We start from the raw sequence: 56443 nt of genomic DNA, 5'->3' as shown, positions 1-56443 counted from the left end.
AATAGCTGCCAGTTCCACTACCATCAGCCAGGGCCCGAACAAGGTCAGGGCCACGGCCCGTGCGGTCAGCAGCTCACCATCGATCATCTGCCCCATGCCACCCTGACCGATCAGAACGGCCAGGGCACCTAGCAGCAGCAACGTCAGCAACGACGGCCCCACCCAATGGCGCGGATTCCGCCATGACGGTTCCTGCTCCGCATCCGACCGCAGGTTCAGCATCATCACCACGAACACAAACAGCACCATGATCGCCCCGGCGTACACGATGATTTCCAGGGCGCCGACAAACGGTGCCCCCAGAGCAAAGAACACCAGTGCCACGGCGATCAGTGACACTATCAGATACACCACCGCATGAACCGGGCTGGTGCCGGTGATCACCCCGATGGTGGCCAGCACCGCCACCAGTCCGCTGATATAGAAGGCCAGTTCCATCAGGTTGCCTCCTTCAGGTTACGGTCGCAATTGCGATGACGATCAGGGTAACAACGTGCGCACATCCTCCGGCGCCTCCTCGTTCTGGGCCTGGCCCTTGTCTTTACCACCGATGGCCATGCCCGCCACTTTGTAGAAGTGGTAGTCATGGTCCTTGCCGGGACCGTTGATCAGCAGGTCCTCTTTTTCGTAGACCAGTTGCTGGCGATCGTACTCGCCCATCTCGAAGTCCGGCGTCAGTTGGATGGCCGACGTCGGGCAGGCCTCCTCGCACATGCCACAGAAGATGCAGCGGGAGAAGTTGATGCGGAAGAACTCCGGGTACCAGCGGCCGTCTTCCTGCTCGCCCTTTTGCAGTGAAATGCAGTCCACCGGGCAGGCCACCGCGCATAGGTTGCAGGCCACGCAACGCTCTTCCCCGTCCGGGTCGCGGGTCAGTACGATACGCCCTCGATAGCGTGGTGGCAGATAGACGTCCTGCTCCGGGTAATTCACCGTCTCCCGCTTGCGGAAGCTGTGCATGAACACCATGCCCAGTGTTCGCAATTGCGACCAGGTGGCGGGCACCAGCCAGAGCATACGTTTGATCACCGAGACTGTTTGTCTTTCCATAAGGCCTCCCTATTCGGCCACCAGGAGCATGACCGCCCCCGTGGCCAGCAAGTTAATCAGCGTGAGCGGCAGGCACACCTTCCAGCCAAAGCTCATCACCCGGTCATACCGGGGCCGGGGCAACGACGCCCGCAGCAGGATAAACAGCATCAGGAAAAAGCCGGTCTTGAGCGCAAACCACAGGATTGGCGGCAGCCACGGGCCGTGCCAGCCGCCAAAGAACAGCGTGACGATCAGCGCCGACACCAACACCATGCCCACGTATTCGCCGATGAAAAACAGGCCGAACTTCATGCCGGAATATTCAATGTGGTACCCGTCAGCCAGTTCCTGTTCCGCTTCCGGCTGGTCAAACGGATGGCGGTGAGTCACCGCAATACCAGCAATCAGGAAGGTGGCAAAACCGAAGAACTGGGGAATGATGAACCAGAAACCTTCCTGGGCGTTGACGATGTCCCGCAGGTTGAACGACCCGGCCATGGCCACCACACCCATCAGCGACAACCCCATGAACACTTCGTAGGACAGTGTCTGGGCCGTCGCCCGCATGGCGCCCAGCAGCGCGTATTTGTTGCCGCTGGACCAGCCCCCGAGCAACACAGCGTATACGTTGACCCCAGCCATGGCCAGGAAAAACAGCAGGCCAATGTGCATGTCCGCCACGCCCCACCCGGGGGTGATAGGGATGATCACGAACGATAGCAGCAAGGAGGCAAAGGCAATCACCGGCGCCAGGACGAACAGCGGTCGGTCGGCGAACGGCGGTATCCAGTCCTCCTTGAAAAAGATCTTGATCATGTCCGCAACCAGTTGCAGAGTGCCAAACGGTCCGACCCGATTGGGCCCGTAACGGTCCTGCCAGAGCCCCAGCAGGCGACGCTCCACCACTGTCATAACGGCACCCAGCAGCACGGCGCCCAGCAGGATAACCAGCGCCTGGAACATCCCCCAGGCAATGGCAGCCAATTGCGGAGTCCACCAGCTCATGGCTCACCTCCAGCGGAGTTGTCCAGTGCGACTGGCTCTCCCGGAAGCAGTCCGGCAAACAGCCCGGCTGGAAGACCGATCCAGCCTTTGGGCCAACCATCCTGCTGAACCACCGATAGCGTTTCCTCGAGAATGGTCACCGTGTCACCGCTCCGGACCGACAAGTGTTCAGCGTCGTCGGTGCTCAGGGTGACACTGGGCGTTTGCGTACGCTCCTGTATGGGCGCAGCCAACGAGGACGTCTCTTCGCCACCAAACAGCCGCGGCAGAATCAGGGCCCGTAAAGCTGGCGAGCTTTCCCCGCTTTCGACGTCTTCGGCACGTTGAGGCGGCGGGCTGTAATGGCCCTGTCCCGGGACCGGACATATCAAACGCACGCCGGGGTCACCGCCGCGCAAATGCCCGCCTACTTCATCGGTAAACTTGTTCCAGGCCTGGGGCGAGTTCCAACCTGGCGCCCAGGCAAAGGGCACCTGCTGCCGCGGCTCGTGATAACCGCTGTATCCTTCCATGGAATAGGCAAACGCGGAATCCGGGTCCTGCGGCACCCGTGGCTCGCTGACGTTCTGGTTCGCCCGCATGGAAGTACGGCCGCTGTATCGGTGGGGCTCCCGCGCCAGCTGCAGGCCATCAATGCGGTAGTGTGAGGCGGGAGCGGCCTCCTCCATACCGCCCAGCTCTGGATGAGCCTCGACACACGCTGCAATGACGGTATCCAGCGTAATATCACCGGCCCTCTCGCCTTGCAGGTTCACCGCCATTGCGTGCAACCAGCGCCAGCTTTCGTGAATACGGCTTTCCGGCCGCATGTAAACGGGGTCATAGACCTGGAAAAAACGTTGCGCCCGGCCTTCCAGATTCACCAGCGTACCGTCCGCCTCAGCAAAACTGGCCGCAGAAAGCAGGAAACTGGCGCGCTCGGCCGTTGCCGTGCGTTGATGATCGAGCACAACGCAGATCTCTGCCTGCGCCAGCGCTGCATCCACCATTTTCCGGGGCAATCGTTGGTACAGGTCGTTTTCCAGCACCACCACGGCATCCGCTCGGCCATTGGCCAGTTCCTCCAGAGCCCAGTCCAGCGGTTGGCCGCCCATCAGGGATACGCCTGCGCTATTGGCTTCGCGCCGTATCAGTGTCAGCCCGCCCCGTTTTGCGCGCCGGGACAACGCTCTGGCCACATTCCCGGCCGCTTCCAGTACCGGTTCTGAGCCCAGCGACCCACCACTCACCACCAGCGGACGTTCTGCCGCCATTAAAGCAGTAGCAATGGTTTCGGCAGCCTCGGCCATGTCCTCGGAAAGCCCCTCCACTGGCGGGGCTGCCGGGTCGATCCGATGAGCCACCGCAAAGCCAAGGCTGGCAATGCCATCCGGGCTCAGGGCATAGCGAGCTGCGGCCACATCGTCCAGATCCGTGGCAGTGGGCCAGGCGATAAACAGCGGATGGTAACGATCCTGCGCCAGGGTTTTGAGAGCTTCGGCATTCCAGGCGGGCACACCAATGGTCTCACCCAGCGCCTCACGCCGTGCCAGGGCCGCTTGTCGAAGGCTCAGGCCCAGGCGACCGGCACTCTGGACCGGGTCTTCGCCCAGCACCAGCACCGCGTCGTGATCTTCGATGTCCCGTGGCGTGGGCGTTGGCAGGCCGGAATGGCGTTGCAGATGATTCATCAGGTCAAGGCAGGCCTGTTCCCGTGCCTCAATGCCGGTGGAGAATTTTTCCACGCCGACCAGTGCCTGTAACTGGTGATTACTCTCCAGGCTTGCCCGTGGCGAGCCGATGCCGATCACACGGCGCGAATGGCGCAGAGCGTCGCTGATACGGGTGAGAGCGGTGTCCACTTCGAGGCTGATCGGCTCACTGCCTGACGATTCCCGACATTCCGGCAGCCGCGGACGGTCTGCGCGGTTGACGTAACCGTAGCCGAACCGGCCCCGGTCACAGAGGAAATAACCGTTCACCTCACCGTGGTAGCGATTTTCAATACGGCGCAGTTCTCCGTATCGCTCCCCTGGGCTGATGTTGCACCCCATTGAACACTGGTGGCAGATGCCGGGCGCAAACTGCAAATCCCACTTGCGGGTGTAACGCTCGGAATGGCTCTGATCCGTGAACACGCCGGTGGGGCATACTTCCGTGAGATTGCCGGCAAAGGGGCTTTCCAGAATGCCTTCTTCGTAGCGACCGAAATAGACATTATCCTTGGCACCAAAGGCGCCCAGATCCGTACCACCGGCGTAGTCGTTGTAAAAGCGTACACAGCGATAACAGGTAATGCACCGGTTCATCTCATGGGCAATGAACGGGCCCAGATACTGGTTCCGGCGCGTGCGCTTGCGGAACCGGTAACGGCGGCGGTCATGGCCCGTCATCACCGTCATGTCCTGCAGGTGACAATGCCCACCCTCTTCGCACACCGGGCAGTCGTGGGGATGGTTGATCATCAGCCACTCCACAACACTGGCGCGGAAGGCTTTGGCTTCCTCATCGTCGATATCAATGCGGGTCTGGTCCGCGGCTGGCGTCATGCAGGACATCACCACCATGCCCTTGTCGTCGTCCTTGTTCTTGTACTGTTTGACCGCGCACTGGCGGCAGGCCCCCACACTGCCCATGGCCGGGTGCCAGCAGAAATAGGGAATGTCCAGGCCGAGGGACAGACACGCCTGGAGCAGGTTGTGGGCTCCGTTGACTGTATAGCGTTGTCCATCCACGTGAATCGTCGCCATGATGCCTGCCTATCCTTCGATGACTTTCGTTCAGACTTCTCCCACCGGAATCGGGTCCTGATGGGCCTTACCCCTGGGTTTGCTGACGCCCTGCTCAAACTCCTGCCGGAAGTGTTTCAGGGCCGTCTGTAACGGCATGGCGGCGCCGGGCGCATGGGCGCAGAAGGTCAGCCCTGGGCCGCAGTCCGCCGCCAACTTGTCCAGTAGTTCGATATCGCCGGTTTCACCCTGCCCCAGTTCCAGTGCCCACAGCAGTTTGACCGTCCACGGCAGCCCGTCCCGGCAAGGGGTGCACCAGCCACAGGATTCCCGCGCAAAAAACTCCTCCAGGTTGCGCATCAGCGCCACCATGCTCTGCTCCTGAGGCACCACCGTCAGCAGTCCCGTCCCCAGGCGGCTGCCTTCCTTGCCCACGGTGTCGAAATCCAGCGGCAGGTCCAGATGCTCCGGCAACAGAAACCCGGTGCTGGCGCCGCCTGGAAGCCAGGCCTTGAGTGATTGGTTGCCACGCATGCCCCCAGCCCGCTCAAGGATCTCGGCGCCGGTTGTTCCCATGGGCAACTCCCACAGGCCGGGCTTATCCACCGGGCCGGACACGCCATACAGTTTGCTGCCGCCATCTGCGGTGCGGTCGCCCGAAAGTGCCTGATACCAGTCCGCACCCTTGAGGATCACCGCCGGCACGTTGCACAGGGTTTCCACGTTGTTCACCACCGAGGGCTTGCCCCAGGCCCCGGACTGGCCCGGAAACGGAGGTTTCGCACGGGGGTTGGCCCGTTTGCCTTCCAATGAGTTGATCAGCGCGGTTTCCTCACCGCAGATGTAGCGCCCAGCGCCGGTGTGCACGGCAATGTCGAAATCAAAGCCACTGCCGTTGATGTCAGCACCTAGCCAACCCGCCTCACGGGCCTCGTCCAGAGCGCGGTTCAGAACTCGCGCTGCCTCCACGTATTCACCGCGTAAAAAGATGTATCCGTAAAAGGATTTGTTGGCCAAAGCCCCCAGTATCATGCCTTCGATCAGCAGGTGTGGCTGTTGCTCCATCAGCAGGCGGTCCTTGAAGGTGCCCGGTTCCATCTCGTCCGCATTGCAGATCAGGTAACCCCGGGGCATGTTGCCGCCCTGCAGGGTCAGGCTCCACTTGAGCCCGGCCGAGAAGCCGGCACCGCCACGGCCTCGCACATTGGCGTCTTTCATGGTGGCAATGATGGCCTGAGGGTCGCCGTTGTCCAGGGCCGTACGAACCGACTGATAGCCATCCTTGAGCAGGTATTCGTCAAGCCAGATCACTTCGCCGTCGTCACGCAGCCGCCAGGTCAGCGGATGGGTATCCGGATGACGATCCGCCTCCGGTTGCAACAGCCGGCTGCGATAACGCACGGATGTACGCTGGCTGGAAATGGACTCGCTCATGGGTAACCCTCCAGCAGACCCGGCAGGTCATCCGGTGACACCGGGCCATAGGTGTCATTATCAATCATCAGAGCCGGCGCGCCATCGCAGGCACCCAGGCAACAGACCGGTAGCAGGGTGAACCGGCCGTCTTCTGTCGTCTGGCCATAGTCAATTCCAAGATGACTCGCCAGAGCCTGTTTCAATTCATCGAAACCACTCAGAAAACAGGAACTGCTGTCACAGACCAGCACCACGTGCCGACCCACCGGCTGACGGAAGATCAGGCTGTAGAAGGTCGACACGCCCTCTACCGATGCGGGGCCGATACCAAGAACCTTTGCAATGGCGCCAATGGCACCGTCCGGCACCCAGCCGTGACGGCGCTGAACAATTTTCAGGGCCTCAATACACGCGGCCTGGGGTTGCTCGTAATGCGCCATCTCTTCCAGCATTGCGGTCTCGTCCGCCGGATGAAGTTCGAATCCATCGGTGCCGATAATCTGATGTGTCTGCGGTGTCGTTGTCATCATCAGCGGTCCACGTCTGCCATCACGAAGTCGATACTGCCCAGATGGGCGATCAAGTCCGGCACGAAGCCTCCGCGCATCACTGCCGGTATCTGCTGCAGGTGTGGAAAACTCGGTGTACGGATGCGGGTACGGTAGCTCATGGTGTTGCCGTCACTGGTCAGGTAATAACTGTTGATGCCTTTGGTGGCCTCAATCATCTGCAGGGATTCATTGGGTTCCAGTACCGGCCCCCAGGACACCTGCAGGAAGTGGGTAATCAGCGTTTCGATATGCTGCAGCATGCGTTCCCGGGGCGGCGGCGTGGTCAGCGGATGATCCGCTTTATAGTCGCCCGCGGGCATATTGTTGACGCATTGCTGGATGATCCGGAGGCTCTGGCGCATTTCGTCGATGCGCAACTGACCCCGGTCGAACACATCCCCGTTGTGACCCAGCGGCACCTCAAAATCGAACTGTTCATAACCGGAGTACGGCCGCTGCTTGCGCAAATCAAAATCGCAGCCGGTGGCCCGCAGGTTAGGCCCGGTCACCCCCCACTCCAGTGCCTCGGCGGTGTTGAAGGCCGCCACATGGCGGGTCCGCTCACGCACGATGGCGTTGTCCATCATTGCCCGCTCGTACTCCTTCAGGCGTGCGGGCATCCAGTCCAGAAAGCCCTGCACCAGTTTTTCCCAACCCTGTGGCAAGTCCTGCATCACACCGCCAATGCGGTACCAGGCCGGGTGCATGCGAAACCCCGTAATGCCTTCGATCACCTCATAGCCCCGCTGCCGGTCGCTGAAGGTGTAGAACACAGGTGTCATGGCGCCCAGGTCCTGCAGGTAAGTCCCGAGGAACAACAGATGGCTGGTAATGCGGAACATCTCGGCCATCATCACCCGAATCACCTTCACCCTGTCCGGCACCTCAATACCGGCCAGTTTTTCTGCCGCCAGCACATAAGGCAGGTTGTTCATCACCCCACCGGTGTAATCAATGCGATCGGTGTAGGGAATAAAGCTGTGCCACGATTGGCGCTCGGCCATTTTCTCGGCGCCCCGGTGGTGGTAGCCAATGTCAGGCACACAATCGACGATTTCCTCACCGTCCAGTTGCAGCACAATGCGAAAAGCCCCGTGGGCGGACGGGTGATTAGGCCCCAGGTTGAGGAACATGAACTCCGCCCCGTCGCGTTCACGCTGCATGCCCCAGGCTTCCGGGTCGAACCGCATGGCTTCCTGTTCCGCATCCTGGCCTTCCACGGTCAGGGTGTAGGGGTCAAACTCGGTGGCCCGGGCGGGGTAATCCTTCCGCAGTGGGTGGCCTGTCCACGTTGGCGGCATCAGGATCCGCTCAGGATGCGGATGTCCGGCGACGGCGATGCCAAACATGTCCAGGATTTCCCGCTCGTACCAATTGGCATTGGCGAAGACTTTGCTAACAGTAGGTACCCGCAGATCACTCTCTGGCAGCCCAACCTTCAGGATCAGGTCTTCATTACGCTCCACCGACAGCACGTGGTAGAACACCGTGAAGTCTGCCTCCGGCAGCCCGTTTCTGTGGCCACGCAAACGCTCATCCACGGCCGACAGGTCATAGAGCATGGAAAATGGTGCTGGCTGCTGCTTCAAGTGAGTCAGGATATCCACGATGCTCTCACGAGACACCCAGAATACCGGCATGCCCGTCAACGTAGGCTGTACATGCAGTACATCCTCCCGAAAATCGCCAAGCAGGCTCTCGAGGTCAGCGGTGCCTTTCGATATGGTTGCGTTTGTCACAGCTTGTCCGGCGTTCGCAGTTCGGTGGCCTGAATGCGCTGATCCCGCCACTTCTCCCTTTGAGAGGGCATGTCTGCCCGATAGACACCCTGGTCGCCCACCACCCAGGACAAGGGTCTGCGCTCTTCCTGGATGGAGTCCTGTAGCAACTGCAAGCCCTGCAGAAAGGCCTCTGGCCGGGGCGGGCAACCGGGGACATACACATCCACCGGCAGAAACTTGTCGACGCCCTGCACCACCGAGTAGATATCGTACATACCGCCGGAGTTTGCGCAGGAGCCCATGGATATGACCCACTTGGGCTCCAGCATCTGGTCGTACAGTTGCTGGATCACCGGGGCCATCTTGATAAAGCAGGTGCCGGCAATCACCATGAAATCAGCCTGTCGGGGCGATGCGCGGATAACTTCGGAACCGAAACGGGCAATGTCGTGGGGCGCGGTGAAAGCCGTGGTCATTTCCACATAGCAGCAGGACAGCCCGAAGTTGTAGGGCCAGAGGGAATTCTTCCGGCCCCAGTTGACCGCGGAATTGAGAACGTCACTCAGCTTGCCGGTGAACACATTGCGTTCAAGCTGACGTTTAACAGGATCTTCTGACGGTTCCTGTTGCCGTACCGGGTATTGCGTGTCACCTTCCGGCGAAGGTTCCGCCCTGGTCAGTGTGTAGGACATGCTGCGCCTCCATGGGCGCTGGACCCAACAGTGGAATCACCGTTGACCCGCGCCATAATCGGGTGCGTTGAATCAGCCTGCCGGACTACGAGGTCTACCGCTGGATGATTCCGGGGCCCAGTCCAGGGCACCGGTACGACTGTCATAGAGCAGACCGGCCAGCAGAATCAGGATAAAAACCGCCGCGCCCCAGAACCCTGTCCAGCCCACGTCGGGAATGACAATGGCCCAGGCAAACAGGAACACGGCTTCGATATCGAAGATCACGAACAGCATCGCGACCAGATAAAACTTGACGGAAAAGCGCTGTCTGGCATCACCGGTGCCAACAATGCCGGACTCGAAAGGGAGGGATTTGCTGACACCCCGGCTACGCCCTCCAAGCACGCTGGAGGCGCCCACCATAAAGGCACACAGGCCCAATGTGGCAACGATGAAGAAGCCGGTGGCCCAGTAGCGAACCAGCAAGTCAGTGACGGTGTCTGCCATGCGCTCTCCCTACGAATTCAGGATGAAGCCCTGACTAGAAACCTAACAGTGGATTGGCGATTGCGCAAATAATGAGCGGCGAAAATCAATGACCTGGGGCAATTCAGCCGCCCCTCACACCCAGCCTGTCCAGGTAAACATGAAGCTCAGCCTCGCTGATGTTGACGTATTCCACTACCCGGCCGTAGAGCATCACCGTTGGCACATTGCGTCCCTTTAACTCGCGCTGGGTTTCGTGTAATACATAGAGAATGATCCGCTCCGTGCGGGTGAGACCGTCGCGGGCGTCGGGGATGGTTTCCAGCAGGGTATCAATGTCGACTGGGGTCATTGAACTATTTACCTCCAGACGAAAAATTTTAAAACACAAAGAATGAATAACACTGTCAGCCCCCTCAAGAATCAACGCTCACTTAACCATTCCCTTAAACGCTCACCTAAATGGGATTGGGGATAGGACCAATTCGATTCCTCCATACCAATCTCTTCTTCCCAGGCTCGGATCTGTTGGTTGATGTCCTCGAACATGGCATCAGGGTCGGCCAATGACAGTCCCACACTTTGATAAACCGCCTTGGTGAACCAGGTCATCTCCGAGTCATCACCGCAGCCGAAAGAGGTACGGTCTGCCCGGGCGGAGGTAATGATCAGTGTGTCTGCGTCCTTGAGTGGTTCTATCCACTGGCCGGAGTAGCATGCAGAAATAACCAGCAGTTTTCGGCGCACGTTCAGTGGTTCCAGCATTTCCGCGAAATCCTGCGGCGAGAGGTTCGGCAACTCGATACCGGGTTGCTGCAACAGCAGCTGCCCGTTTTGCATGCCGTGGCTGACCAGGTGAACCACGAGCAGGTCTTCCTCGGGATTCATCTGCGCATCCAATGCCTCCAGAGCTGAGGCAATGGATGGCCGGGTAGCCAGGGGAAACGTTTCATAGTCCCGGTGATTGAGCAGCATGATGGCGCGGTTTTCCACATCAAACTGCGCCTGAAGGCCAGTTTTGGCAACCTGGATATCGCGCATGAACACCGACTCGGTACCGTCGCCACCCACGGCCAGAAAGTAGGCGTCTGCCACCCCCGCCTGTTCCGGGGCGAGGCTCTCGATCTGGTTGTTCAGGCGCTGACGGTCTTCGACGAGAATAGTCTCAGTCAAAAGCGCTGGTTCTTCCGGGACAGGTGCTTCCGCGACGTACTCTTCCTGATCGACGAACTCACCAAACTCCCAGATTCCTGTGAGGCTGCCCAGATCCTCCGATTCGCCGGTAAAGGCGTAGCTGCCTTCACCGTGAAATAAACCGTCCCGGATATCACCGGAATAGGTACTGCCGTCCGGAAGGCGGGTGTCAGGCGGAAGCAGTTGTGGCGCATCGCAGGCGGTGAGCAAAAGGATTGTGACAAGCGGGAGAGCTCGCCGCAGGGGGCTTGGTAAACCGGGGTTGCTCATCCGATCTCCTGTGTGTCCGCCGCCTTGGGCGCACTCAACGCTTTGCTGTAATAACCAGAGGGATCAAAACAGCAAACGCGCCGCTTTCCCGAGGCCAGCATGTCGCACGCATCACTAATCCGCTTCGTCCGGGTCTTCGCCTGCTTGGCTGAGACAATCCAGTGAATCCAGTCCAGACGCGCGATGGTGGTTGTATCATTCCAAACTGCCCGAGCCTCGGGGGCCGCTGCCAGAGCCTCTTTCAGGTCCGAGGGGACCTCTGGTTCAGGTTCCTGGTCCACCGGCCTGATGCCCAAATCAACAACATCACCGACGCTCACACCTGCAGCTTCGAGATGTTCCTTGCTCACCTTTAGCCAATGGCTCAATTGACCATCGGGCTCAAGCGTTACCTGAAAATGATGACCGTTGAGGCTGGCCTCTACCGTTGTTCTTCCCCGCCTGGGAAGCTTTTCGCTTGCCTCCCGGGGCAGAACGATAAAAGCCCAGGGAGCGCCTTCGCCGGGCTTGGCTGGACAAAGTAATTCCGCGTTGAACTGAGAGTTTGTTTCACTTTGCACCATGCTTATCCTCCACTCAACATCGTTACCTGCTCGCCGTTGCCAGCCCCACACCAAAACCGACAAACGTCGCCCCACCCAGTTTATTGACCAAGTGCCCCCCTTTTTCGGATGAAAGCCAGCCACGGGCTGATCTGGCGAGGCGCGCATACAACAAGTGGATGGCGACAACCAGGGCGCTGTAAGTGACCACTAAAAGGGCAAATTGGCCGACAAATTCAGTCGAATAATCAACAAATTGAGGAAAAACAGACAGGAAAAAGAATACAGCTTTCGGGTTTGTCAGTTGCAACGCCAGACCTTCAAGGAACTGGAATTTTCTGCTTCTGACCGCAGCCGCATTTTGCGCTATTTCGGTGACAGGAGACCGCCACAGTTTTACCCCCAGATAAATCAGGTAGGCGGCACCGATAAACTTCAAGATGCTAAACGCCGTCGCCGACGTCGCCAGTACAATGCCCAGGCTTGTGGCTGAAATACCCGCAACAATGAAAGTACCAAAGGCAATCCCCAGAATTCCGCCGACGGCACCGGACACACCGAATCGAATGGCGTTGGTCAGTGTCAACATAACGCCTGGCCCCGGGCTGAGGACAGTCGCTACAGCGATAACAACAAACAGCAGATAACTACCCATCTAGACTCCTACGGATTGCAATCGACGATCCCAGGATCGTTCAAGTGCTTCAAACAGGCTATCCGTTGTCAGCGCAAGCAACCCGATCAGAATCGCTCCTTGCAGCACATACGCGGTATTGCCGTTCACCAGCCCGGCAATCACCGGATCGCCCAGGGTGCGGGCTCCAATGGTTGAGCCGATAGCGGCGGTCGCGATATTGATAGTAACAGAGGTTCGAATACCCGCGAGAATGACCCTTCCGGCCAGGGGCAGTTCTACTCGCACGAGGACCTGCACTGGCGACATGCCCATACCCAGTGCTGCCTCCCGTACAGCCGGATCGATACCTTCCAGACCCGCCAGGGTATTACGCAGAATGGGCAGCAAGCCATAAAGCACCAACGCAAGAAGGATCGGAGCCTCGCCGAAACCAAGCACTGGTACCGCCAACGCAAGTACAGCCACCGGCGGAAAGGTCTGGCCAATAGAAGCCACCTGGCCGACCAGGGGCAGGAAATCGCGGCCAAAAGGACGGGTAACAAAGATGCCGCCAGCCACCGCAACGAGAGTACCCACGGCCGCCGATACGACGACCAGCATCAGGTGATTCTGAAGCAGGAATAAAAAGCTCTCCCGTTCATAGATCACCTGCTGCTTGCCCGGCTGCACCCAATTGAACAATGGCTCCAGCACCGGCATGCCGGCACTCAGCGCGAGCAGCAGCGAGGCCAAAAGAGTGGCAGGTAACCAGACACGCATCACACGCCTTCCTGGATAATGCGTTCACGGGTAATCACACCCGTCTCCTGCCCTTGCGCATTGAACACCGCAACCTGCCGCAGGTCCCGCCAGAGCATCACGGACAGGGCCAGGCGAATACTGTCTTCCTCCCTGAGCGTATGCTCTCCAGGTTCTGACTGCCGCGGCTCGGAGTGATTAGCCATCAGGTCCCGCACAGGCCGCAGGCTCATCAGTTTCAGACCGCGGTCCTGCTTGCCAATCAGGTTTTCAACAAAGTCCGACGCTGGATGGCGGAGGATATTCTCCGGCGTGTCATGCTGGATGATGCGCCCCTGATCCATCACGGCAATGCGGGTGGCCAGCTTCAGTGCTTCATCAATATCGTGGGTCACGAAAACGGTGGTTTTACGGACCTGCTTCTGGATCCGCAGCATTTCCAGTTGGAGGTTTTCCCGCGTGATCGCATCCAATGCACCGAAAGGTTCGTCCATCAGCAGAATGTTGGGGTCCGCCGCCAATGCCCGCGCAACACCGACCCGTTGGGCCTGGCCGCCAGACAATTGCTGGGGGTATTTGTTGGCGTGGGCGCTGGGGTCGAGATCCAACAAGGTCATCAACTCATCGACTCGTGCGTCGATCCGCTCCCTGGGCCAGTTCAACAACCTGGGCACCATGGCGATGTTGCGTGCCACCGTCCAGTGAGGAAACAACCCCGTACCCTGAATCACATATCCCATGTTCAGCCGAAGCTGTTCCGGGTTCATGGTGGTGATGTCCTCACCATCCACCAGTATCTCGCCAGCGCTATAAGGCAAAAGCCGGTTGATCATACGAAGCGTGGTCGATTTACCGCAGCCCGAACTGCCCACCAGCACGCAGACCTCACCAGTTTCAATGGTCAGGTTTACCCCATCCACTGCGATGGTATCGCCGAAACGCCGGGAGATATTCTTCAGTTCAATCATCCGACCAGTTCCTTCCCCTATCAGGCCGTTGCCGGTGTCGGCTTGAGACTGGCCGCCAGCATCGTGAGTAACGCGTCGGCAAGCAGCGCCAACGCAATCGTAGGCAAAGCACCGAGCAATACCAGGTCCATCGCCGCCTGCCCCAGCCCCTGAAAGATAAAACCACCGAAACCACCCGCGCCGATGAGGGCCGCTACCGCCGTCAGGCCGATTGCCTGAATGGTTGTGATGCGTACCCCCTCAATGATCACCGGCAGCGCCAACGGTAGCTTGAGTTGAAAAAACACCTGGTGTTCATTCATCCCCATGCCCCGAGCCGCATCGGCCAGGCTTTCGGGAACTTCGGTAAGAGCCACAAAGGTGTTACGCACCATCGGCAGTAAACTGTAAGCGATCAACGCCAGTAGCGCCGGCGCCCAACCAATCCCGCGAATGCCAAGATCCTGCAGGAACGGGAGCGCTGACGAGAGCGCACTGAGTGGCGCAATCAGCAAACCAAACACCGCAAGGCTGGGAATGGTTTGTAAAAAACTCACGGCGCCCAGAAGAGGACGCTGCCAGGCGGGGCTACGAATCATTTTAAGCGCCAGGGCGAACGCCAGGCCTGCACTGATGGCAACCGCACCCAATGCCAGCGCCAGGTGCGTCCAGAGCGCTTGCTGAAACTTGTCGGGGCGAGCGTTGAACTCCCGCACCAGCGACAGACTTTCCAGGCCCTCGCCGCGCAGAAAAAAAAGCCAGCTTCCACCGACAAACACCAGCAGCATCAGTTGCAGCCAACGCCGGGCTTCAAGCCGGCCAAGGGCCTCAACTAACATCAGCGAAAGCAGGAACAACAGGGACCAGAACCCCGCCCCGACAGACGAGCGGGCGTAGGGCGAATCCTCGGGCAGATGGCGGGAGGCAAACACTTCCGGCAACAGCGGCATCATCGCCAGTGAAAGTCCAATCAACCCAAGCAGGAGCTCATAACGCCGACGCACCGGCACCATCGACAGCACAGTGGTCGCCAACAGAACCCCAGTGACCAGCCCTGCCCCTGTCCATCCCACGGCCGAAAGCAGGCCATGGCCGGTACCCGGGACAATACGGTTGGGCTGGATAGTGCCAAGGTCCAGCAACCAGACCAGTGCCAGGGACAACACCCCAAGCACCGGGATGACTCTGTTTGGAACCGTTTGGCGCAAAGGCTCGGTGATGGACAAACCTCAGTCCTGGGCCAGGGAATCCAGATAGTCCCGGGCAACGGCCTCGGCAGGCACACCGTTCACCGCAACCTGACCATTCAGGCGCTGAAGGGTTTCGAGATCCAACGACTCAAAGACCGGCGCAAGAACCTCGCGGATGTTCGGATACGTTTCCAGCACCTCTGCGCGCACGATAGGCGCGGGTTGATAGACCGGCTGAACGCCCAGGGTGTCTTCCATCACCTTCAGATCGAGTGCGTTCAGACCACCATCAGTGCCGTAAGTCATGGCGCCGTTCACATCGTTGTCGGTCAGGGCCGCAGCCCGGAGCGTCGCAGCCGTGTTGCCACCGGACAGGATCAGCAACTGGTCAGACCCCAGCTTGAAACCATACGCCTCTTGGAACGCGGGCAGCGCACTGGCAGATTCAACAAACTCGGCACTGGCTGCAAACTTGAAGGCGCCGCCGCCATTGATATAGGAAGCCAGATCTTCAAGCGTGTTCAAACCGTTCTCACGAGCCAGATCGCCCCGCACACTCATGGCCCAGGTATTGTTGGCTTTCGCCGGCTTTAGCCAGACAATGTTATGGGCTTTCTTATCAAGGCTGGCAGCCTGCTCGTAGGCCTTGTCGGCGTCTTTCCAGATGTCCCTATCTGCCTGGTCATGGAAGAAAGCGGCATTGCCGGTGTACTCCGGGTACAGGTCTATCTCGCCGGCCTTGATGGCGTTGCGCACGATGCTGGTCGCGCCGAGCTGCAGACGGTTTTCAACCGGAATATTGGCCTCTTTGAGGGTTTGCAGGATCATCTGGCCCAATACAGCGCCTTCCGTATCGATCTTGGACGAGACTACCACTGGATCAGCAGCCATAGTCGGCCCGGCGATCAGAACAAGGGTAAGAGCCGCTGCGCGGTATAAAGGGGAGATAGCGGGCACGGTTATTCCTCTCATTGGTTGGCCTTTCTTTGATTATCAAGCCGCCACAACGCCCTAAAAAGGGTTTCCGGCTGCTGTTATCAGTCTATTGCAGGCAATTGCGAAGACAAGGTCAATTTGGTCTTTCGCCGCATCATAGCGGCGACTAACCCTCAAAAATCACCGGCTCCGGCTGCTTATTTCGAAGAAGTCCCGAGCTTCCATGCCTATATACTCCTGAGTTTATCACTTGATTTGATATTGCTTACTCACCCACACTCGCCAATTCCCGCGTAAGGACTGCAGCCGAAACCTCCTTGCAGCCACTGACATTCTGCCCCGCCCACAGAGGCGAAAAGTCACCACTCCCATCGGCTTCAGCTTTTGCACGCAATGGTGCAATGGCGGATGACGCTAGGGGGAATGCTGGAGCGCTGGAACTCATCGGCCCGAGTTCACGCATCAAGCGGTTCACAATACCCCGGGCTGCGCCACCGCTGAACAGATTGGTCAACGCGGTCACACGGCTGGTCCCTGACTTCAGGGCGGCGCGATGCACTGCTTTGGTTTGAGCTTCGGGGCACAACAAATACGCGGTGCCAATCTGCGCTCCGGCCGCCCCAAGCGCCATTGCAGCCTGTACGCCTTTGGAGTCCGCGATGCCGCCAGCGGCGATAACGGGGATTTTTACCGCGTTTACCAATTGTGGAACCAGGGCAAAAGTGCCGACCTGAGTGCTGATGTCCCGCGACAGAAAAAACCCGCGATGGCCACCCGCTTCAAGCCCTTGCGCGATAATGGCATCGACGCCCTGCGCCTCCAGCCAGAGCGCTTCGTCCACGGTTGTGGCGGTTGACAGTATCTTCCCGCCCCACCCTCTTATACGGGCCATCAACTCGGGTGCTGGCAAGCCAAAATGAAAACTCACCACCGGCGGCTTGAAGTCCGCCAACACATCCGCTGCCTCAGAGCTGAAAGGAGCCCTTCCTGCTTGCGCGGATACATTATTGGAATCAATACCCAGCTCGTCAAAATATGGTGAGAGGGCCTCGCGCCAGTGGCGCTCTGCATCGGCGTCTGGCTCTGGTGGCGTGTGACAGAAGAAGTTGACGTTGTAGGGTTTGCTGGTCTGGCTTGTCAGTGCTTCCAATTCTTTTCGCAGTGCTTCAGAGCTAAGCATGGCACAGGGCAACGAACCCAGCCCTCCCGCATTGGACACCGCCACGGCTAATTCATGCCCCTGCACACCGGCCATCGGCGCCTGGATGACGGGTAGATCAATTCCCAGCAGATTCTGGATGGTCATCTTTACCTCTAGGTTCTAAATTTTTTCGGCAGCGGAGCCACACTCCGGCGCTGTTCATAATGGGCTTTTCCGGCCCGTTGTTCAGAGTACTGGACAGGTAACCGGTTTCAATCACCTGACAAATCGCTTCAAAAAGGAGGGCAAAATAGGTTTAAATATAAAACCAAAATGACATTGTGTTAATCGCTATGAGAGTAGTCAATGGCCAAACCGCATACGCAAACCTGCCCGATTGCCGCCTTTCTCAACGTGTTCGGCGATGCCTGGACACTGATGATTATCCGGGAAGCATTTTATGGAGCGACCCGTTTTACTGAGTTTCAGCGCAGCACGGGTGCCGCCAGAAACCTGCTGAGTGATCGGCTGGCCATGCTCGTGAGCAACGGAGTATTAGAGCGCCAGAATGTGGGAGAACAGGGCACACGCTATGCCTATCGACTGACTGACAAGGGGCAGTCCCTGGTGCCTGTCCTTGTGGCGATGATGCAGTGGAGCAATGCACACATGTATGACAAAGATCACGCGCCCGTCGAGTTGATCGATCGGCAATACCTGCGACCGCTGCCGACGATGCAACCGACGAACGGTGACGGCAATATATTGGGCTGGGCCGACATTCTTGCCAAACCCGGCCCCGGCGCAAACAGCAAAGCCCTTGCCCGCATTAGGGACAGCCGTCATGGCACTCCCTAACCGAGGTAGGTAACCGAGCAGCAAACACCTTACATCGAACACCAAAGATTGTCTTTACGAGTTATTTGGTTTACTTTTTAAATCAATTTTCATTGAACATCGAGAATAACAAGAAGGGTTTTATGAAAACACAAAGCGCTGATACCGAGTACAAGAAGACAGCCTGCATTCTCTGCTCCATTAACTGCGGCCTTGAAGTCAAAGTCGGCGGCAAAGACGGACGGGAGTTGCTCAAGATCAAAGGCGACAAAGCACACGTCTCTTCAGAAGGCTATCTGTGTAACAAAGCCGCGCGGCTGAACCATTACCAGATGGGCGCCGACAGGCTGAACAGCCCAATGCGGCGCAGACCGGACGGCACCTACGAAGCCATAGACTGGGAAACAGCCATTCGCGAGGTGGCTGCAGGGTTGCAGAGCATAAAAAATACACACGGTGGCGATAAGATTTACTTCATTGGCGGAGGCGGCCAGGGCAACCATTTAGGGGCACTCTACAGCACTGCCCTGACCAGAACACTGGGTGTACGGTATCAGACCAATGCGCTTGCCCAGGAGAAAACCGGTGAGTTCTGGGTGGCCGGAAAAATGTTCGGCGGTGGCGGCCCCCACGGTGATTTCCACAATACGGAAGTTGCCGTTTTTGTGGGCAAAAACCCCTGGCAGGCCCATGGCTTTCCGCAAACACGCAAGGTGCTTAATGACATAGCCAAAGACCCGGCACGCTCCATGATCGTACTTGATCCGGCGCTGACAGATTCCGCCAGGATGGCCGACTTCCACCTGCGGGTAAAACCCGGAACCGACGCCTGGTGTCTGTCTGCCATGATCGCAACGATTGTGCAGGAAAATCTCACCGATGTGGCCTTTATCGCTGCTCATACACGCGGTTTTGAAGCCATCCGCCCCCATTTCGAAAGCCTTGATATCAGTGATTATGCCGGTTTCTGTGATGTGGACGAGGAACTGATCCGTTCGGCGTCGCGGCGCATAGCCCAAGCCGAATCGGTTGCAGTATTCGAGGATCTTGGAACCCAGCAGAATGTGCACTCCACACTGGTCAGCTACCTCCAACGTATCCTGTGGATCATTACCGGAAACTTTGCCAAAAAAGGTGGCCAGAACATTCCGGTGCCCCTGCTCTCGGTAACGGAGGGGGCTAAACAGGGTGCGTCATCCGCCAAACCCGGGGAGAAGCCGAACAAAGTCAGCCCGGTACTCGGATCGCGCATCATCGCCGGGCTACTGCCCTGTAATGAAGTGCCTGATGAGATACTCACCGATCACCCTGACCGCTTCCGTGCGGCGATTATTCAGAGCTCTAACCCTGCTCACGCCTACGCCGACAGCCCTCGGATGCGAGAGGCGCTATCCGCGCTGGAGTTCTCTGTTGTAATTGACGTGGCGATGACGGAAACAGCAAAGCTTGCAGACTATGTGCTTCCAGCCGCCAGCCAGTTCGAAAAGCATGAGTGCACTTTCTTCCCGGTGGAATTCCCACGCAACCATTTCCATTTGCGCCATCCGATTGTTGATCCACTCCCGGGCACCTTACCGGAATCGGAAATACATACCCGTCTTGTCGAAGCACTGGGAGGGATCAGCCAGACCCATGTGAGTGCTTTGCGAGGCGCCCTGAAGCTCGGGCGCCGTCCGTTTGCGCTTGTCTTTACGGCCCTGGCGGCAAAGAACCCCCAGGTAATGAAGGCTGCGCCGGCACTGTTGTACCGAACGCTTGGGCCAACTCTCTGCGACGGTAAGCGCGCTGAAGCGGCGCCATTCTGGGCCCTGTGTCATCAGTTTGCGCGCAAAAAAGCCCAATATGCGAAAAGCGCTGGCTTTGAAGGGTCGGCCTGGAAAATTGGTGAGGCCATGTTCGAAACCCTGATCTCAGCAACATCCGGATTTATCTATACCGACATCAGCGACTACGCCGATAGCTGGAACCGGGTCGGTTACAGCGACAAGCGTATTCTGCTCCACGTTGAAGAACTGTTCCCGCAGGTCCAGAACCTCGACAAAACGCCATTGCAGAATCCGGCGGGCTTTCCCTTTGTGCTGGCGGCCGGTAATCGACGGGCCACCACAGCCAATACGATAGTCCGAGATGGCTCCTGGGACAGTAAGGGGCTGGCATCAAGCCTTTATCTCAATCCTGACGATGCCCTTGATCTCGGCCTTGCAAACGGCGACACAGCCCGTATAACAACTGCAACGGGCTCAGCGACCACTTTTGTTGAGATAAACGACATTCAGAGAAAGGGGACCGTGGCGCTACCCAACGGCCTTGGCATTGACTATCGCCGGGAAAGCGGGGAAACCGTTCAGATCGGTATACCCCCAAACGAGCTGACCGCCAGCTCAAGCAGGGATTTCTTTGCAGGAACGCCATGGCACAAATACGTGCCGGCTCAGATTGAGAAAGTATAAGATAACGATACCGGCATGAATCACTCTTTGCGATCATTCAGCAGTTCAGCCATGACACTCTGGTTCACCTGGATAAGGCCACGCTTTGGTCGATCCAGATCAATTATGATAAACACGATCAAGGTAATTAATACCGAGACCAACACTATCGGCGCGAACATGCGTTTTCCACTCAAACCTGCTGAGTACCCCATTATCCCGCCAGAGGAGACGAACACTATAAATAGTAAAATCAATACAACTTCGGGGACTTGCATCTGAAGCAATGCATTTCTTTTACCTTGGCTATCAATAACATCATTAAGTGATTTTACAAATACACCCGTTGTTACTGGTCGAGGATCCACCTCGGTAGCTGATATAGCCAACGCCCATAACCGATTCTGCAAACTGGCAATTCTGTCATTGTAGGAATTACGCTCTTCGGTCTTTGTAAGGTCCAACTGGCCTATTTCCACACGCAAACCAACATATTGCCGGAACAAATTGCCAGCTTCGTCTCTGTATGCCTCGGGCAGCAATTGGACCCTCAGTATCGCGGTCCCTATGGCGTTCGCTTCGTCTATCAAGGCCATGCTTCGATTATCATATCGTTGCATGGACATACTGAACGTAAACCCGAGCAACAATGCCAACAAACCCAGTACGCTGGCCTGAATGGAGCTCGTGAGCGCTTTAACTTCATCGTCGGTATGGGACTGTACGAAACGCCCTACTCTAAATCCCACCTCATTAAGCGCAACTATCGCCATGAAGAGAATTACAACGATAACAACACTGCTGAAACCGTAAAGCAGATCATGTTGATTCATAGGTGATCCTTGGGGAGGCCAAAGCGTAGCGGTGCGTTATTTACCATGAACCCACGACATAGCCAAGCTTTTCCGGCAACCACAGCGCGATCCCTGGCACCAACATCACCAGCACCAGGCTGACAGCCATCGCAGCCACAAAGACCATTGCCCAGCCTATGGTATGTTCCAGGCGAATATTGGCAATCCGGGTGGTCACCATCAGGTTAACAGCAACCGGCGGCGTGAACTGGCCAATGGCGATGTTCATGGCCAGCAATATGCCAAACCAGATCGGGTTCCAGCCAAAATGATTCATCAGCGGCAACACAATCGGAATCAGGATCAGGTAGATCGAGATGGCATCCAGAAGCATACCGGCTATCAGCACCAGGACCATCACCAGACCCAACAGCACCCAGCCGTTTTCAGAGAGCGACAGCAAAGCATCCGCGAGGTGCTGGAAAGTACCCAACGTTGTCCCCGCCCAGGCGAAGATGCCCGCCAGCGCAATGATAAACATCACCACACCGGAGGTAACGGCGGCGTCTGTCATCAGCCCCCAGAGGTTCCGCAGGCTCAGATTTCGATACAACACACAACCAACCAGCACGCCGTATGCTACCGCCACCACGGCCGCCTCAGTGGGCGTAAACAGGCCTGATCGCAGGCCGCCAAGAATGATCACTGGTGCAAACAGCGCGGGCAAGGCCGCTTTGAAGCTTGGCCAGAAAGGAGGGCGTTCGACCGCTTCAGGGTCTTCCCAACGGTACTTCTTCGCGAAATACAACGCTGGCGCCAGCAGGGACACGCCGGCCAGAATGCCCGGAAAAATACCGGCGGCGAACAGCGCTCGCAGATCAACGCCGGGCACCACGATGGAATAGAGAATCAACGCAATGGACGGCGGAATCAGGATTGCGGTGGACGACGAGGCCGCAATTAGTGACGCTGAAAACGGCTTCGGATAACCGGCCTTCTGCATGCTCGGCAGCATCACCATCGCGACAGCGGCTGCATCAGCAGGGCCAGAACCGCTCATGCCACCCATGATCAGGCACACCAGCACCGCAACGACAGTTAGCCCTCCATGGCGAGGGCCGATGATCGACTGGGCAAACCGCACCAAAGCAGCGGCTACGCCCGCACGCTCGAAAATCAGCCCGGTCAGAATGAACAGGGGAATCGCAATCAGCGGGTATTTGGCGACGCTGTTATAGGTGTTGGTACCGAACGTGCCCAACATTGCAGGTGGCAGTCCCGCCACGATACCGACCAACCCGCCCATCCCGAGCGCAATAGCCACTGGCATACCCAGCAACAATGCCAGCAGGAAGCTGACGATCATCAACACGTCAGGACTCATGGATTACCTCCGGGTCTTCCTTGCCGCGTAGGCGGTCCACGAGGTTCTGGGTCATACGGATGATGATGGCCACGGACAACAGCGGCAGCCACATCACATAGATCCAGTTAGGCAAGCCCAGCCCCGGTGACAGCGATTCCCACTGGTATTCCTGCAGGGCAAAGGTGCTGCCATACCATGTCATGACACCCAGAACCGTCACACCGCCCAGCCATTGCAGCACAAAGACCACCTTTTGCCCCCAGGGCGGCAGGTAATGCTCTATCAGCTCGATGCGGATGTGTTGGTTGTGTCGCGCAGCCACCGCAGCGCCAGCAAAGGTGAGCACCACAAGAAGGAACACCGAAAATTCTTCAGTAAACGCAAAAGAAGCATCGGTCGCGTAGCGCACAATCACATTGCCAAGACTGATCAGGCAGATCGCAACCAGGGCAAGGGTAGCCAGCCAGGCATCGAGCTGGAATTTGGGAGGACGGGACGGCATGGTAACTCCGGTTCGGAAAGAGCGCCCGCCGGCAACGGTGGGCGCCTGAACAGATCGCTCTTACTGGTTGCGGCTAGCGACCGCTTCCTGGGCTTGCTTGACCAGATCCTCGCCAATGCGCGGCGTCCATGTTTCGTAAACGGACTGAGTGGCTTTCGTGAAAGCATCACGCTGCTCATCGGTCAGTTCGGTGACCTCCACACCACGTTCCTTGATGGCGGCCAGGGTGGCGTCGATCTCGCTACGGGATTTCTCGATTTCCCACTGGCCGGCATCAATCGCCGCCTGCTTCAGCAATGCCTGATCTTCCGAGCTGAACTGGTCCCAGATGCTGTTGCTGACCGCAAACACCAGTGGGTCTGCCATGTAGTGCCAGCGGGTCAGATATTCCTGGCCAACCTGATCGATACGGGCCACATCGAAGACCGACAGCGGGTTCTCCTGGCCATCAACAGCGCCGGTGGTCAGCGCGGGCTTGGCATCGGCCCAGCTCATTTGGGTGGGATTGGCGCCCAGGGCCGTGAAGGTGTCCTGGAACAGCGGCGAACCAACAACGCGGATTTTCAGGCCATCCAGATCGGTCGGTTCATCAATGGTCTGCTTGGAGTTGGAAAGCTCACGGAAGCCGTTCTCCCCCCAGGCCAGCGGGGTGACACCGCGTTTCTTGATCGCGGCAAAGATGGCCTCACCGGCCTCACCCTGGGTAATCGCATCAATGGCGGCATAATCCGGCATCAGGAAAGGCAGGGAAAACAGGTTCAGCTCAGGCACCTGAGGCGACCAGTTGATGGTGGACCCCACCGACATATCGATCAGCCCGGAGCGCATCGCCGAGAACTCTTTGGTCTGGTCACCGGAAACCAGTTGGGAGTTGCTGTAGATTTTCATGTTGATACGCCCGTCCGAGCGCTCTTTCACCAACTCCACCCATTTGTCGGCAGCCTGGCCCCAGGGAAACGCAGACGGCAGTACGGTGGAAACGGTGTATTCATCCTTGTAGTCGGCTTGAGCAACGGCACTGAACAGCAGGGTAGCCGCTGCGGCAGCCAGAAGAGAGCGACGTTTCAACATGTGGTTTTCCTTTTTATTGGGATTGTGTAGATCGCTGTGCCGCTATCAGGCAGCGGACCAACGATTGATTATAGAAATCGGGCTATCTGGGAGCAATAGACGAAGGTGGGAGTGCCCCCTCCCCCAATGAACGAGTAATGCAATACGGCGAAAGGATAGTTGGTGCTACCCCAGGCTTTTAGTTTAGCTTGCCAGCAACAAAACAAGCTGAAAAAAATATTGGGGGACAATGTGTTAGACAGAGCAGCCAAACCTATGGTCAGTCTGGTAGACAAATACCTACCGGATCCCTACCTATTCGTCATCATACTGACACTGCTGTCATTCGTTGCCGCTATGGTGTTCCAGGGGCATAGCCCCATGGCGGTAATAGAGATGTGGGGGGACGGTTTCTGGAACCTGCTGACCTTCTCAATGCAAATGCTGCTGGTACTGGTCACCGGCTTCATGATGGCCAGCACCCCACTGGTGCGTGGCATCCTGAACCGGATTGCAGGCCTTGCCAGAACACCGGGCCAGGCAATTGTACTGGTTACCTTCATCGCGCTGGTCGCCAGTTGGATCAACTGGGGCTTTGGCCTGGTGGTCGGCGCGCTGTTTGCCAAAGCCCTCGCCCGGCAAATCCGCGTACACTATCCGTTGCTGATCGCCAGCGCGTATTCCGGGTTCATTGTCTGGCACGGCGGGCTTGCAGGCTCTATCCCACTGACGATTGCCACAGAGAACCACTTCACAGCTGATGTGATCGGCGTTATCGGTACCAGCGAAACGATCTTCGCGTTCTTCAACCTGGCCATCGTCGCGGCACTTTTTATTATTGTGCCGCTAGTTAACCGCCTCATGCTACCCGACGAAAGGGACAGCGTGTACGCGGATCCTAAAACCCTGGACGACGAGCCCGACACCTCCGTTGTTATCAATCGCCCTGCCGACTACCTGGAAAACAGCAGAACGCTTGCCTGGCTGATCGGATTCAGCGGTATCGCATTCATTTTCCAATACTTTATCGAGGGTGGCGGGCTGAACCTGAACATCGTGAACTTCATGTTTCTGTTCGTTGCAATCATCCTGCACCAGACTCCAAAACGCCTGCTTGCCAGCCTGAATGAAGCCGTGAAAGGCGGCGCGGGCATCGTAATCCAGTTTCCGTTTTACGCCGGCATCATGAGCGTCATGACAGCTTCCGGACTGGCAGCAAGCATCTCAACAGGGTTTGTGTCCATCGCAACCGCCGAAAGCCTGCCGTTCTGGAGCTTTATCAGCGCCGGGGTGGTCAACATATTCGTGCCATCTGGCGGTGGCCAGTGGGCCGTTCAGGCACCAGTTATGTTACCCGCCGCACAAGAGCTTGGCGCTGACATACCGAGAGTGGCCATGGGCGTTGCCTGGGGCGACGCCTGGACCAACCTCCTGCAACCCTTCTGGGCCCTGCCGGTGCTGGCCATTGCCGGGCTGAAAGCCAAAGACATCATGGGCTACTGCCTGATGCTGCTGATCGTCACCGGCATTATCATCAGCGCCGGCCTGACCTGGCTTTAATTCCGTCTATTACCATCGGGCCGGAGAGTTTCAAAACCCTCCGGCCCTGACGCCCCTGCCTTGATCACCCGTATATCGATTGCGTATTCCAGGTCCGCCAATCTGTTGTAGCGAGAAACTGTTGTAGCGAGAAAAAAGTCCCGGTAGATACCGGCAATTGATCGTCGGTGCCATGTTGTTACCTTGCTCAACGCCTATAAAATAGACTTCCTGTATGACTACATCCGACGTCGATCTTCACCTGCGAAGCTATGACAATGAAGGAAACAACATTCTCATGGCCATCAACAACTGGTGTTACCTGTACCGGGAAATCTTTCGCTGTCTATCGACTAAACCGAGGGTGCCGTTAAACAGAACTCGGCCGCCGTCATCCCCTCCAGAAGAATGAGTTTATGCCCTGCTTCGGTGACACACTGTTCAAAAGTTATGGCTGAACACGGTTCTAAGGCAACGACCCGGCCATTTTCCCTTTCAGCCAATCGATAATGGCCCACTTGCCCGGATCGAAATCCCGGCCTTCCGGATAGAGCAGAAAATATCCCTCGTCGTCAGGCTTTTCAATTTCATGCAACAGCCGCAACTCGTCGTTGGCAATATGAGCTTCTACCAGAATTCGCGGCGCGATACACAGCCCCTGGCCCGCCAAAGCTGCATCGATGGCCAGGCTGGTCTGTTCGAATCTCAGTACCTTGTCGGCAACACCCAGATTTGCGTGGCGTATCAGTTTTTCCCAGTTCCGGTGAGCGTCATCGATTAATCGGTGGCGCGACAAATCCGAGAGCCCACGGACGACGGGATTGGCGGCGGCATAGGACGGACTCGCAACGGCACAAAGCTCCGCCGCCGCCATGCATTCCACGTGGAGCCCCTTGTCGAATGGCGGACTGGAAAACCGGATTACAAAGTCCACTCCGTCCGCCCCAAAACCCGCAAGTGCTTCGCTAGCTGTAATACGCAGTTCGATATCAGGAAAGGCTCCCCGGATCTCATCCATTCGAGGCAGCAGCCACTTTGAGCCAAACGACGGTGGGACACTCATCACCAAATGCTGCGTCTTTGCTGTGAGCGCCCGGGTGGCCTCATCAATAACAGCCAACCCCGCCTGAACTGACTGGTGGTAGGTCTGGCCTTGTGCGGTCAGCAGAAGGCCACGTGGCTGCCGGGTAAACAGAATCGTGCCCAGATCTGACTCAAGCCGCCTGACGCGCTGGGCAACAGCACTTTGCGTCAAGTGGAGCTCTTCGGCGGCAAGCCGGAAGTTCTGATGCCGGGCAACTGACTCAAAAACACGCAATGCATTAAGGCCTGGAAGCATAAAGGAATATTTTGACTGTAGTTTTTCTACAGGCTAGCACAAATAAATCTCATTGGTAGAGAGCTCATGAAAAATGCAGTCTGTAGATCACCAGCGAATAGGCTGTCAGTGGATAAACAAGGGATACCAAAATGCAGCAAAAGACCACTTTTCTTGCTTTCATTGCACTTGGCGTGATTTGGGGTAGCAATTTCATTTTTATGAAGTGGGCTGCAGATTTTATCACCCCAACCCAGATCACCATGCTTCGGGTAGTCTTTGGTTTTATTCCCCTGGTGCTCGTAGCTTTTTTGACAAAATCCCTTGCCTGGGCGCACCTGCGGCACTGGCCCCACTTCATCGCAATGGCCCTGCTGGCCACTGCGCTCTACTACTTTGCTTTCGCAAAGGGCACTGGTTTACTGCCTTCAAGTGTTGCAGGAATGCTCAGCGGATCAATCCCCCTGTTTACCTTTCTTGCTGCCTTGATTTTCCTGCGGGGGGGAGCCAGTCAACGTTCACTCTGTCAGCGGCACATTGCTCGGCTTTGCGGGCGTAGTACTGATTGCTAAACCATGGCATGCGGGGCCGGACCAGATTAGCCTGGAAGGCGTGCTCTATATGGTTGGCGGTGCTCTCAGTGTCGGTCTGTCCTTTGTCTATGCACGCAAATTCGTCAAACCACTAATGCTTAACCCCATGGCTTTAGCCACTTACCAGACTGGAACGGCTTTGGTTATGTTGTTGCTGATAACCGATATTGGCGGCATTGCTCCGGTATTCGGTGATACAAAAGCCATGCTTGGCCTCATTCTCGGGCTGGGCATCCTGGGTACCGGTGTGGCGTATATCATCTATTATTTTCTAGTGAATCAAATGGGCGCGATTGCGGCGTCAGGCGTTACCTACATCCCGCCCGTTGTCGCTCTGATCATAGGTGCCGTATTTGTTGGCGAGGACATCAGGGGGCTCGATATCTTTGCCATGGGACTGGTTCTAACCGGGGTCTGGCGCGTGCAGGTGGCCCGGCAGAACGCTCTCTGATTGCGCTTGCGGCCTTGTCAACTGCCCGTCCCTACTGGTGCGCCAATGCGTAGTCGAGCGCCGCACACACCGCGGTCGCCTGCGCGGCATTGCATTGCTCAGGGGTTGCACGTGGGCTGTCGGGATAGACCTCGGTGGTGGTCCTGTAGGGAGCACTGGTGATACTGGCGCACAGGCCCAGTTGCTTGAGCGGATACTGAATGACCCCCCGAGCGGCGACCGGTGAGCCGAAAATCTCGCCGTTACCATCAGCCGGAGCAATATGCGTGATCTGCTCCACCGCCTCGATTAACGCCTGCTGGAATTCAGGCTGCGGGCTCTCGCTGTCATCGACCAGATAGAAGCCGTCGGGAATGCCACCCGGCTCGAACGGCTTGCCGTCTCGGGCAGCGAGTGCCGGGCGGAATTCCGTTTCGTCGGTGTCGGTGGTCTCGTGCAGGTCGATATGCATCAATGCATGATCGCGAACGGGGGACACCAGTCGCATAAGTGCCGCCGACTCCTCCGCCAAACCGTCATCACAGAACGAACGGTTCGGGTCGACCGCGTTCGGGTTCCAGCGATGGATGCGCTCGTATGCCCAAGGGCTGACGCACGGCGCGACCAACAGATTGACACGCCCCGCGTAATCCGCCGCATGCTGATCAACGAACTGCAACGCGCCGTGTACACCGCTGGTTTCATAGCCGTGTACCCCGCCTGTTATCAGCACGACTGGCAAATCGTCACGCCAGTCGCGGCTACGAATCGCCATCAGCAGATAACCGTCGGCGCCATAATCCAGATGGCCATATGCTTCCACATCGAAGCGTGAACGCAGGCGTTCAATCACGCTCACCACATCAGACTGGTAGCTGCGTTGACGGGTCTGTTGTGACAACCACTCGGCGCGTTCCACCTCACCCCAGGGAATGCCGGGCGTACCGATAGGATAAGATGCGGAATTCGTGCTCATATCGTCTTTCCTTGCTATGAGTTGTCAGACGTCGTACTCGTCGTGGCGGCGATTCCATACATAGGGCTCCGTCTGCGGCCAGCCTTCCGGAGAGTCTTCCCAGGTTTCCTGACGACCAAAGGGGGTCAAGTCCAGGTATGTCCAAAGACTGCCGAGATATTCGACGCCACGCGCACCCGTATAGTAGGTGCGGTAGATGTCATCTCCGTCGCGAATAAAAACACTGGCACCGTGCCTTTCACCGCTATCTGTGGTTGCGCCGAAATCGACGTTAAAGTCGCTCTCGTAAGACGAATACCATGGAACAGGCGCCGTCCATCCCATCCGCGACCTGTATTGCGTGAGCTTTTCCCTTGGTGCGCGTGACACCATAACCAACGACGTATCGCGAGCATGCAGGTGGGCCGGGTGTGTCATGGCATCTACCAACCAGGAGCAACCGTCGCAGCCAGCGTCCCAATCCGGGGCAAACATGAAATGATAGACAATGAGCTGACGGCGCCCTTCAAACAAATCGAGTAGGGACACTGCGCCATTTTCTCCCTGGAGCGTGTAGTGCTTGGCTACCTTCACCATCGGTAACCTCCTACGCTCAGCGTTCAGCGCATCCCGTGCCCGGGTTAACTCCTTCTCTTTTACAAGAAGCTGATCCAGCGCTGTTTTCCACTGGTCCGCAGAAACGACTTCCGGTAGTGGCTGTTTACTTGTGGCCATTGTCTGATTCTCCCACACACTCGTTCGACAGGTTGAGCTGCCAAGACACACCATAGCAATCATTCAACCACCCAAATTTCTGGCTAAAACCGTAGTTATCCAACGGCATCAGCTCTGAGCCACCTTCTATCAAGGCTCTAAAGATCTCCTCAATTTCGCTCAGCGATTCACACTCAACATACAGTGACATGGAGGGCGTAAACGTAAATTGATGATCGAGGTGGCTGTCGAGCGCCATAAACTCTCGACCGTTTATCTTAAACTTCGCCATCTTCACAGACCCTTCTGGTTCATGCTCGCCGGCCTGGTAACGTTGAATATCGACGATCTCTGAACCAACAAATAGCGAGGTATAGAACCTGATGGCTTCCTCGGCTTTCCCTGCCTGCTCTCCAACAAACATGAGTGACGTTGCAATGGATCTCATCCGTGCCTCCGTTCCAATTGGATAACATTCCGTAGCTAGACTGTTTGAACCACCTGGCATGGCTATGTTTTTTTTACACGCCACGAACTCACCCTTGCCAACGGGCACAGTAGTGGTGGTAAACCCGCCAGTGCTGTTGACAAAGTCAATGAATTCCCTCAATTCCTCAGCATGCGAAACCGCGTTGTCACACACCAGAATGCCCCCGGGCCGAACGAGAGAAACGATTTGGTCAGCAACTTGTATGTAACTTGCGCGATCGGCGTCAAGGAAAACCAGATCAAACAGGTGGCTAGCTTGCTCAAGATAATCGACGGCGCCCATTTGTACCACGGTGATCTTATGATCGAGATTGGCACGCTTGAAGTTGCTTTTGGCCTTGCTAATCTTGAACGGAGACACTTCCAGAGTGGTCACATGTCCATCCTCTGGTAGCGCAGATGCTATCCACAAAGTGGAGTAACCGTTAGACGTTCCAATCTCCAGAACCTGTCTCACTGCACCAGCTTTTATCAATACCGCCAAGAACTCCCCGGTATCCTTCGTGATGTTGAGATACTTGCGATCCTTCTGTTCTACCGACGCATCGTTCTCTTTACCTAGCTTCTCGAGCTCTTCTAAAAGTTCCTTGAGTTTCACGTCGCTACTCCAAAATCGTAACGAGGCTGAAGAAAACCACGGCCCCTTTCTTCTATGACCACAAGTTGTTTAATTTTTAACTACAAAAAGGCGCTATTCTGGGAAACTTGGGGCTCTCTCCCGGCATCCAACACGGAGCGAACCATTAGAGCATCCCCAACGATTACTCATGCTGTAATCACGACCTTCAGTCCAAAAATAGCCGAGTAGAATTTCTCTGCTTCTGAGGGGGTTCTGCCGCTATGTTGGTAACTATGCGTTTTACAATCATTACGGCTCCCAAAGACTGAATTCATTTCGCTCTGGTGAGGCTGAGAACAAAACTCCGGGGCATTTCTTCCCCCGAAATTTTCCGCAGATTTCACGTAAGAACATTAACCCAAAAACCTCGGGCTTTTTCTACAGCCTCAACGCCAATATTCAGCGGCGGCCTTTGCGTAGCGAAGCGGAGAAAACGCCGCCCGGTGGAGGCCGAAGGTCGGAATCCACTCCCAAACCTTGTTCCGCCGGCTCATACCACTCTAGCATTACATACAAAAAGGTCACGCTGGCCACAAAAAACCCCGAAGCTCATCACTCCGGGGCTTTCTTGGTCGCTGGTGTTACAGCGTCGCTCTACAACTTACATCTCCACAAACGCCCCACTCCAAATTTGTTAGAGCACGCTTGCTCAGAACTTGAAATTACTTCTATCCACCCGCTCTCGGCCAAACCCATAGCCAACAATCTTTGCAGGAATATTTCTGAAGCGCCTGAATCGAGATAACCAGCGCACAAGAGGCGGTATCTTGGGAAGTTCCCTGGTAGATTCAAGGGTGCCGGAAACCACTCGATTTTGCGCGATAATCTGGAGTGTTTGCAGGCGTTTCGTCGGTTTTTCCCGACGACGCTGCACCTCGGAGAGGGCATTTTTATCGAGTGGCCTGTTCTCGCGCCGCGTTTTTGCGATTACGTTTGCGGCTGCAACGGCGTCCTGAATCGCTAAATTTATTCCAACACCACCAATGGGCGACATGGTATGCGCGGCGTCGCCGATCAGTAATGCACCCGGAACATGCCAGCGCTCAAGGCGATCAACGCCCACGACTAACGTTTTTACTTCATCCCATGATTGAATGGAATCGCACCGCGCTTTTAGCTCGGGGGCCAGCGATGCGACAAGGCGACGAAACTCTGAAATCGGCTGTTCCCGAAGTTCCGCGTCGCTGCCTTTGGGCACCACGTAGGCGATTTGCCAGTAATCGCGCCGATCAATCATGACCATCATATGACCGGCTCCTAGCACCGCCTCTAAACCACCGGCATCGGTATCCTCTCGCGGCAATCTAAACCAGAGAGCATCCATGGGCGCCCCCAGATCCGTGACTTTGAGGTCGAGGGCTTTTCTTACTGTGGAGTGCCGTCCATCACAACCGACGACAAGAGCAGCACGAACTTCCAGTGCTCCGGCTGGAGTCGTTGCCATTACTCCATTAAAAACACCGGACTCTATAATTACGCTGGTCACTTCACAGTCAACAAGCAGTTGGAATGACGCGTATTGCTTCGCCTCCTTTGCCATAAAATTCAGAAAATCCCATTGCGGTACCAACGCCAGATAATCAAACGGTTTAAGACCACGAAAGTCCATCAGGGGTAGCACTTCGGTCCCGATATGGAAGGCTGCGTCTTGAATGTGATGCTGTGGTATTGCATCGAACTTATCTTTAAGGCCGCAGTCATTCAGCACTTCCAGCGTCGAGGGATGCACCGTGTCACCACGAAAATCGCGAAGGAAATCCGAGTGTTTTTCCAGCACTATGACTTCCACGCCCGAACGGGCGAGTAGATAGCCAAGCATGATTCCGGCCGGACCGCCCCCCACAATGCATATATCGGTACAGATATTATTTTTGTTCGTCATCAAATAGGCCTGCTGAGTGGGTAATCCCCTGTTTTCAAGCAGTTCTAAGAATGCCTGAAATCCCAGGGACAGCTCCCGAAGGTGAGCCCCCATTTGTCTGCATCCTCGACAAGAGAGCGAGGTGTTGTTGCACAAGGAGATCAAGGCCAAAGCGCTGGATCGCGCCGCCTATTTCATGCTTTCTGCCTGACAGCCTGTTATACGAACTTGATCGCAATACTCTTGCCCACATCGGTTAGTGCCCGGAATGCTCCATTTCATTATCTTCCATCTTCATGTCCCCATCCAGAGGCGCCACCTGTAGCAGTACATCCATCTCGTCCGCTCCGTTAAAAGTCATCGTTAGCGGCACGCGCTCCCCTTCCTTCAGCGGCCCATCCAGCTTTTCCAGCATCAGGTGGTAGCTGTGGGGTTTGAGTTCCACAGTTTTGCCAGCGGGGATGATCAGACCGTTTTTCAGGGGCCGCATGCTCATGGTGCCGTCGGTCATGGTGCTTTCGTGGATGGAAACGTTCTTTGCGCGTGGTGTGGTGGCGCTGGTGAAGGTGATGTCTTTTTCGCTGTGGTTGGTAATCACCATATAGCCAACGCCCATGGGCACACCGGGGGGAGTCGGGCGGCTCCAGGGGTGGTTGATGGTCAAGGTGTCTGAGGCGTGATCATGGGCGAAGGCCGGAGTGACGATCAGGGTACTGCAGGCGATCAGGGCGCTGGCGGCCAGTTTTTTGAGTGGGTTCATATTCCTTTTTACCTCATCAATGGTTGTTTCAATGGGCGTCGTCAGGGCCGTGGCGTTCCGGTTTCAGGAACCGTGTACCGCCAGAACGTGAATTCAGTTGCTGGATGTCGGTTGGAGCACCAGTTTCATCCAGCTCCACCAGGCCGATGCCGGCGTTGTTCCACAGCCGTTCACCGGCATCGCGCCCATCGGGCAGCCTGGGGCTCACTCGCATGCGCCGGCGCTTGGTAAACCAGTTCAGCGGTGACCAGGGCGCGTACAACCAGCGATTGACCCTATCCAGCCACTCCAAAAGGGTATGAGGGAATTCGTTCTTGATGCCACTGCTGGTGATCTGCCAGATTCTGGGCCGTTCCGGCCGGTGCCGCAGTCGAACATCGTAGACGAAGGAGTAATGTACGTCACCCGAGAGAATTACAAAGGTTTCGGGTGTGCGTGAGTGTCCGAAGATATTGAGCAGCACGTTGGCGCCGCCACGGTGGGCCATCCAGTTCTCAGCGTCCACCACCAGGGGTTTGCCGAAGAAAGTGAACACACTCTGGATGGCTTCGATCAGCTTTACGCCAAACATGGGCGCGGGCGACACCACAATAACAGCTTCTTCGCCCATCACATCCTGCTGGAATTCGGTCAACGCCTCCCAGTCCAGCAGGCCGGAAGGCCGCGCCCGGTTGATTTCGCTTCGCCATCGGCGGGTGCGGGTATCCAGCACCACCACTTTAGGTGACGTTTGCAGGGTGTAGTGCCATTGCTGGAACTGCAACAAAGCATCAATCAATTGGTCCTGCCCGGTTTGGTCGAGCACGCCGCCCTGCTCCGCCGAGCCGGCCAGCTCCTTGATGGCGGGCATGATGTCATCAAACGCATCGGGGTTGTTGCCCCACCCCTGACACAACAGATAAGCCACCAGGGCATTGCCAACGATGCGTCTGGAAAACGGGTGTTCATAGGTGGTGGTTTCCCAAAGGGCAGACAGGTTCCAGTCGTCCGTCACGTCGTGATCGTCAAAGATCATGTAAGTGGGCAGGTGCGCCAGCGCCCGGGAAGCTCGTGGCAAACCAGCGACGAAGTCATCGATGGCGGCCCGCTGGTCCTGAAAAACGGTGACGTCCTCGGAAGCCAATGCGGGCTGGTCCAGTTCAACAAGCTCCCAGCACACAGGTGACCACATCAAGAGGTACATGGCCATCACTTCATTGAAAGAAATCAGGTGGTTATGGGCACTGGCGGTGGTGAACACCGGTTTGCGTACGCCACCAAAGAATCGCTCAATCAGCGCTTCATTGCTACGCACATCCGGGAGCAGCTTTTCCCGGTGGAAGTAGGTGTCTGCGTTTTCCCGTAGGCTTTTGCTATCGCTGACCGAGCCGCCGGTGAGCGTTTCCTCATACAAACCCAAACGGTCGATAAGGTGGTGTATGGCCCGCAGCATGGGGCCAGCCACGTCGTCGGCGTAAATCTGGTCGCCGGTCATCAACAACAATGCTGGCCTCTCGGCGATGTCGCCCTGGGCCTCCAACAGGGATTCGTCCACTCTCACCAACCCGTCAGCAGCGGCCGAATGTGGCCTCCGGCAGGAGCCATGGGCGAGACGGTCCAGTCGTTCCCGAAGGCTAAAATCGGGGCGATCTGTATCGGGCAGGCACAGGTGAGGCGCCCAATCCCGTATCCAGGATTCCTTGCTGCCCCTGGCGTCTGACGCTTCAGCCAACACACCCAGGTCGTAGCCGATTCGGGTATTCACCGGTAAGGCATCATCCGTTTCCACATCGATCAAATACAGGTAGGCAGAGGTGCCGAACCGCACCCGGGTGACGTCTTTCTCTGTCAGCACCCGATCCATCCATGGCTCATCCGCGCCCTGTAGATACAGGCGCAATCTCAGAGAGAGCGCACAAGAGCCGACCAGCCAGAGCGTGAGCCGGTTGAAAGTCGTGTGCCGAAGAACGGGCCCGGCCAGTACCGGCGGCAGGGACTGTGAAGACCGCTCACTCATTTAATCCTCCTGACACACTTTGATGTTTTATTGATGTTTACCTGACATTTCCTTGAACCTTGCCCCGCTACGGTAGGGGCGTCTCAACCAACGTCCGGTGACAACGATGCGAGTCGGTGACAATTTTTCCAAGAACCTGCACAAACTGGGTTACTACTCCGGGAATGCAGTACGCTCCCTAGTTCCCCGAGCTTACTGGCAGCGCCAGTGCGATCTGCTGATGTCAGCCTACGAGGCAGAAATACCCGAACGCAAGGCCGCCATCGACGCCCGGGTTGCCTACTACAACCGAATGTCTTCACCGTTCAGGCTGCCCTTGTCCGCAGAACGCGCCGGCGACTTTAACTTTGCCGGTAAGAGTAGCGCCTACTGCTTCGATTTTCGCAACCTGATCCAGTGCTTGCCCCGTGACCGCAAAGTGGATTACCAGTTCGGAGACATCACCGAGATTCCCGATGAGCCACGCTTTGTGAAAAGTCGGCCCATTCACCGCGATGCCACCAATCGCAATTCAGTATTACTCAAACTCAACTCGGTTCGGCATTACCAATTTGTTGAGGACCTAACCCCATTTCGCCAGAAGAAGCCCATCGCGGTTTGGCGCGGCAAGTCCAACCGCCAGCACCGTATCGAGTTCGCCAACCGTTTTATGGACCACCCCTTGTGCGATATTGGCTGCACCCACCACAAGGAACCCGAGGCCCAGCCCTACCACAAGCCCTTCATGAGCATTGAGGAACAGTTGCAACATCAGTTCGTGGTGAGCGTGGAAGGCATTGATGTGGCGACGAACCTGAAGTGGATCATGGCCTCCAACTCCCTGTGTCTGATGCGCCGACCCCGTTTCGAAACCTGGTTTATGGAAGGCGCACTGGTGCCCGGTTACCACTACGTGGAACTGGCGGATGACCATTCCGACCTGCCAGAGAAAATTGGCTACTACCAGAAGCACCCCGAGGAAGCGGAGGCGATCATCGCCAACGCCAACCGGTATGTTACAAAGTTTTATGACCAACAAATGGAACAGACTATTGCACTGTTGGTGATTCAGAAATACCTTCAACTGAGCGGACAGGAGGTGTACGACCTCCCACGTCTAAAGGCCAGTTGAACAGGTCGACGGTTGTTTGCGGGTCTTTACAACCGGACCAGGAGTGCACAGATGAACGCCATGAACATTCTTAACCAGTTGATGAAGCAGGCCTCGGGCGGCCAGGGCCAGCCCGGCAAGAGTGGTGGAACCGACGTCAACCGTATGGTTGGCGAGCTGGCGTCGCAGTTCAAGGGCGGCGGTTCCAAAGGCTCTGGCAGTGGTGGCATTGATGTTAAGAGCCTGCTCGGCGGTGGTGCCCTTGGGCTCATGGTGGGCTCGAAGCGTGGCCGAAAAATGGGGGGAACGGCGTTAAAATACGGCGCCCTGGCCGGCGTTGGCGTTCTCGCCTGGAAGGCCTATCAGAATTACCAATCGCAATCGTCCAGCCAGGCTGCAACGCCAGCAAACAACGCCCAGGAAGGCCAGCCACTGGAACAACTCCAGGGTAGCGCCCAGGAACAGCGCGGGCTGGAAATACTTCAGGCCATGATCATGGCGGCCAGGGCCGATGGCCACGTTGACAATAATGAACGTGCGATGCTGACCCAGGAAATCGAAAACCTGGGCCCGGACGACGAACTCCACGCCTGGATACAGCAGCAATTTGACGCACCACTCGACGCCAACACCCTGGCCCGCAACGCGGATTCCCCCCAGGCCAGCCGGGAAATCTACGTGGTCAGCGTTGCCATGATTGACGACCAGAACCCTATGGAACGCGCCTGGTTGGACCAACTGGCCAGCGCCCTGAAGCTCGAACCGCCCCTGGCGGCTGAGCTGGAGCGCCAGGTGCTGAACGCGAACCGCTAAACCGACTAATCCGTCGGTGACACCCTCGCCAGTATCGTCGGGTTATCCGACAACGGCAGTGCAATCACCACCCCCTCGTTCGACGAGGGGTATATACCGGTCAAAGCCGTGATGTTGACTTGGTGTGATACCAGTACCATCGGCGGCCCGGGCTCCATGCCGTTCACTATAGCAATGGTCTGCTTGGTCCGCATGTCGGCCTTGTCGCGATTCCGGAAAAACGAATTCAGCGATGGCCACTCCGTCACCTCCCCCATACCCATCCCGGTAGCGGTGTCCATACAACGGCACCACTGACTGCTGAACACCCGCGCCTGTTCAATGCCATGCTCCACCAAATAGGGTTTCCACGCCCTCGCCTGCTCGCGGCCCTCGGCATTCAGGTTTCGCTGCGTGCTGCAATCGTCGACATCAAAGTTGGCAGGGTCGCCGGTTCCCGGTGCCAGGGCGTGTCGCAACATTAATACCGCCCGCCCCTCGCGAAGCGCGCTCCAAGCCCCTGACTCATTGTCAGCGGCAGCCACCGGTGATGAAAGGAACACGCTCAGAATCGCTATCAGAAAAAACCGACCGGTCATGACCAACGCCTCCCTTTTTCAATACAGAAACCTACCAAGTCATACGTGATTGAAACCTATCAGGCTCACGGCAACAGAAGGTAAACTTCACTCAGCGCCAAACCAACAAAGGAACCAACCATGCCAATCTGGGTCGACGCCGACGCCTGCCCCGTGCCCATTCGGGAAATCCTCTGCCGCGCCGCCACCCGCTGGCAGGTCGATACCACCTTCATTGCCAACCACGCCATTAACCTGCCCCCGAGCCCCTACATCAAGCGCCGGCAAGTACCCCAAGGCTTCGACGTGGCCGACAACGACATCATCGACCAGATGGAGACAGGTGACCTGGTGATCACCCAGGACATCCCCTTGGCCGCCGAAGCCATCGAAAAAGGCGCGGACGTGTTCAACCCGCGCGGCCAGGCTTTCACCAAGGAGAATATCCGCCAGCGCCTGGCCATGCGCAACTTCATGGAGGAAATGCGCAACGCCGGCCAGGTTACCGGTGGCCCGGCACCCTTCAGCCAGACCGACCGCAAAGAATTCGCCGATAAGCTCGACCGCTGGCTGCAGAAAAATAAAAAACGGTAATCGGACGGACTGGCAATCACGCAGACAGTCGTTCAGGGTATGGATTAGCCATTTACCGTCAGCCGGGAGGACGATCATGAGCCAGAAACCCGCCGATTTGGCCCGCCTTGAGCGCTACGGCGAAGGCACCTGTGAGTACACCCTCGCCATCATTACGGACGAAGATCATGCCTCCCAGGTGGAACTGGGCGACGGCCAGACCGCCTGGAAGTCCACTCTTCGGTACGACAAGCTTTATCGTGACGTGCACCCGGACAGCGGAAAAGTCCGTTATCGCCTGGAAGAAATACCCGAGGATCAAGGCGGCGAACACCACCTGATCAGTCTGATTGCGGAAGGCGGCCGAGGCGCGGAATTCTCCGAATTGGTGCATTTCGGCCAGCGCTTGGTCACCTTTGACGACCGCACCGGCCTGGTGTGCGAGATCCGTAACCAGAACCAGCTCGTTCCCCGCCATATTCTGATGACCGGCAGCGGGGACGAGAAGTTCAAGGGCTTTAAAAGCGAGTGGGCTACCTTAAAAGGCGACCACATGATTGTCGGCAGCCACGGCAAAAAGCCCCAGGAAGAATGGATCAAAGTGCTGGACCGACAGTACGCACTGAGCAGCATCGACTGGCGTGAGAACTATCAGCGCATGCGCGATGCCCTGGCAATCGGGCCGGACGGCTATGTGATCCACGAGGCCTCGGAATGGCACCCCTATCGTAAGGAATGGCTGTTCTTCCCCCGCAAGATTTCGACGGAACCCTTTGATGAACCGGTTGACGAGCGGGAGCGCGGTGCCAATACCCTGGTTATCGCCGATGAGAATTTCAGCAACATACGCACACTCACGATTGGCGAACGAGTACCGGAACGGGGAATTTCCTCATTCAAAGTCATTCCGGGCTATCCCAACGAGTGCGTCGGTCTGAAAAGCGTGGAAATCGGCGACCACACGGAAACCTGGCTGTTCTGTTTCAATCTGGACGGAGAGGTTTTGCAGGAAGACACCCTGGTAGGTCGATATAAATGTGAGGGCGTGGAGATTCTGTAGCTGAAGGTTCCCCGCGCTTTGGCGGGGCTTCCTGATAATGATTCTCTTTGAACCGACACATAAATCCGCTACCCTTGCCGCTTTCTGGCGCAAGCGGAGCGAACCATGACACAGTCATCCCCCCACACCACCAGCAGCTTTGCCGCCTTGGGCCGACTGCTGAAATACGCCCGCAGTTACCGCCGCCAGATCATTGCCGCCACCACCTGTTCCATCATCAACAAGCTGTTCGATATCGCGCCGGAGATCCTGATTGGTATCGCCATCGACGTGGTGGTGAACAAAGAAGAAAGCTTCGTGGCCGGCCTGGGCTTCGAGACTGCCCAGGAGCAGATCACCATTCTTGCGGTCCTTACCTTCTTCATCTGGGCTGGCGAATCCATTTTCGAGTACCTGTTCCAGATCCTCTGGCGCAACCTTGCCCAGCGCCTGCAGTCCGACCTGCGGCAAGACGCCTACGAGCATGCCCAGAAGCTGGACATGAGCTTCTTTGAAGCCCGCAGCTCCGGGCAACTGGTCGCCACCATGAACGACGACGTCAACCAGTTGGAGCGTTTCCTGGATGGCGGCGCCAACGCCATGATTCAGGTGGTGGTGACCGTCGTTGCCGTGGGAGCTGTGTTTTTCGTGTTGTCGCCACTCATTGCCCTGTTGGCGTTTACGCCCATTCCGCTGATTATCTGGGGGGCGTTCTACTTCCAGCGCAAGGCTGGCCCACTATACGCCGACGTGCGTGAGAAGGTCGGCGACCTGTCCAGCCGGTTGGCCAACAACCTGGGCGGCATTGCCACCATCAAGAGTTTCACGGCCGAGAACCGGGAAGCAGAGCGGCTGAAAGCCAGCAGTGAAGCCTATGTGGATGCCAACCGCCGGGCCATTCGTATCAGCTCCGCGTTTATTCCGGTGATCCGCATGGCCATCCTGGCGGGATTCCTGGCCACCTTTACCGTGGGCGGCATGATGGCCCTGGAAGGCTCACTGAATGTGGGCGCTTACGGCGTGCTGGTGTTTTTGACGCAACGCCTGCTGTGGCCTCTGACCGGCCTTGCGGAAGTGATCGACCTGTTTGAACGGGCTATGGCCAGCACCCGTCGCATTCTGGACTTGCTGGCTGAGCCGGTTCGCGTGCGGGACGATTCCGGCCAAACACTGGAACAGCCGGTGAAGGGCGAAGTCACCTTCGAGGGTGTGAGCTTCCACTACCCCTCCAGTGGTGCCGGTATTGATGACATTTCTGTATCGGTCCCGGCCGGAAACACCCTGGCACTGGTCGGGGCGACGGGCTCCGGCAAGTCCACACTGATCAAGCTGATGTTGCGTTTCTATGATCCTGCGGGCGGCCAGATCCGCATTGACGGCCAGCCCATCCAGTCCGTCAGTCTGAAATCCCTGCGGGAGGCCATCGGCCTGGTCAGCCAGGACGTGTACCTGTTTGAAGGCAGCATCCGTGACAATCTCGCTTACGGCTCCCCCGGTGCCAGTGACGAACAGATTTTCGAGGCAGCCAAAACCGCAGAGGCCTGGTCATTCATCGAGGCACTGCCGGATGGGCTGGCCACCGCCGTGGGTGAACGCGGGGTTCGGCTGTCCGGTGGCCAGCGCCAGCGCTTGTCACTGGCCCGTGCGCTGTTGAAAGATCCTCCCATCCTGGTGCTCGATGAAGCCACCAGTGCCGTGGACAACGAAACCGAGGCAGCCATACAGCGCTCCCTGAAACGGATCGGGCACAATCGCACCGTGATCATGATCGCGCATCGGCTGTCCACCATTGTGGATGCGGATACCATTGCCGTGGTAGCCGGCGGGCGCATTCTGGAATCCGGCCGCCATGAGGAACTGCTGGAGAACAACGGCCCCTATTCCGCGCAATGGCGCGTACAGACCGGTCAGGCGTGACAACCAGGCATACATAGCCAATCACGCACTGCCAAGCGCATATTGATAGTAATTCGCATTTAGATTATTCTGCAGGCCCTCAGACCCATGGGAGCCTGCATGTCTGCGTTCTTCGAAGTATCCAGCCTGGGCGTGCACATTGGTGACGCTGCCATCCTTAACGACATTAACATCGAGTTTCGTGAAGGCGAGGTCACTGCCCTGCTCGGCCACAATGGCTCCGGCAAGTCCACGTTATTGAAAGTGCTGGCCCGCCAGACGCCGCCCTCTTCGGGCAATACAAGCCTTCTTGGCAGCTCATTCCGGACCACCGGCGCGCGGGAATTCGCCCGTACGGTCGGTTACCTGCCGCAGCATCCACCGGGCACCGACGGCCTCACCGTACGGGAACTGGTTGCCCTGGGGCGTTATCCCTGGCGTGGACCGCTTGGTCGCTACAACAGCGAAGACCACCAGTTCATCGACCAGGCCATACACGATACCGGGCTCGACCACTTCCAGCACCGCTCCGTGGACACGCTTTCCGGCGGGGAACGCCAGCGCGCCTGGATTGCCATGCTGCTGGCTCAACAAACCCGTTGCCTGCTGCTGGACGAGCCGATTTCCGCCCTGGACGTAAAGCATCAGGTGGAAACCCTGCGCCTGGTGCACCGTCTGGCCGAAGAGCGTGAGCTGACCGTGATTGTGGTACTGCACGATGTCGACCTGGCCGCTCGCTTCTGCGACCGCCTGGTGGCCCTTAAGGGCGGTCGATTGATTGCGGACGGCAGCCCGCGCGACATCATGGATTCGGGAACCCTGGAATCCATTTACGGTGTACCAATGGGTGTAATGGAGCGGGCGCCCGACCAGTGGGTTTCGTATGTCCACTGAGTGTGTCGCCAGAACCCTGATAGCCATGATTTTCATTGGTGCCCTGTCTCTGCCTGCCAGCGCCGGCACCTGGCAGCATGAAGGCGGCACCCTCACCCTGGACGATCAACCTGAGCGGGTTGTTGCCCTGAATTGGGCCGCCACAGAGGCGTTGCTGTTGCTCGGCGTAACGCCCGTCGGCGTCGCTGACCGGGATGGCTACGACGTGTGGGTGAAGGAGCCAAAGCTTCCCGAGGATGTTCCCAATATCGGCACCCGAGTCGCGCCCAGCCTGGAAGCCATTGCCGAACTGAAACCGGACTTGATCGTGACGAGTTCGGAAATGGCGCCCGCCGCAAAACTGCTGGAGCGTATCGCCCCGACTTACGTCATCAGCGTTTACAAAGAAGGCAGCCAACCCTTCGAGAAAGCCAGTGACATGCTGACCACCCTTGGCGAGATGCTGGGCCGCGAGAATCGCGCCGAATCGATTCTGACGGACATCGGCGCCACTCTGGAAACGCAACGCCGCCGACTGGAAGCGGCGGGACTGACAGAACGGCCGATTGCTCTGGTCAATTTCATGGACGCCCGCCACGTTCGTATTTACGCCCCCAACGGTCTTTACCAGAGTGCCCTGAGTGCCCTCGGGCTGGAAAACGCCTGGCCTCGTCAAGGCAACTTCTGGGGCTTTTCAGTGGTCGGCCTGGAGTCCATTGCCCCCTATGAAGACAGCCGTATCGTAGTGATTTCGCCCACCGCCCCCGGGCTTGCTGACACCCTGGCCAGCAGTCCGTTCTGGACACACTTGCCGGCGGTCAACCGCCACCAGGTTTATGAGATCGGCGCCATCTGGCCGTTTGGCGGTGTTTTTCCGGTGAAACGGCTGGCCACCATGCTGACAGAGAGCTTGCTGGCAGGAGGCTCTGATAATGTACGCTAGCACCTCCGGCATGCCTGCCTCCCGGCCGGTTATGCCCGCCAGGCTGCCCATCGCCGCCATACTCCTCTGGCTCGGAGCGTTACTTGCCAGCGCTGCTCCCTGGCTCAACCAACTGGATGCCGGTGCCGTGTTGTCAGCGTTCTGGGCTTTCAATCCGGATAATTATTCATCGATTCTGGCTCACTTCAGTTGGGCACCGCGTGTATCCATCGCCATTCTGATTGGCTGCGGCCTGGGGCTGGCCGGGGCTGTTACCCAACAGGTGCTGGGTAACCCGCTGGCTTCGCCCACCACGCTCGGTGTGGAAGCGGGTGGCCAATTCGGGGTGACCGTTGCCACACTGTTCGCGCCCGGGTTGCTGGCCTTCAGTCCGGATCTGGTGGCCATTGCCGGTGGCCTGATTGCCATCGGTATGGTCATCGCCCTGACGTGGCGGCTTGGCTTCTCACCCGTCACGGTGATCCTTGCTGGCCTTGTCATCACCTTCTTCCTGGGTGCCCTTAACATGGCCTTTCTGCTGCTCAAGGGTGAGTGGCTGGGCAATCTCTTCATCTGGGGCGCCGGCTCCCTGGTACAGAACAACTGGGGGCCGTTCATGGAGCTCTGGCCCCGCGTATTGGTGATTTCGGTGCTGATATTGCTGCTGATGCGCCCGTTGCAGGTGCTGCAACTGGGGCAGTCGTCCGCCAGTTCACTGGGCGCCAGGGTCGGGCTTATTCGAGCATTGGCTCTGTTCCTGGTGGTACTGATGACGGCAACGGTTGTCAGCCGGGTGGGTGTCGTGGCCTTTGTGGGGCTGGCAGCGCCAGTACTGGCACGTTTGCTGGGCGCACGTACATTCGCCAGTCGCATCCTGTGGAGCACGCTCATGGGCGGCGGGCTATTACTTCTGGCAGATACCCTGGCGCATTGGGCTTCAACCTGGGGCGATGGCTCTCTGGTGCCCACGGGAACCACCACGGCCCTCATTGGCGGCCCCATAATCCTGCTGGCATTACAGGGTTTCAGAAACACCCATCACATGCCCGGGCAGGAATCCAACCTTGCAGGCTTCCAGCCCCGGCGACGCGCGCCTTTACTGGTCAGCAGTATCGTGGCCGGGCTGATCGCAATTACCGTGGCCGTTTCCATGGGTTGGTCCCCGGGCCTGGATGGCTGGAGTTGGACGCCTGTCACTCAATGGGACGACGCCTGGGTGTGGCGCGGCCCGCGCCTGTTGGCGGCCATGCTCGCTGGGGTCGCATTGGGGCTCGCCGGCACGCTGATTCAGCGGATGACAGGGAATCCCATGGGAAGCCCGGAGATGCTGGGCATCAGCGGGGGCGCCGCGCTGGCCATGGTTCTGATCGTGCTCACCGGCGCAGATGTGGGCCGGGCCGGGCAGCTTGGCGCTGCAACCCTAGGTGCTGCCGGCGCACTTGGGTTATTGATTCTCCTGGCCCGCAAGCATCAATTCGCTGGTAACCAGCTACTGTTGGGCGGCCTGGCCCTGTATGTATTCATGGATGCGGGGCTGAGATTGGTCATGGCCTCCGGCGGCACCGTCGCTTCGCAATTGCTGAACTGGATGTACGGTTCCACCTGGCTGGTCTCTGAAACCGAAGCGTTTGGCCTACTGGGATTCATCGTTCTCATCTGCGGCCTGTTGGCGCTGATTGTGCGGCCCCTGACGCTCTTGCCCCTGGGAGATACTTCAGCATCGTCTCTCGGGCTTCCGGTCACCAAAGCCCGCCTGCTGTTGCTGCTGCTTGCCGCGGTACTGACTGCGTCGGCTACGGTGGTGATTGGCCCTCTGAGTTTCGTGGGCCTGATCGCACCGCACCTGGCCAGGGTACTGGGGCAGCAAACCGTTGGCAGGCAACTGATCGTGGCCGGGTTGGTGGGCGGCCTTCTGTTGGCCCTGGCGGACTACCTGTCGCGCATTGTGGTCTTCCCTAACCAGTTGCCGGCGGGCTTGCTGGCTGCGCTGGTTGGTGGCGTCTACTTCCTGTGGGGGTTGAGCCGCCACGGAAGGCCCTAGCGGCGACTGGCGGCTACCAGAGCAATAAAATGCTGGCCAGGATCAGAATAAACACACCGGCGCCGGCCGCCAGTTTCAACCCTTCAATCGCTTCCTCTTCCGGGGTCATGGTACGTCTCTTTGTGTCCATGGGTATGGATGGTTCCCGTTGATATTAAGGCCACTGTACACGACACCCACACAAATGTTAATAGTTCTCATTAACGTTTTGGTAACATCCCAGTCGTAATGTCATCGCCTGATACTGGCGGCCATTCCGTTCGTATCAACTGCTAGACTTTATCGATACAGGAATAATCTGGCAGAGGGAGAGCATTTTATGAACCGACTCGGCAACATGGTGACTCTACTGGTGTTGGCCGGACTGACAGCAGCCGGGCCAGCCTTCGGTAAAACGTTCACCTCAGACAAAGCCGAATTTCGACTGGATATGGTCGCGGAAGGCCTTGAACATCCCTGGAGCCTTGCCTTTCTCCCTGACGGCTCACAGCTGGTGACCGAGCGCGAGGGCCGGCTACGCCGAATCAAGAATGGTGAATTGCAGGACAAGCCGATTGCCGGTGTCCCCGAACTGGTGGTTTCCGGCCAGGGTGGCCTGCTGGATGTGATCCTGCATCCAAACTTCGAAAACAACCGCACCCTGTTCCTGAGTTACGCCCACAAAATCAGCCGCGAGGGCCTGACGACCAGAGTGGCTCGTGCAACGTTAGACGGCGACCGGCTGTCAGACGTCGAAGTGATTTTCGAGGCCCTCCCACGAGGCAACACCAGCCGTCATTTCGCCGGCCGCATGGAATTTGATCGCGATGGCAATCTGTACGTCGCGGTGGGCGACCGGGGTGAAATGGATCGTGCCCAGACCACCGACGACGATGCCGGCGGCGTTCACCGCCTGACCGTTGACGGCGACCCTGCACCGGGCAATCCGTTTGTCGACGACCCAACGGTGAATGACACCTTCTTCACCTACGGCAACCGCAACATCCAGGGTATGACCATTCACCCGCAAACAGGCGACATCTGGAGCCATGAGCACGGCCCCAGGGGTGGCGACGAGATCAACATCCTCCGTGCGGGCAACAACTACGGCTGGCCAGACGTCACCTATGGCATCGACTACTCCGGGGTGCCCATTACCAGCGAAACCACCATGAAGGGCGTGACAGACCCGCTGCACTATTGGGACCCGTCCATTGCCCCCTCAGGCATGGCATTCTATACCGGTGATGAGTTCCCAAAGTGGCGGGGAGATCTGTTTGTAGGTGCCCTGAAAATGCAGAAGCTGGTGCGCCTGAGCATTGAGAACGGCACGGTCAGGGAAGAAGAGGACCTTCTGGAAGACCTGGGTGAACGCATCCGCGATGTGCGAATGGGGCCCGACGGTGCATTGTGGCTGTTGACGGACGCAGACAACGGCAAGGTCTACCGGATAGTGTCGGCAGAATAGTACCGGCAGACTAATCCGACGACGAGATCAACGAAGCGTCAGTGAGGATCGTTGGTTCTCTCGGTTTTCTCGAACTGCGGGGTATTGTCGGTGATGGTGAACCAGTCCGACTTGGAACCCACATAAACGTGTGACGCCGGCCCCTTTTCCAGAGGCTCATTGATCACACCCACCCGCAGGCGCAGAATACCGGGGATGGCGTCCACGCGGCTGTAAAGCTGGCTACCGCATCTGGGGCAGAACCCGCGATACTTTCCCGGCCGGGACTCGTATTCACGGATCAGGCCCTCACCCGCCGTAAAACGGGTGCGGATTTTCTGGATCGGCGCACTGGCGGAAAATGCGCTTCCGTGGGCCCGGCGGCACTGGCTGCAGTGGCATAGGGCAATCGGCCCCAGCGGACCGTCGTATTCAAGTTTTATATCGCCGCACAGGCATTGCCCTGTCAGCATAACGTGACCTCAACCATGGTTTCGCTTGCGTGTTCCGAAGGCCGGTATGATAACCACCCGCCACTTGAAGAACCAGCAGACGGCCACCACATATAAGTCACAGCGTTCACGAAGGAGGACACTATGGCATTCAGCACACTTCCGAACATCGGTATGGGCACATTCCGCCTGAAGGGCAACGATGCACGAGACGCCGTGAAGAGTGCCCTTTCCCTTGGCTACCGGCATATCGATACCGCCCAGATGTACGGGAATGAGGCTGAAGTGGGCGATGGCATTACCTCAAGCGGTATTCCACGACGGGAAGTTTTCCTGACGACAAAGGTGTGGCACGACCAGCTCCAGCACAGCGACCTGATCAACAGCCTGCACGACAGCCTGTCGCGCCTGAAGACCGACCATGTCGACCTCACGCTGATTCATTGGCCATCGCCGGGCGACGCCATCCCCATGGAGGAATACCTGGGTGCGCTGCGCGACGCGCAACGCGAAGGGCTAACCACCCACATCGGGCTGTCCAACTTCACCTGCGCGCAAATGGACAAGGCAAAGGAAATACTGGCTGACACGGCAATTTTCACCAACCAGGTGGAAGTGCACCCGTTTCTGGCCAACCGCAAGGTGGTGGAGCATGCCCAGAAGCTGGGCATTACCGTAACCGGTTACATGCCGCTGGCCGTAGGCAAGGTAATGGACGATGAAACCCTGGCCCGCATTGGCCGCGAACACAATGCGTCTGCTGCGCAGATTGCCATTGCCTGGGTTGCGTCGAGAGGGGTGATACCGATTCCGTCGTCAACCCGGCCCAAGCACCAGAAGTCCAACCTGGACGCGCTGAACATAACGCTCAGCGAGGATGAAATTGCGGAGATTGACGGCCTCGACCGTGATGAGCGAATCGCTAATCCGGATTTCGCGCCTGCCTGGGACTGACGAAGCAGGCCATTGCCGCCAATACCAGCGTGGTACCCGGAATGACCGCCAGCACCCAGGTGCCCAATGTCCAAAGGGTGCCCACGCTGAACAGTGACCATATCAGTGGTAGTAGTAGAAACAGCCACCGCACCCGGCGGGGAAACAGCAGCATGCAGGGCACCGTGCCCAACGCCGTAACGTCCGGCGTAACAGCGAACAGCGCCGCGGCGTGGCCATTGCCGGTTTGAGCGACGGCGATGAGAGGCGACAACCCCATCAACGCGACCCAGCCAATGCCCATCAGCCTGCGAGACCATATCGGCCGGTTCGGTGCCGCGCTCCAGGGCCAGAACAGGGACGCCACCGTCAGTAATGCGCCCTGCAGGACAAAGGCCCAGCCGAACCAGATGGCCGGCAGATTGATCGGCCCATAGTAATGCATCAGGAAGCCAGCCCCGCTCCATAGCCATGCCGCGGCTACCAGCAGCAGTGCACCGCGCCTAGCCATAGCGTCCCCACGTACCAGTAGGGCGCCAATCGCAATCACCATCACCACCGCAGCACCCTGCCATGGCCAGGTGTCCTGGTTGATGCGAACAAAGAGCCGAAGAAACACCTCCGGCCCGAACATCAGGAAATCCGACAGGGAATAGCTGAGCCAGTTGGTCTCCATCACAGCCCTGCGACATAGGCCGCCATTCGGCGACGTTGTTTCTCATCCGGCAAAACACCGTATAGGGCGCCCATGTTCTCCTTCATATGCTCAACGCTGGTGGTGGCCGGAATGGCACAGGTAACCGCCGGATGGGAAAGGATGTACTTCAGGAAAAACTCCGCCCAGTTGCGACAGCCCACCTCACCGGCCCAGGGAGGCAGTGCTTTGGACTGAAAGCGTCGGAACAGTCGCCCGCCCTGGAAAGGCCGGTTCACAATCACGGCGATCCCGCGTTCCCTCGCCAAAGGCAGCAGTCGGCCTTCCGCCTCCCTGTCCAGCAGGTTGTAGGTCAGCTGCACAAAGTCCAGCGGTTCCGTCTCCATGATGCGTGCAAAATCCCCGTGCCTGCGGCCATGGGAGGTGGTGATGCCGATATAGCGAACGTCGCCATCGGCTTTCATCTGCTGCAGCGTTGCCAGGTGTTGCTGCCAGGCCACCAGGTTATGGACCTGCTGCAGGTCAAACCGCTCAATGCCCCACTTCCTGCGGGATTCCCGGTCCTGTTGTCGGGTTGCATCGCCGTCTCCGGTCCAGATCTTGGTGGCAGAAAACGGTTTGTCACGGGCGTTGAGGGTGTCCAGCGCCTCGCCCATCACCTCTGCCGCCGAGCCGTACATGGGTGAGCAATCCACCAGGGTGCCACCGAGATCGAAAAAGGTTTTCAGTACCTCGGTACGCTGATCCGTCAAGTACTGGTCACCACCGACATTGAAGGTACGCCAGGTACCCATGCCAACGGCTGGCAACCGTTCGCCGGAGGAAGGGATGGGATTCATGATCGCATTCCCCATTGGAGCCGCCATCAGCGCAGGAATTCGACATGAAAGACCTGCCGCGGCCATGGCAGCCAGAAAACGCCGTCGAGTCAGTTCGCGATCCATACCCACTCCATTTTCTGTTTCCATCATACTAATCAAGAGGTTGTACAAATGCTAACCAGTTGATTAGCATGGACGCTTACATCCGTTAACAAAAACGCAATATAAACAACGCCCCTACTGGCATTTTTTAACGTCATGTAGAGCCTTTCCACATAGTACACGCTTCGAATATGGGCTATTGTTAATGCACCTGGAATCAATGAGCGCCACACCATGTTGCTGAAGGCACGACGCCACCCGAACACGTCCCGTTATGGAATTATTCGCCAGCATGGTCGAGTGGCCCGTGGCATGGTGATTTCCACCATGGCTGCGGCCCTGTCAGTTGGGTCTGCCAGTGTATTCTCCGCGGAGGCAACCGAGGCTGGTAGCACCACGAAAACCTGGAGCAACCAGGTGCGGGATTACGCCACCGAGTCCCTGAACGACGAACAGGCGCTGAGCTTGGCCGCCATCCCTATGAATGGGCCGGGCATTGAGCAATACATCAATGCGGATGCCTTGATGAGCCCCGGCTCTATCATGAAGCTGGTCACCACCTATGCTGCACTGGAAATCCTGGGGCCGACCTATCACTGGGACACCAGCTTCTACACCGATGGCGAGCTTGTTGGCGATACCCTCAACGGCAATTTCTATGTTGACATGGGCGGCGATCCCAAGCTGACCATTGAGCGCCTTTGGAGCACCCTGAACGAATTACGCGGCATGGGAATCAGTGCCATCAACGGCAACCTGGTGCTGGACGGCGACGTTTTCCGGCTGTCCAACGGGCAGCCAACGTTTGACGATAACGGCGACAATCCCCATGCGCCCTTCCTGGTGCAACCGTCGCCTTACCTGAGCAATCTCAACCTGGTGCATTTCCAGGTACGTGCGGACGAGCGCGGTACCCAGGCATGGAGTGCACCTTCACTGAACGACGTGGTGATCGACAATCGGGTGATCGCTACTGCGGAAGCCCCCTGCCCCGCTCGCCGTCATTTTACCTGGGAGCCGGTTTTCCACGAGGATCACCGGGTCACCGTGCGGGTGTCAGGCGAGTTACCGCAGGGCTGCCGCACGACAGCCTACCTGTCGCTTCTGCCCCACGAACAGTACACAGCATCCATGATACGTTCGCTGCTGTCAGATATGGGCATCGACATCAATGGCAAGAGCCTGCTGGCCAAAACACCTGACGACGCCCGACTGTTGCTTAGGACCACGTCTCCGGATCTGGTTACGATGGTTCGGGACATCAACAAGTGGAGCAGCAATGTTATGGCCCGCCAGTTGCTACTGACTATTGGTGCAGAGAATCGCCTGGAAGAGGAAGAAGACGACCGTGTGACTGGTGTTCGCGTGGTTCATGAATGGCTTCAGGAAAAAGGCGTTAATACCGCCGGCCTGGTGATTGAAAACGGCGCCGGGCTGACACGTGACGGCCGTATTACCGCACGCCAGGGTGCGCAGATTTTGCAGCACGCCTGGAACAGCCCTTTCGCTTCGGATCTGATGGCCTCCATGCCGCTGATTGCGATGGATGGCACTATGGCCAGACGGCTGCGGAATTCCGGCCTGGACGGCAAAGGTCGCATCAAGACAGGTTACCTTGAGAACGTGCGCTCTATTGCAGGCTTCACCCGAGACGACACCGACACCACCTGGGCCATTGTCGGAATGGTCAACAACGATCCGGCCTGGAATGGCCAGGCGGTGCTGGACCGAATTATCTATTCCCTTCATTACCGTCCGCCAACGGGAACCACGCTTTCCAGAGCCCAATCCAGCGGCACTAAAATACGCTGAACCATACCGATAAACGGTTGCTGCCCGGTTTCGGTGGTTACCGTTCTGTCATTTTCCAGCCCGGCGCCCGCCCCCCGCAATCGCATCGTTGTGTGGCGCATCCGTTAACATATGTATTGTGGCAACGCCTCCCCCCACAAAGTTTATTTCCATACCTTCATGCCGGAATCAGATCCCGCTGCTAATCTTGTTCGTATCAGTAGTGGGTATTATTTTTCGGCGCAGGCCTTCAGGGGCGGCGCCCCAGACAAGTACCAACAAGAGTCTGGACGGGGCATATGGCCCCCGTTCCTCACTGGAAGGAGATTGTGCATGAGCAAGCATACTTCGATGTTAGGTGCTGCAGGTGTAATCAGCATCGCTGTCATTACCGGAGGCTGCGCCAGTTCGGTTGAGCGGCCAGATAGAGAACTTCAGTCCGCCGAGTCTGCCATTCAGCAGGCGGTATCGTCCGATGCCAGGGAATTTGAACCGGTCCTCTTGAACCAGGCTCAGAACCGGGTTGCGGATGCAGAGGAAATGATCAATCGGGAACAATACCTGCAAGCAAGCCGCCTGCTTGAAAAGGCAGCTGTGGATGCGCAACTGGCCGGAGCTCGTTCGGAAACCGCGAAGGCAAGACAAGCGGTTGATGAGGTCAATCGCAATATTGAGTCTCTTCGAAAGCGAATCGACGAAAGCCAGTAAAGACCTCATCGGAAACGGGAGATGGTTATGAACAAGCGCAACATGACTTTGGGTATGGCTGTGAGCTTTTCTGTCCTCGTGGCAGGGTGCGCCAGCACACCCCAGGATAACGCAAAAGTCGATGAAGCACGGGCTGCCTATGAAGAAATCCGCAACGACCCGAACGTGGTCCGCAGTGGCGATCGCCAGTTGAGGAGCGCAAGCGAGCAATTGTCCCGCGCTGAAACCCTGCTCGCGGACGGTGCAGACATTGCCGAGATTGAGCACGCGGCTTATCTTGCCAACCGCCATGCACAAGTAGCCGGCGAGCAGGGAGAGCGCGCGAAGCTGCAGGAGCAGATTGATTCCGCGGAAGGGCGTCGCAAGGAACTGCAATTGCAGATGCGCGCTGACGAAGCCGCACAGGCCCGGCGGGAAGCCAAAGAGCTTCGCCTGCAAATGGAAGCCATGCAGGCAGAGCAAACCGACCGGGGAATGGTATTAACCCTCGGAGATGTACTTTTCGATCTGAACCGGGCCGAATTAAAGGCCTCCGGCGAGGCGACTGTTAGACGACTGGCCGAGTTCATGGCCGAGTATGAAAATCGGCGTGTGCGGGTGGAAGGCTACACCGACAGCACAGGCGAGGCCTCCTACAATCAGGGCCTGTCTGAGCGTCGTGCGCAAGCCGTTCACGATACTCTGGTCGATATGGGCGTCAGCAGAAGCCGCGTAGAGACACAAGGGTTCGGTGAGCAGTTCCCCGTTGCCAGCAATGACACCTCAGGCGGAAGGCAGCAGAATCGCCGTGTAGAGATTGTCATCTCCGACGAAGAGGGCAACATCGAAGCGCGGGAGAATTGATCACCCCGCTGACACATACCCATAAAAAAGCCCCGGTTCAACCGGGGCACGTTTTTCCAAAGATGCAAAGAATCAACGCTTCAACCTGATTCTGACGTTTCATACGTAATTCATCGCTTTTGGATCAGGTTACCCGCTTTTCCCAAGGACCGGTCATGAATCGGATTGTTTCCATTGCGCTGCTCGGCCTCCTACTACTGGGCGGCTGCAGCTCCACCAAGATGGCGTATCGCTATGCAGACTGGGGCATCGTCTGGTGGGTGGACGACTACATACCCATGACCGCCGAACAGGAATCCCGGCTTGAGCAGGACATCCATGACCTCCGCCAATGGCACTGCGCCACTGAATTGCCACGCTATTCCGAGTGGCTTGCCGAGCTAAAAAGCGATGTTCGCTCTGGCGACCTGAGTCAATCCACCGTCACCCACCACCAGGAACAGCTGCTCTCCTTTTTTCCACCCCTCATGGAACGCGCAAGGCCGGCAACCACACGTCTGTTATCAAGCCTCAGCGACGAACAGGTTCAACAGTTGGCCAGCAATATGGAGAAGAGCCAAAAAGAACTGGAGGACGAGTTCCTGGCGGACGACCCAGAACAAACCAGGGAAGCCCGAGCCAAGCGTACCATGGAGCGGGTTGAACGTTGGCTGGGTGCCCTCAACGAGCGACAGCGTGACACGGTCAACGCCTGGTCGGAAGGCCGTGGCCAACAGACAAAAATCTGGTTGGAGGGACGTCGGAATTGGCAACAGGCGTTAATCGATGCTCTGGAAACACGAAACAGTGACGGCTTTTCGGAGCAGGTCCGTTACCTGATGAACAACTATGAAGAAGTCCGGGGGAAAAGATACCAGCGAATGATGTCGGACAGCCGGACAGCCATGGCGGGCTTGATGGCCGATTTACTACAGCAGGCTGATCAGCGCCACCTTGACCACCTGCTGGAACAGGCAGAAAGCATGCGGGGAGACTTCGATACCCTCGCCTGTGTTGGCGAGGATACCGAAAACCGGAACAGTTGACGTCAGATCGTCAGATAGCCGCCGTCCACGTTAATACAGGTGCCGGTAGTATAGCTTGAAGCACCTGACGCCAGGTAAAGGACGGTACCGGCCATTTCGTCCGGGTCTGCCACCCGTTTCATCGGGATGTGGGCCATGGCTTGTTTCTTGATGGCCTCGTTGCTGGTCAGTGCACTGGCAAATTTGGTATCCGTCAGTCCTGGCAACAGGGCATTCACCCTGACTTTTTGCTGCCCCAGTTCCATCGCGAAGGACTTGGTCATGGATATCACCGCTGCCTTGGTGACGGAATATATACCCTGGAAATGGCCAGGGTTGACGCCATTGACAGAGGCCACGTTGATAATGGACCCACCACCATTCTTCTTCATGATCTGTGCGCCGCGAGCGCACATGAAGAAGTAGCCACGAATGTTCACATCCACGGTCTTATGGTAGGCGCCCAGATCCGTGTCTTCGATGGGGCCGAAATAGGGGTTGGCTGCGGCATTGTTCACCAGAATATCCAGTTTGCCGTGTTTCGATTCGATGTGCTGCCAGATGTCTTCAATCTGAACCATTTCGCCAATGTGGCAGGCGTAGGCTTCGGCGCTGCCCCCGGCTTCGCGGATGCTACCGGCGACCGCTTCGCAACCGTCAATCTTGCGGCTGCTGACAATCACGTGGGCGCCGTAATTCGCCAGGGTGCGGGCGATGCTCTCGCCGATACCACGGCTGGCACCGGTGATCAGGGCCACTTTTCCGCTCAGATCAAACAGGTCTTGCTTACTCATTCTTCACCTCAGTTCCTTATCGGAAGGTCACCAGGGAGGGATCTTCCGCTTCCAGGTGACTGTAATTGTTAAATACCGCCAGGCTGCGCCGGGCTCCGGAATGCAGAACCCGGGTAACACTGGTATTGGCAATCACGGAATTCATATCCAGGGCCTTGCGATCACTCAGTTCCAGCAGATGCTGAGCGATCACCGCAATCGGGCCGCCCGAAGTGGACACCAGGGTCTCGCCACCGTCGGCATACTCAATCAGTTGCTCCAGCGACGTAATCACCCGCTGACGGAACGCTTCCCAGCTTTCGGTGTACTCGTGATCGTGTCCGCCACTGACCCAGCGTTGCATGGCTTCCTCGAACACCTGCTGGAAAGCCCTTGCCGGCTTGGGGAAGGCCGCCAGATCCCGCGCCATGCGTTCGCGGTCCTGCCACTCGGGGCGCAAACGCTTCACCACCTGGGTATGGTCAAACTCGTTGAAGCCATCCACCGCCTGCATGTCTGGCAGTGCATCACCGTAACCACTGGCGATCGCCTCTACCGTTTCCCGATGGCGCTCCATGTTGCCGCCAAACACGGCGTTGGGCGTCACTTTGCCCGCAAGCCACCGGCCAAGGACACGCCCCTGCTCCCAGCCACGGGGCGAGAGTTGGTCGTAGTTCTCCTTGCCGAAACTGGCCTGCCCATGGCGAATCAGATAGATGGTCGCCATTACAGGTCACTCGCTTCGATCAGTCGCTGACAGCGTTTTTCCAGATAGTTGGCGGCATGGCCAAAGGCGGCAAAGCGTTTGTCCTTGGTCTGTCCATGGTAATAGCGGTAATAAATCTGCTGAACAATGACCGCCAGCCGGAACAGGCCATAGATTTCGTAGAAGTCGAAGTTGTCGATCTTACGGCCGGATTTCTCCGCGTAGTAAACGACCACTTCCTTGCGGGTCAGCATGCCCGGCTGATGGGTCGGCTGACGCCGCAGCATCTGGAACGGGCCTTCGTCATCGGCCTCGATCCAATAGGCCAGGCTGTTGCCCAGATCCATCAGCGGATCGCCGATGGTCGCCATTTCCCAGTCCAGAACACCAATCACTTCGAACGGGTTGTCCTGATTGAGCACCACATTGTCGAAGCGGTAGTCGTTGTGGATGACCACCTGGGCAACGTCGTCCGGCATCTTGTCGTTCAGCCAGCCCATCACCGTTTCAAAGTCACCCACGTCATCCGTCTTCGCCTTGCGGAAGCGGTCACTCCAGCCACCGATCTGGCGCTGCACATAACCGGCACCCTTGCCCAGCTTGTCCAGGCCGGTAGCCTTGGCATCGACATTGTGCAGGTCCACCAGCTTGTCGATGACGTTCAGGCACAGCTTGCGGGTATCCACCTCGCTGAGTTCAAAGTCTTTGGGGAAATCCTGGCGCAGGATGATACCTTTCAGGCGCTCCATGACGTAAAAATCGCAGCCCAGAATGTCGTGGTCGTCGCAGATGGCGACGATGTTCGGAACATACGGGAATTCGGGCTTGAGAGCCCGCATCACCTTGGCTTCCCTCAGCATGTCGTGGGCAGACTTGGCAATATGGCCAAACGGCGGGCGTCTCAACACGTAGGAACGATCGCCATAGTCCACCTGGTACGTCAGATTGGATGCACCACCGGGGTACTGTCTGATCTGCGGCTGGC

General features: G+C 57.5%; 55 protein-coding genes and 1 pseudogene (2 of these 56 running past the window's edge). 19 read left to right on the top strand and 37 right to left on the bottom strand.

Annotation, left to right across the window (positions count from 1 at the left end):
• The 18 genes from nuoJ to AC13D2_RS16955 form a co-directional block, all read right to left on the bottom strand.
• Positions 1 to 438, bottom strand: partial view of an NADH-quinone oxidoreductase subunit J gene (gene nuoJ, locus AC13D2_RS17040; RefSeq protein WP_292048398.1) — the 5' portion only. 105 nt of this gene lie to the left of the window's left edge; only the first 438 of its 543 coding nucleotides appear in the window; it begins with the start codon at positions 436 to 438; its stop codon lies off the left edge, out of view.
• Positions 439 to 480: 42 nt separating this feature from the next.
• Entirely contained in the window at positions 481 to 1029 is a 549-nt protein-coding gene (gene nuoI, locus AC13D2_RS17035) for an NADH-quinone oxidoreductase subunit NuoI (protein WP_292048471.1), read from the bottom strand.
• Positions 1030 to 1059: 30 nt separating this feature from the next.
• Positions 1060 to 2037 carry an NADH-quinone oxidoreductase subunit NuoH gene (gene nuoH / locus AC13D2_RS17030; RefSeq protein WP_286809969.1) on the bottom strand — a complete coding sequence of 326 codons (978 nt, stop codon included), beginning with the start codon at positions 2035 to 2037 and terminating at the stop codon, positions 1060 to 1062.
• Positions 2034 to 4766, bottom strand: coding sequence for an NADH-quinone oxidoreductase subunit NuoG (gene nuoG / locus AC13D2_RS17025; protein WP_292048399.1), 2733 nt, complete (start codon positions 4764 to 4766; stop codon positions 2034 to 2036). The genes nuoH and nuoG overlap by 4 nt, the downstream gene beginning before the upstream one ends.
• A 30-nt stretch (positions 4767 to 4796) precedes the next feature.
• Positions 4797 to 6179: an NADH-quinone oxidoreductase subunit NuoF gene (gene nuoF / locus AC13D2_RS17020; RefSeq protein ID WP_292048400.1), complete on the bottom strand. Its 1383-nt coding sequence runs from the start codon at positions 6177 to 6179 to the stop codon at positions 4797 to 4799.
• On the bottom strand, positions 6176 to 6691 hold the full coding sequence (gene nuoE, locus AC13D2_RS17015; RefSeq protein ID WP_292048401.1) for an NADH-quinone oxidoreductase subunit NuoE: 516 nt from the start codon (positions 6689 to 6691) through the stop codon (positions 6176 to 6178). Before nuoE ends, nuoF begins: the two co-directional genes overlap by 4 nt.
• Positions 6691 to 8451 carry an NADH-quinone oxidoreductase subunit C/D gene (gene nuoC / locus AC13D2_RS17010; RefSeq protein WP_292048402.1) on the bottom strand — a complete coding sequence of 587 codons (1761 nt, stop codon included), beginning with the start codon at positions 8449 to 8451 and terminating at the stop codon, positions 6691 to 6693. The genes nuoE and nuoC overlap by 1 nt, the downstream gene beginning before the upstream one ends.
• Positions 8448 to 9125: a NuoB/complex I 20 kDa subunit family protein gene (locus AC13D2_RS17005; protein ID WP_292048403.1), complete on the bottom strand. Its 678-nt coding sequence runs from the start codon at positions 9123 to 9125 to the stop codon at positions 8448 to 8450. The genes nuoC and AC13D2_RS17005 overlap by 4 nt, the downstream gene beginning before the upstream one ends.
• 72 nt (positions 9126 to 9197) lie before the next feature.
• A complete protein-coding gene (ndhC, locus tag AC13D2_RS17000; RefSeq protein WP_007151982.1) occupies positions 9198 to 9614 on the bottom strand; it encodes an NADH-quinone oxidoreductase subunit A in 417 nt (138 codons plus the stop codon).
• 103 nt (positions 9615 to 9717) lie between these two features.
• A complete protein-coding gene (locus AC13D2_RS16995) occupies positions 9718 to 9945 on the bottom strand; it encodes a hypothetical protein (RefSeq protein WP_292048404.1) in 228 nt (75 codons plus the stop codon).
• Positions 9946 to 10016: 71 nt separating this feature from the next.
• A complete protein-coding gene (locus AC13D2_RS16990; RefSeq protein ID WP_292048405.1) occupies positions 10017 to 11057 on the bottom strand; it encodes a C13 family peptidase in 1041 nt (346 codons plus the stop codon).
• Positions 11054 to 11620: a YdeI/OmpD-associated family protein gene (locus tag AC13D2_RS16985; protein ID WP_292048406.1), complete on the bottom strand. Its 567-nt coding sequence runs from the start codon at positions 11618 to 11620 to the stop codon at positions 11054 to 11056. Before AC13D2_RS16985 ends, AC13D2_RS16990 begins: the two co-directional genes overlap by 4 nt.
• A gap of 22 nt (positions 11621 to 11642) precedes the next feature.
• A complete protein-coding gene (locus AC13D2_RS16980) occupies positions 11643 to 12254 on the bottom strand; it encodes a LysE family translocator (RefSeq protein ID WP_300493068.1) in 612 nt (203 codons plus the stop codon).
• The gene (locus AC13D2_RS16975) at positions 12255 to 12995 is read right to left on the bottom strand and encodes an ABC transporter permease (protein ID WP_292048408.1); all 741 of its coding nucleotides are present in this window, start codon (positions 12993 to 12995) and stop codon (positions 12255 to 12257) included.
• A complete protein-coding gene (locus AC13D2_RS16970; RefSeq protein WP_292048409.1) occupies positions 12995 to 13942 on the bottom strand; it encodes an ABC transporter ATP-binding protein in 948 nt (315 codons plus the stop codon). Before AC13D2_RS16970 ends, AC13D2_RS16975 begins: the two co-directional genes overlap by 1 nt.
• A gap of 20 nt (positions 13943 to 13962) precedes the next feature.
• Positions 13963 to 15147 (bottom strand): ABC transporter permease, encoded by a 1185-nt coding sequence (locus tag AC13D2_RS16965; RefSeq protein ID WP_292048410.1) that lies wholly within the window; start codon positions 15145 to 15147, stop codon positions 13963 to 13965.
• 3 nt (positions 15148 to 15150) lie between these two features.
• Complete coding sequence (gene osmF / locus AC13D2_RS16960; RefSeq protein WP_292048411.1) at positions 15151 to 16083, bottom strand: glycine betaine ABC transporter substrate-binding protein OsmF; 933 nt, start codon at positions 16081 to 16083, stop codon at positions 15151 to 15153.
• Between the two features lie 229 nt (positions 16084 to 16312).
• Positions 16313 to 17353, bottom strand: a complete 1041-nt coding sequence (locus AC13D2_RS16955; protein WP_292048412.1) for an NAD(P)H-dependent flavin oxidoreductase — start codon at positions 17351 to 17353, stop codon at positions 16313 to 16315.
• 201 nt (positions 17354 to 17554) lie between these two features.
• On the opposite strand from AC13D2_RS16955, the gene AC13D2_RS16950 reads away from it, so the two are divergent.
• Positions 17555 to 18046 (top strand): winged helix-turn-helix transcriptional regulator, encoded by a 492-nt coding sequence (locus AC13D2_RS16950; RefSeq protein ID WP_300493077.1) that lies wholly within the window; start codon positions 17555 to 17557, stop codon positions 18044 to 18046.
• 122 nt (positions 18047 to 18168) lie between these two features.
• Entirely contained in the window at positions 18169 to 20475 is a 2307-nt protein-coding gene (locus tag AC13D2_RS16945) for a molybdopterin-dependent oxidoreductase (RefSeq protein ID WP_300493080.1), read from the top strand.
• Between the two features lie 20 nt (positions 20476 to 20495).
• Here AC13D2_RS16945 and AC13D2_RS16940 read toward each other — a convergent pair whose 3' ends face one another.
• From AC13D2_RS16940 to AC13D2_RS16925, 4 genes are read right to left on the bottom strand one after another with little or no spacing between them, the layout of a single operon-like run.
• Positions 20496 to 21287 carry a bestrophin-like domain gene (locus AC13D2_RS16940; protein ID WP_292048415.1) on the bottom strand — a complete coding sequence of 264 codons (792 nt, stop codon included), beginning with the start codon at positions 21285 to 21287 and terminating at the stop codon, positions 20496 to 20498.
• A gap of 40 nt (positions 21288 to 21327) precedes the next feature.
• A complete protein-coding gene (locus AC13D2_RS16935) occupies positions 21328 to 22632 on the bottom strand; it encodes a TRAP transporter large permease (protein ID WP_300493085.1) in 1305 nt (434 codons plus the stop codon).
• The gene (locus tag AC13D2_RS16930) at positions 22622 to 23116 is read right to left on the bottom strand and encodes a TRAP transporter small permease (RefSeq protein WP_300493088.1); all 495 of its coding nucleotides are present in this window, start codon (positions 23114 to 23116) and stop codon (positions 22622 to 22624) included. The genes AC13D2_RS16935 and AC13D2_RS16930 overlap by 11 nt, the downstream gene beginning before the upstream one ends.
• 60 nt (positions 23117 to 23176) lie before the next feature.
• Positions 23177 to 24187, bottom strand: coding sequence for a DctP family TRAP transporter solute-binding subunit (locus AC13D2_RS16925; RefSeq protein WP_300493091.1), 1011 nt, complete (start codon positions 24185 to 24187; stop codon positions 23177 to 23179).
• A gap of 231 nt (positions 24188 to 24418) precedes the next feature.
• Here AC13D2_RS16925 and AC13D2_RS16920 point away from each other — a divergent pair, with 231 nt between their 5' ends.
• Entirely contained in the window at positions 24419 to 25726 is a 1308-nt protein-coding gene (locus tag AC13D2_RS16920; RefSeq protein ID WP_300493094.1) for a short-chain fatty acid transporter, read from the top strand.
• Between the two features lie 445 nt (positions 25727 to 26171).
• Here the strand turns inward: AC13D2_RS16920 and AC13D2_RS16915 are convergent, their stop codons facing one another.
• Positions 26172 to 27044 (bottom strand): LysR substrate-binding domain-containing protein, encoded by an 873-nt coding sequence (locus tag AC13D2_RS16915; protein ID WP_482938934.1) that lies wholly within the window; start codon positions 27042 to 27044, stop codon positions 26172 to 26174.
• Positions 27045 to 27175: 131 nt separating this feature from the next.
• Between AC13D2_RS16915 and AC13D2_RS16910 the strand changes: the two genes are divergently transcribed.
• Positions 27176 to 27595: a DMT family transporter gene (locus tag AC13D2_RS16910; protein WP_300493100.1), complete on the top strand. Its 420-nt coding sequence runs from the start codon at positions 27176 to 27178 to the stop codon at positions 27593 to 27595.
• Between the two features lie 49 nt (positions 27596 to 27644).
• A complete protein-coding gene (locus tag AC13D2_RS16905; RefSeq protein ID WP_300493103.1) occupies positions 27645 to 28067 on the top strand; it encodes an EamA family transporter in 423 nt (140 codons plus the stop codon).
• A 31-nt stretch (positions 28068 to 28098) separates the two neighbouring features.
• On the opposite strand, the gene AC13D2_RS16900 is transcribed toward AC13D2_RS16905, so the two are convergent.
• The 7 genes and pseudogenes from AC13D2_RS16900 to AC13D2_RS16870 form a co-directional block, all read right to left on the bottom strand.
• Positions 28099 to 29022: a M14 family metallopeptidase gene (locus AC13D2_RS16900; protein WP_300493106.1), complete on the bottom strand. Its 924-nt coding sequence runs from the start codon at positions 29020 to 29022 to the stop codon at positions 28099 to 28101.
• A gap of 24 nt (positions 29023 to 29046) precedes the next feature.
• A complete protein-coding gene (locus AC13D2_RS16895) occupies positions 29047 to 29736 on the bottom strand; it encodes a DUF899 domain-containing protein (RefSeq protein WP_292048422.1) in 690 nt (229 codons plus the stop codon).
• Complete coding sequence (locus tag AC13D2_RS16890; protein WP_482938962.1) at positions 29723 to 30163, bottom strand: VOC family protein; 441 nt, start codon at positions 30161 to 30163, stop codon at positions 29723 to 29725. The genes AC13D2_RS16895 and AC13D2_RS16890 overlap by 14 nt, the downstream gene beginning before the upstream one ends.
• Positions 30164 to 30340: 177 nt before the next feature.
• A pseudogene (locus tag AC13D2_RS16885) lies at positions 30341 to 30802 on the bottom strand (O-methyltransferase); the annotation flags it as partial.
• Between the two features lie 670 nt (positions 30803 to 31472).
• Complete coding sequence (locus AC13D2_RS16880) at positions 31473 to 32798, bottom strand: FAD-dependent oxidoreductase (protein ID WP_482938933.1); 1326 nt, start codon at positions 32796 to 32798, stop codon at positions 31473 to 31475.
• A gap of 142 nt (positions 32799 to 32940) precedes the next feature.
• On the bottom strand, positions 32941 to 33444 hold the full coding sequence (locus AC13D2_RS16875) for a copper chaperone PCu(A)C (RefSeq protein WP_300493119.1): 504 nt from the start codon (positions 33442 to 33444) through the stop codon (positions 32941 to 32943).
• Positions 33445 to 33472: 28 nt separating this feature from the next.
• Positions 33473 to 35440, bottom strand: a complete 1968-nt coding sequence (locus tag AC13D2_RS16870) for a metallophosphoesterase family protein (RefSeq protein ID WP_273063453.1) — start codon at positions 35438 to 35440, stop codon at positions 33473 to 33475.
• Between the two features lie 106 nt (positions 35441 to 35546).
• Here AC13D2_RS16870 and AC13D2_RS16865 point away from each other — a divergent pair, with 106 nt between their 5' ends.
• Together AC13D2_RS16865 and AC13D2_RS16860 are read left to right on the top strand one after the other, a co-directional pair.
• On the top strand, positions 35547 to 36551 hold the full coding sequence (locus AC13D2_RS16865; RefSeq protein ID WP_273063455.1) for a glycosyl transferase family 90: 1005 nt from the start codon (positions 35547 to 35549) through the stop codon (positions 36549 to 36551).
• Positions 36552 to 36602: 51 nt separating this feature from the next.
• The gene (locus tag AC13D2_RS16860) at positions 36603 to 37343 is read left to right on the top strand and encodes a tellurite resistance TerB family protein (protein WP_300493125.1); all 741 of its coding nucleotides are present in this window, start codon (positions 36603 to 36605) and stop codon (positions 37341 to 37343) included.
• Positions 37344 to 37348: 5 nt separating this feature from the next.
• On the opposite strand, the gene AC13D2_RS16855 is transcribed toward AC13D2_RS16860, so the two are convergent.
• Positions 37349 to 37921: a histidine phosphatase family protein gene (locus AC13D2_RS16855; protein WP_273063458.1), complete on the bottom strand. Its 573-nt coding sequence runs from the start codon at positions 37919 to 37921 to the stop codon at positions 37349 to 37351.
• A 120-nt stretch (positions 37922 to 38041) separates the two neighbouring features.
• On the opposite strand from AC13D2_RS16855, the gene AC13D2_RS16850 reads away from it, so the two are divergent.
• From AC13D2_RS16850 to AC13D2_RS16820, 7 genes are all read left to right on the top strand, one after another.
• The gene (locus tag AC13D2_RS16850) at positions 38042 to 38494 is read left to right on the top strand and encodes a YaiI/YqxD family protein (protein ID WP_273063460.1); all 453 of its coding nucleotides are present in this window, start codon (positions 38042 to 38044) and stop codon (positions 38492 to 38494) included.
• A gap of 76 nt (positions 38495 to 38570) precedes the next feature.
• Positions 38571 to 39533, top strand: coding sequence for a hypothetical protein (locus AC13D2_RS16845; RefSeq protein ID WP_273063461.1), 963 nt, complete (start codon positions 38571 to 38573; stop codon positions 39531 to 39533).
• Between the two features lie 105 nt (positions 39534 to 39638).
• On the top strand, positions 39639 to 41429 hold the full coding sequence (locus AC13D2_RS16840) for an ABC transporter ATP-binding protein (RefSeq protein WP_292048255.1): 1791 nt from the start codon (positions 39639 to 39641) through the stop codon (positions 41427 to 41429).
• A 99-nt stretch (positions 41430 to 41528) separates the two neighbouring features.
• Positions 41529 to 42302, top strand: coding sequence for an ABC transporter ATP-binding protein (locus AC13D2_RS16835; RefSeq protein ID WP_300493130.1), 774 nt, complete (start codon positions 41529 to 41531; stop codon positions 42300 to 42302).
• Positions 42292 to 43224, top strand: a complete 933-nt coding sequence (locus AC13D2_RS16830) for an iron-siderophore ABC transporter substrate-binding protein (RefSeq protein ID WP_292048252.1) — start codon at positions 42292 to 42294, stop codon at positions 43222 to 43224. The genes AC13D2_RS16835 and AC13D2_RS16830 overlap by 11 nt, the downstream gene beginning before the upstream one ends.
• On the top strand, positions 43214 to 45244 hold the full coding sequence (gene fhuB / locus AC13D2_RS16825; protein WP_300493133.1) for a Fe(3+)-hydroxamate ABC transporter permease FhuB: 2031 nt from the start codon (positions 43214 to 43216) through the stop codon (positions 45242 to 45244). Before AC13D2_RS16830 ends, fhuB begins: the two co-directional genes overlap by 11 nt.
• Before the next feature lie 319 nt (positions 45245 to 45563).
• Positions 45564 to 46691, top strand: coding sequence for a PQQ-dependent sugar dehydrogenase (locus AC13D2_RS16820; RefSeq protein ID WP_421910374.1), 1128 nt, complete (start codon positions 45564 to 45566; stop codon positions 46689 to 46691).
• 38 nt (positions 46692 to 46729) lie between these two features.
• Here AC13D2_RS16820 and AC13D2_RS16815 read toward each other — a convergent pair whose 3' ends face one another.
• Positions 46730 to 47143: a GFA family protein gene (locus tag AC13D2_RS16815; RefSeq protein ID WP_292048251.1), complete on the bottom strand. Its 414-nt coding sequence runs from the start codon at positions 47141 to 47143 to the stop codon at positions 46730 to 46732.
• A 123-nt stretch (positions 47144 to 47266) separates the two neighbouring features.
• Here AC13D2_RS16815 and dkgB point away from each other — a divergent pair, with 123 nt between their 5' ends.
• Complete coding sequence (gene dkgB, locus AC13D2_RS16810; protein ID WP_292048249.1) at positions 47267 to 48076, top strand: 2,5-didehydrogluconate reductase DkgB; 810 nt, start codon at positions 47267 to 47269, stop codon at positions 48074 to 48076.
• Here the strand turns inward: dkgB and AC13D2_RS16805 are convergent.
• Complete coding sequence (locus tag AC13D2_RS16805; protein WP_292048247.1) at positions 48045 to 48731, bottom strand: DUF6064 family protein; 687 nt, start codon at positions 48729 to 48731, stop codon at positions 48045 to 48047. The two genes, dkgB and AC13D2_RS16805, sit on opposite strands and share 32 nt — an antisense overlap.
• Positions 48731 to 49654, bottom strand: a complete 924-nt coding sequence (locus AC13D2_RS16800; RefSeq protein ID WP_300493138.1) for an aldo/keto reductase — start codon at positions 49652 to 49654, stop codon at positions 48731 to 48733. The genes AC13D2_RS16805 and AC13D2_RS16800 overlap by 1 nt, the downstream gene beginning before the upstream one ends.
• A gap of 213 nt (positions 49655 to 49867) precedes the next feature.
• Here AC13D2_RS16800 and dacB point away from each other — a divergent pair, with 213 nt between their 5' ends.
• The 4 genes from dacB to AC13D2_RS16780 all read left to right on the top strand — a co-directional run bounded on the left by dacB (position 49868) and on the right by AC13D2_RS16780 (position 54000).
• Entirely contained in the window at positions 49868 to 51445 is a 1578-nt protein-coding gene (gene dacB, locus AC13D2_RS16795) for a D-alanyl-D-alanine carboxypeptidase/D-alanyl-D-alanine endopeptidase (RefSeq protein ID WP_292048245.1), read from the top strand.
• Between the two features lie 312 nt (positions 51446 to 51757).
• Positions 51758 to 52132, top strand: coding sequence for a DUF4398 domain-containing protein (locus AC13D2_RS16790; protein WP_300493141.1), 375 nt, complete (start codon positions 51758 to 51760; stop codon positions 52130 to 52132).
• A gap of 27 nt (positions 52133 to 52159) precedes the next feature.
• Entirely contained in the window at positions 52160 to 52975 is an 816-nt protein-coding gene (locus tag AC13D2_RS16785; RefSeq protein WP_300493143.1) for an OmpA family protein, read from the top strand.
• 155 nt (positions 52976 to 53130) lie between these two features.
• The gene (locus AC13D2_RS16780) at positions 53131 to 54000 is read left to right on the top strand and encodes a DUF6279 family lipoprotein (protein ID WP_300493145.1); all 870 of its coding nucleotides are present in this window, start codon (positions 53131 to 53133) and stop codon (positions 53998 to 54000) included.
• 2 nt (positions 54001 to 54002) lie between these two features.
• On the opposite strand, the gene AC13D2_RS16775 is transcribed toward AC13D2_RS16780, so the two are convergent.
• The 3 genes in view from AC13D2_RS16775 to AC13D2_RS16765 are tightly spaced (at most 16 nt apart) and all read right to left on the bottom strand, a layout consistent with a single transcriptional unit that may run on beyond the window.
• Positions 54003 to 54773 carry an SDR family oxidoreductase gene (locus AC13D2_RS16775; RefSeq protein ID WP_300493147.1) on the bottom strand — a complete coding sequence of 257 codons (771 nt, stop codon included), beginning with the start codon at positions 54771 to 54773 and terminating at the stop codon, positions 54003 to 54005.
• Between the two features lie 16 nt (positions 54774 to 54789).
• The gene (locus tag AC13D2_RS16770) at positions 54790 to 55479 is read right to left on the bottom strand and encodes a histidine phosphatase family protein (RefSeq protein WP_300493150.1); all 690 of its coding nucleotides are present in this window, start codon (positions 55477 to 55479) and stop codon (positions 54790 to 54792) included.
• Positions 55479 to 56443, bottom strand: partial view of a phosphotransferase family protein gene (locus tag AC13D2_RS16765; protein WP_300493153.1) — the 3' portion only. The gene runs 100 nt beyond the window's last position; the window shows 965 of its 1065 coding nt (coding positions 101-1065); the start codon falls outside the window, past its right edge; the stop codon is at positions 55479 to 55481. Before AC13D2_RS16765 ends, AC13D2_RS16770 begins: the two co-directional genes overlap by 1 nt.

This window comes from Marinobacter sp. B-12, assembly GCF_056857915.1.
This window is presented reverse-complemented; position numbering and strand designations above follow the sequence as displayed.

Excerpts from the sequence above, each read along its gene's own strand:
- AC13D2_RS16900 (WP_300493106.1), bottom strand. The coding sequence starts at position 29,022 with ATGAGCACGAATTCCGCATCTTATCCTATCGGTACGCCCGGCATTCCC.
- AC13D2_RS16780 (WP_300493145.1), top strand. The coding sequence starts at position 53,131 with ATGAATCGGATTGTTTCCATTGCGCTGCTCGGCCTCCTACTACTGGGC.
- AC13D2_RS16935 (WP_300493085.1), bottom strand. The coding sequence starts at position 22,632 with ATGAGTCCTGACGTGTTGATGATCGTCAGCTTCCTGCTGGCATTGTTG.
- AC13D2_RS16890 (WP_482938962.1), bottom strand. The coding sequence starts at position 30,163 with ATGAGATCCATTGCAACGTCACTCATGTTTGTTGGAGAGCAGGCAGGG.
- AC13D2_RS16840 (WP_292048255.1), top strand. The coding sequence starts at position 39,639 with ATGACACAGTCATCCCCCCACACCACCAGCAGCTTTGCCGCCTTGGGC.
- AC13D2_RS16945 (WP_300493080.1), top strand. The coding sequence starts at position 18,169 with ATGAAAACACAAAGCGCTGATACCGAGTACAAGAAGACAGCCTGCATT.
- AC13D2_RS16995 (WP_292048404.1), bottom strand. The coding sequence starts at position 9,945 with ATGACCCCAGTCGACATTGATACCCTGCTGGAAACCATCCCCGACGCC.
- AC13D2_RS16835 (WP_300493130.1), top strand. The coding sequence starts at position 41,529 with ATGTCTGCGTTCTTCGAAGTATCCAGCCTGGGCGTGCACATTGGTGAC.
- AC13D2_RS16865 (WP_273063455.1), top strand. The coding sequence starts at position 35,547 with ATGCGAGTCGGTGACAATTTTTCCAAGAACCTGCACAAACTGGGTTAC.
- AC13D2_RS16815 (WP_292048251.1), bottom strand. The coding sequence starts at position 47,143 with ATGCTGACAGGGCAATGCCTGTGCGGCGATATAAAACTTGAATACGAC.
- AC13D2_RS16940 (WP_292048415.1), bottom strand. The coding sequence starts at position 21,287 with ATGAATCAACATGATCTGCTTTACGGTTTCAGCAGTGTTGTTATCGTT.
- AC13D2_RS16955 (WP_292048412.1), bottom strand. The coding sequence starts at position 17,353 with ATGACCATCCAGAATCTGCTGGGAATTGATCTACCCGTCATCCAGGCG.
- AC13D2_RS16870 (WP_273063453.1), bottom strand. The coding sequence starts at position 35,440 with ATGAGTGAGCGGTCTTCACAGTCCCTGCCGCCGGTACTGGCCGGGCCC.
- AC13D2_RS16910 (WP_300493100.1), top strand. The coding sequence starts at position 27,176 with ATGCAGCAAAAGACCACTTTTCTTGCTTTCATTGCACTTGGCGTGATT.
- AC13D2_RS16790 (WP_300493141.1), top strand. The coding sequence starts at position 51,758 with ATGAGCAAGCATACTTCGATGTTAGGTGCTGCAGGTGTAATCAGCATC.
- AC13D2_RS16845 (WP_273063461.1), top strand. The coding sequence starts at position 38,571 with ATGAGCCAGAAACCCGCCGATTTGGCCCGCCTTGAGCGCTACGGCGAA.
- AC13D2_RS16925 (WP_300493091.1), bottom strand. The coding sequence starts at position 24,187 with ATGTTGAAACGTCGCTCTCTTCTGGCTGCCGCAGCGGCTACCCTGCTG.
- AC13D2_RS16980 (WP_300493068.1), bottom strand. The coding sequence starts at position 12,254 with ATGGGTAGTTATCTGCTGTTTGTTGTTATCGCTGTAGCGACTGTCCTC.
- AC13D2_RS16770 (WP_300493150.1), bottom strand. The coding sequence starts at position 55,479 with ATGGCGACCATCTATCTGATTCGCCATGGGCAGGCCAGTTTCGGCAAG.
- AC13D2_RS16775 (WP_300493147.1), bottom strand. The coding sequence starts at position 54,773 with ATGAGTAAGCAAGACCTGTTTGATCTGAGCGGAAAAGTGGCCCTGATC.
- AC13D2_RS16970 (WP_292048409.1), bottom strand. The coding sequence starts at position 13,942 with ATGATTGAACTGAAGAATATCTCCCGGCGTTTCGGCGATACCATCGCA.
- dkgB (WP_292048249.1), top strand. The coding sequence starts at position 47,267 with ATGGCATTCAGCACACTTCCGAACATCGGTATGGGCACATTCCGCCTG.
- AC13D2_RS16875 (WP_300493119.1), bottom strand. The coding sequence starts at position 33,444 with ATGAACCCACTCAAAAAACTGGCCGCCAGCGCCCTGATCGCCTGCAGT.
- nuoE (WP_292048401.1), bottom strand. The coding sequence starts at position 6,691 with ATGATGACAACGACACCGCAGACACATCAGATTATCGGCACCGATGGA.
- AC13D2_RS16855 (WP_273063458.1), bottom strand. The coding sequence starts at position 37,921 with ATGACCGGTCGGTTTTTTCTGATAGCGATTCTGAGCGTGTTCCTTTCA.
- nuoF (WP_292048400.1), bottom strand. The coding sequence starts at position 6,179 with ATGAGCGAGTCCATTTCCAGCCAGCGTACATCCGTGCGTTATCGCAGC.
- AC13D2_RS16785 (WP_300493143.1), top strand. The coding sequence starts at position 52,160 with ATGAACAAGCGCAACATGACTTTGGGTATGGCTGTGAGCTTTTCTGTC.
- nuoH (WP_286809969.1), bottom strand. The coding sequence starts at position 2,037 with ATGAGCTGGTGGACTCCGCAATTGGCTGCCATTGCCTGGGGGATGTTC.
- AC13D2_RS16975 (WP_292048408.1), bottom strand. The coding sequence starts at position 12,995 with ATGCGTGTCTGGTTACCTGCCACTCTTTTGGCCTCGCTGCTGCTCGCG.
- AC13D2_RS16860 (WP_300493125.1), top strand. The coding sequence starts at position 36,603 with ATGAACGCCATGAACATTCTTAACCAGTTGATGAAGCAGGCCTCGGGC.
- AC13D2_RS16895 (WP_292048422.1), bottom strand. The coding sequence starts at position 29,736 with ATGGCCACAAGTAAACAGCCACTACCGGAAGTCGTTTCTGCGGACCAG.
- AC13D2_RS16905 (WP_300493103.1), top strand. The coding sequence starts at position 27,645 with ATGGTTGGCGGTGCTCTCAGTGTCGGTCTGTCCTTTGTCTATGCACGC.
- AC13D2_RS16990 (WP_292048405.1), bottom strand. The coding sequence starts at position 11,057 with ATGAGCAACCCCGGTTTACCAAGCCCCCTGCGGCGAGCTCTCCCGCTT.
- AC13D2_RS17005 (WP_292048403.1), bottom strand. The coding sequence starts at position 9,125 with ATGTCCTACACACTGACCAGGGCGGAACCTTCGCCGGAAGGTGACACG.
- dacB (WP_292048245.1), top strand. The coding sequence starts at position 49,868 with ATGTTGCTGAAGGCACGACGCCACCCGAACACGTCCCGTTATGGAATT.
- fhuB (WP_300493133.1), top strand. The coding sequence starts at position 43,214 with ATGTACGCTAGCACCTCCGGCATGCCTGCCTCCCGGCCGGTTATGCCC.
- AC13D2_RS16805 (WP_292048247.1), bottom strand. The coding sequence starts at position 48,731 with ATGGAGACCAACTGGCTCAGCTATTCCCTGTCGGATTTCCTGATGTTC.
- AC13D2_RS16830 (WP_292048252.1), top strand. The coding sequence starts at position 42,292 with ATGTCCACTGAGTGTGTCGCCAGAACCCTGATAGCCATGATTTTCATT.
- AC13D2_RS16950 (WP_300493077.1), top strand. The coding sequence starts at position 17,555 with ATGGCCAAACCGCATACGCAAACCTGCCCGATTGCCGCCTTTCTCAAC.
- AC13D2_RS16820 (WP_421910374.1), top strand. The coding sequence starts at position 45,564 with ATGAACCGACTCGGCAACATGGTGACTCTACTGGTGTTGGCCGGACTG.
- AC13D2_RS16985 (WP_292048406.1), bottom strand. The coding sequence starts at position 11,620 with ATGGTGCAAAGTGAAACAAACTCTCAGTTCAACGCGGAATTACTTTGT.
- AC13D2_RS16850 (WP_273063460.1), top strand. The coding sequence starts at position 38,042 with ATGCCAATCTGGGTCGACGCCGACGCCTGCCCCGTGCCCATTCGGGAA.
- AC13D2_RS16915 (WP_482938934.1), bottom strand. The coding sequence starts at position 27,044 with ATGCTTCCAGGCCTTAATGCATTGCGTGTTTTTGAGTCAGTTGCCCGG.
- AC13D2_RS16930 (WP_300493088.1), bottom strand. The coding sequence starts at position 23,116 with ATGCCGTCCCGTCCTCCCAAATTCCAGCTCGATGCCTGGCTGGCTACC.
- AC13D2_RS16880 (WP_482938933.1), bottom strand. The coding sequence starts at position 32,798 with ATGGGGGCTCACCTTCGGGAGCTGTCCCTGGGATTTCAGGCATTCTTA.
- nuoG (WP_292048399.1), bottom strand. The coding sequence starts at position 4,766 with ATGGCGACGATTCACGTGGATGGACAACGCTATACAGTCAACGGAGCC.
- osmF (WP_292048411.1), bottom strand. The coding sequence starts at position 16,083 with ATGAGAGGAATAACCGTGCCCGCTATCTCCCCTTTATACCGCGCAGCG.
- ndhC (WP_007151982.1), bottom strand. The coding sequence starts at position 9,614 with ATGGCAGACACCGTCACTGACTTGCTGGTTCGCTACTGGGCCACCGGC.
- AC13D2_RS16800 (WP_300493138.1), bottom strand. The coding sequence starts at position 49,654 with ATGGATCGCGAACTGACTCGACGGCGTTTTCTGGCTGCCATGGCCGCG.